The 57,671-nt window shown below is 46.3% G+C and carries 53 protein-coding genes (1 of these 53 running past the window's edge); 41 read left to right on the top strand and 12 right to left on the bottom strand.

Features of this window, described 5'->3' with window-relative positions; all coding sequences use genetic code 11:
- The 5 genes from NE671_RS06520 to NE671_RS06540 form a co-directional block, all read left to right on the top strand.
- Nucleotides 1-368: GTP-binding protein (locus tag NE671_RS06520; protein WP_237971953.1), on the top strand; the 368-nt coding region annotated here is incomplete at its 5' end.
- Nucleotides 369-490: 122 nt separating this feature from the next.
- Nucleotides 491-1,441 carry a TIGR03943 family putative permease subunit gene (locus NE671_RS06525; protein ID WP_173740362.1) on the top strand — a complete coding sequence of 317 codons (951 nt, stop codon included), beginning with the start codon at nt 491-493 and terminating at the stop codon, nt 1,439-1,441.
- Nucleotides 1,442-1,520: 79 nt separating this feature from the next.
- Nucleotides 1,521-2,099, top strand: a complete 579-nt coding sequence (pth, locus tag NE671_RS06530; RefSeq protein WP_173740363.1) for an aminoacyl-tRNA hydrolase — start codon at nt 1,521-1,523, stop codon at nt 2,097-2,099.
- Nucleotides 2,100-2,106: 7 nt separating this feature from the next.
- Nucleotides 2,107-5,433: a transcription-repair coupling factor gene (gene mfd, locus NE671_RS06535; protein ID WP_173740364.1), complete on the top strand. Its 3,327-nt coding sequence runs from the start codon at nt 2,107-2,109 to the stop codon at nt 5,431-5,433.
- A gap of 213 nt (nt 5,434-5,646) precedes the next feature.
- Nucleotides 5,647-6,906 carry a hypothetical protein gene (locus tag NE671_RS06540; RefSeq protein ID WP_049946995.1) on the top strand — a complete coding sequence of 420 codons (1,260 nt, stop codon included), beginning with the start codon at nt 5,647-5,649 and terminating at the stop codon, nt 6,904-6,906.
- A 106-nt stretch (nt 6,907-7,012) separates the two neighbouring features.
- Here NE671_RS06540 and NE671_RS06545 read toward each other — a convergent pair whose 3' ends face one another.
- Nucleotides 7,013-7,810, bottom strand: coding sequence for an HAD family hydrolase (locus NE671_RS06545; protein ID WP_244095939.1), 798 nt, complete (start codon nt 7,808-7,810; stop codon nt 7,013-7,015).
- 10 nt (nt 7,811-7,820) lie between these two features.
- Nucleotides 7,821-9,035 (bottom strand): DUF4317 domain-containing protein, encoded by a 1,215-nt coding sequence (locus tag NE671_RS06550; protein WP_173740365.1) that lies wholly within the window; start codon nt 9,033-9,035, stop codon nt 7,821-7,823.
- A gap of 678 nt (nt 9,036-9,713) precedes the next feature.
- Between NE671_RS06550 and NE671_RS06555 the strand changes: the two genes are divergently transcribed.
- A complete protein-coding gene (locus tag NE671_RS06555; RefSeq protein WP_173740366.1) occupies nt 9,714-10,715 on the top strand; it encodes a hypothetical protein in 1,002 nt (333 codons plus the stop codon).
- Nucleotides 10,716-10,784: 69 nt separating this feature from the next.
- On the opposite strand, the gene NE671_RS06560 is transcribed toward NE671_RS06555, so the two are convergent.
- Together NE671_RS06560 and NE671_RS06565 are read right to left on the bottom strand one after the other, a co-directional pair.
- Complete coding sequence (locus NE671_RS06560) at nt 10,785-11,429, bottom strand: orotate phosphoribosyltransferase (protein ID WP_173740367.1); 645 nt, start codon at nt 11,427-11,429, stop codon at nt 10,785-10,787.
- A 368-nt stretch (nt 11,430-11,797) separates the two neighbouring features.
- Nucleotides 11,798-12,250, bottom strand: a complete 453-nt coding sequence (locus NE671_RS06565; RefSeq protein ID WP_015525518.1) for an Hsp20/alpha crystallin family protein — start codon at nt 12,248-12,250, stop codon at nt 11,798-11,800.
- Nucleotides 12,251-12,765: 515 nt separating this feature from the next.
- Here NE671_RS06565 and NE671_RS06570 point away from each other — a divergent pair.
- Nucleotides 12,766-14,397 (top strand): glycoside hydrolase family 36 protein, encoded by a 1,632-nt coding sequence (locus NE671_RS06570; protein WP_243874131.1) that lies wholly within the window; start codon nt 12,766-12,768, stop codon nt 14,395-14,397.
- Between the two features lie 15 nt (nt 14,398-14,412).
- Here NE671_RS06570 and NE671_RS06575 read toward each other — a convergent pair whose 3' ends face one another.
- Nucleotides 14,413-15,258, bottom strand: coding sequence for an AraC family transcriptional regulator (locus tag NE671_RS06575; RefSeq protein WP_173722346.1), 846 nt, complete (start codon nt 15,256-15,258; stop codon nt 14,413-14,415).
- A 362-nt stretch (nt 15,259-15,620) separates the two neighbouring features.
- Here NE671_RS06575 and NE671_RS06580 point away from each other — a divergent pair, with 362 nt between their 5' ends.
- The gene (locus tag NE671_RS06580) at nt 15,621-16,745 is read left to right on the top strand and encodes an aldo/keto reductase (protein ID WP_092071758.1); all 1,125 of its coding nucleotides are present in this window, start codon (nt 15,621-15,623) and stop codon (nt 16,743-16,745) included.
- Between the two features lie 49 nt (nt 16,746-16,794).
- Nucleotides 16,795-17,886, top strand: coding sequence for a PTS transporter subunit IIC (locus tag NE671_RS06585; RefSeq protein WP_015525523.1), 1,092 nt, complete (start codon nt 16,795-16,797; stop codon nt 17,884-17,886).
- A gap of 91 nt (nt 17,887-17,977) precedes the next feature.
- On the opposite strand, the gene NE671_RS06590 is transcribed toward NE671_RS06585, so the two are convergent.
- Nucleotides 17,978-19,069 (bottom strand): DnaJ C-terminal domain-containing protein, encoded by a 1,092-nt coding sequence (locus NE671_RS06590; protein WP_092071756.1) that lies wholly within the window; start codon nt 19,067-19,069, stop codon nt 17,978-17,980.
- Nucleotides 19,070-19,434: 365 nt separating this feature from the next.
- Between NE671_RS06590 and NE671_RS06595 the strand changes: the two genes are divergently transcribed.
- Complete coding sequence (locus NE671_RS06595; RefSeq protein WP_059086225.1) at nt 19,435-20,388, top strand: SH3 domain-containing protein; 954 nt, start codon at nt 19,435-19,437, stop codon at nt 20,386-20,388.
- A gap of 77 nt (nt 20,389-20,465) precedes the next feature.
- Nucleotides 20,466-21,377: a LysR family transcriptional regulator gene (locus NE671_RS06600; RefSeq protein WP_092071754.1), complete on the top strand. Its 912-nt coding sequence runs from the start codon at nt 20,466-20,468 to the stop codon at nt 21,375-21,377.
- Between the two features lie 184 nt (nt 21,378-21,561).
- On the opposite strand, the gene NE671_RS06605 is transcribed toward NE671_RS06600, so the two are convergent.
- A complete protein-coding gene (locus tag NE671_RS06605; protein ID WP_118514133.1) occupies nt 21,562-22,080 on the bottom strand; it encodes a nitroreductase family protein in 519 nt (172 codons plus the stop codon).
- A 249-nt stretch (nt 22,081-22,329) separates the two neighbouring features.
- Between NE671_RS06605 and NE671_RS06610 the strand changes: the two genes are divergently transcribed.
- Nucleotides 22,330-22,602, top strand: coding sequence for an acylphosphatase (locus NE671_RS06610; RefSeq protein ID WP_114001527.1), 273 nt, complete (start codon nt 22,330-22,332; stop codon nt 22,600-22,602).
- Nucleotides 22,603-22,615: 13 nt separating this feature from the next.
- Here NE671_RS06610 and NE671_RS16015 read toward each other — a convergent pair whose 3' ends face one another.
- Nucleotides 22,616-22,864, bottom strand: a complete 249-nt coding sequence (locus NE671_RS16015; RefSeq protein ID WP_334296146.1) for a helix-turn-helix domain-containing protein — start codon at nt 22,862-22,864, stop codon at nt 22,616-22,618.
- Between the two features lie 105 nt (nt 22,865-22,969).
- On the opposite strand from NE671_RS16015, the gene NE671_RS06620 reads away from it, so the two are divergent.
- Nucleotides 22,970-24,100 (top strand): glycerate kinase family protein, encoded by a 1,131-nt coding sequence (locus NE671_RS06620; protein WP_173740368.1) that lies wholly within the window; start codon nt 22,970-22,972, stop codon nt 24,098-24,100.
- Nucleotides 24,101-24,322: 222 nt separating this feature from the next.
- Here the strand turns inward: NE671_RS06620 and NE671_RS06625 are convergent, their stop codons facing one another.
- Nucleotides 24,323-26,116: a flavin reductase gene (locus tag NE671_RS06625; RefSeq protein ID WP_173740369.1), complete on the bottom strand. Its 1,794-nt coding sequence runs from the start codon at nt 26,114-26,116 to the stop codon at nt 24,323-24,325.
- Nucleotides 26,117-26,407: 291 nt separating this feature from the next.
- Between NE671_RS06625 and NE671_RS06630 the strand changes: the two genes are divergently transcribed.
- From NE671_RS06630 to NE671_RS06695, 14 genes are all read left to right on the top strand, one after another.
- The gene (locus NE671_RS06630) at nt 26,408-27,046 is read left to right on the top strand and encodes a Crp/Fnr family transcriptional regulator (protein ID WP_173740370.1); all 639 of its coding nucleotides are present in this window, start codon (nt 26,408-26,410) and stop codon (nt 27,044-27,046) included.
- Between the two features lie 14 nt (nt 27,047-27,060).
- Nucleotides 27,061-27,552: a GNAT family N-acetyltransferase gene (locus NE671_RS06635; protein WP_173740371.1), complete on the top strand. Its 492-nt coding sequence runs from the start codon at nt 27,061-27,063 to the stop codon at nt 27,550-27,552.
- Nucleotides 27,553-27,575: 23 nt separating this feature from the next.
- Nucleotides 27,576-28,142, top strand: a complete 567-nt coding sequence (locus NE671_RS06640; protein ID WP_173740372.1) for a class I SAM-dependent methyltransferase — start codon at nt 27,576-27,578, stop codon at nt 28,140-28,142.
- 56 nt (nt 28,143-28,198) lie between these two features.
- Entirely contained in the window at nt 28,199-28,471 is a 273-nt protein-coding gene (locus tag NE671_RS06645; protein ID WP_022427174.1) for a DUF1294 domain-containing protein, read from the top strand.
- Nucleotides 28,472-28,746: 275 nt separating this feature from the next.
- On the top strand, nt 28,747-29,712 hold the full coding sequence (locus tag NE671_RS06650; protein ID WP_173740373.1) for a beta-ketoacyl-ACP synthase III: 966 nt from the start codon (nt 28,747-28,749) through the stop codon (nt 29,710-29,712).
- A 121-nt stretch (nt 29,713-29,833) separates the two neighbouring features.
- A complete protein-coding gene (gene fabK / locus NE671_RS06655; RefSeq protein WP_015525538.1) occupies nt 29,834-30,778 on the top strand; it encodes an enoyl-[acyl-carrier-protein] reductase FabK in 945 nt (314 codons plus the stop codon).
- A 3-nt stretch (nt 30,779-30,781) separates the two neighbouring features.
- Nucleotides 30,782-31,702 (top strand): ACP S-malonyltransferase, encoded by a 921-nt coding sequence (fabD, locus tag NE671_RS06660; RefSeq protein WP_092071748.1) that lies wholly within the window; start codon nt 30,782-30,784, stop codon nt 31,700-31,702.
- A gap of 115 nt (nt 31,703-31,817) precedes the next feature.
- Nucleotides 31,818-32,558 carry a 3-oxoacyl-[acyl-carrier-protein] reductase gene (gene fabG, locus NE671_RS06665; protein WP_015525540.1) on the top strand — a complete coding sequence of 247 codons (741 nt, stop codon included), beginning with the start codon at nt 31,818-31,820 and terminating at the stop codon, nt 32,556-32,558.
- 32 nt (nt 32,559-32,590) lie between these two features.
- Nucleotides 32,591-33,832 carry a beta-ketoacyl-ACP synthase II gene (fabF, locus tag NE671_RS06670; RefSeq protein WP_015525541.1) on the top strand — a complete coding sequence of 414 codons (1,242 nt, stop codon included), beginning with the start codon at nt 32,591-32,593 and terminating at the stop codon, nt 33,830-33,832.
- Nucleotides 33,833-33,836: 4 nt separating this feature from the next.
- The gene (gene accB / locus NE671_RS06675) at nt 33,837-34,418 is read left to right on the top strand and encodes an acetyl-CoA carboxylase biotin carboxyl carrier protein (RefSeq protein ID WP_110925794.1); all 582 of its coding nucleotides are present in this window, start codon (nt 33,837-33,839) and stop codon (nt 34,416-34,418) included.
- A 57-nt stretch (nt 34,419-34,475) separates the two neighbouring features.
- The gene (gene fabZ / locus NE671_RS06680) at nt 34,476-34,904 is read left to right on the top strand and encodes a 3-hydroxyacyl-ACP dehydratase FabZ (RefSeq protein WP_015525544.1); all 429 of its coding nucleotides are present in this window, start codon (nt 34,476-34,478) and stop codon (nt 34,902-34,904) included.
- 9 nt (nt 34,905-34,913) lie between these two features.
- Nucleotides 34,914-36,278, top strand: coding sequence for an acetyl-CoA carboxylase biotin carboxylase subunit (locus NE671_RS06685; protein ID WP_015525545.1), 1,365 nt, complete (start codon nt 34,914-34,916; stop codon nt 36,276-36,278).
- Nucleotides 36,268-38,022, top strand: coding sequence for an acetyl-CoA carboxylase carboxyl transferase subunit (locus NE671_RS06690; RefSeq protein ID WP_059086224.1), 1,755 nt, complete (start codon nt 36,268-36,270; stop codon nt 38,020-38,022). Before NE671_RS06685 ends, NE671_RS06690 begins: the two co-directional genes overlap by 11 nt.
- A 135-nt stretch (nt 38,023-38,157) precedes the next feature.
- Nucleotides 38,158-38,598: a MarR family winged helix-turn-helix transcriptional regulator gene (locus NE671_RS06695; RefSeq protein ID WP_022427168.1), complete on the top strand. Its 441-nt coding sequence runs from the start codon at nt 38,158-38,160 to the stop codon at nt 38,596-38,598.
- Between the two features lie 141 nt (nt 38,599-38,739).
- On the opposite strand, the gene NE671_RS06700 is transcribed toward NE671_RS06695, so the two are convergent.
- The gene (locus tag NE671_RS06700; protein WP_015525547.1) at nt 38,740-39,018 is read right to left on the bottom strand and encodes a type II toxin-antitoxin system HicB family antitoxin; all 279 of its coding nucleotides are present in this window, start codon (nt 39,016-39,018) and stop codon (nt 38,740-38,742) included.
- 465 nt (nt 39,019-39,483) lie between these two features.
- Between NE671_RS06700 and NE671_RS06705 the strand changes: the two genes are divergently transcribed.
- The 5 genes from NE671_RS06705 (at nt 39,484) to NE671_RS06725 (ending at nt 44,646) form a co-directional block, all read left to right on the top strand.
- Nucleotides 39,484-39,927, top strand: a complete 444-nt coding sequence (locus NE671_RS06705; protein WP_161209168.1) for an HD domain-containing protein — start codon at nt 39,484-39,486, stop codon at nt 39,925-39,927.
- Between the two features lie 293 nt (nt 39,928-40,220).
- Nucleotides 40,221-40,757, top strand: coding sequence for an AraC family transcriptional regulator (locus NE671_RS06710; RefSeq protein WP_173740374.1), 537 nt, complete (start codon nt 40,221-40,223; stop codon nt 40,755-40,757).
- The gene (locus NE671_RS06715) at nt 40,754-41,560 is read left to right on the top strand and encodes a DNA-3-methyladenine glycosylase family protein (RefSeq protein ID WP_173740375.1); all 807 of its coding nucleotides are present in this window, start codon (nt 40,754-40,756) and stop codon (nt 41,558-41,560) included. Before NE671_RS06710 ends, NE671_RS06715 begins: the two co-directional genes overlap by 4 nt.
- A 76-nt stretch (nt 41,561-41,636) precedes the next feature.
- Nucleotides 41,637-42,869, top strand: a complete 1,233-nt coding sequence (locus NE671_RS06720; protein ID WP_330383016.1) for an alpha/beta hydrolase — start codon at nt 41,637-41,639, stop codon at nt 42,867-42,869.
- The gene (locus NE671_RS06725; RefSeq protein WP_161209164.1) at nt 42,835-44,646 is read left to right on the top strand and encodes a DUF6320 domain-containing protein; all 1,812 of its coding nucleotides are present in this window, start codon (nt 42,835-42,837) and stop codon (nt 44,644-44,646) included. Before NE671_RS06720 ends, NE671_RS06725 begins: the two co-directional genes overlap by 35 nt.
- 142 nt (nt 44,647-44,788) lie before the next feature.
- Here NE671_RS06725 and NE671_RS06730 read toward each other — a convergent pair whose 3' ends face one another.
- Nucleotides 44,789-45,322: a DUF3877 family protein gene (locus NE671_RS06730; RefSeq protein WP_161209162.1), complete on the bottom strand. Its 534-nt coding sequence runs from the start codon at nt 45,320-45,322 to the stop codon at nt 44,789-44,791.
- Between the two features lie 47 nt (nt 45,323-45,369).
- Entirely contained in the window at nt 45,370-46,002 is a 633-nt protein-coding gene (locus tag NE671_RS06735) for an endonuclease III domain-containing protein (RefSeq protein ID WP_256163803.1), read from the bottom strand.
- 255 nt (nt 46,003-46,257) lie between these two features.
- Between NE671_RS06735 and NE671_RS06740 the strand changes: the two genes are divergently transcribed.
- The 9 genes from NE671_RS06740 to NE671_RS06785 form a co-directional block, all read left to right on the top strand.
- Nucleotides 46,258-48,699 (top strand): methyltransferase domain-containing protein, encoded by a 2,442-nt coding sequence (locus tag NE671_RS06740; RefSeq protein ID WP_173740376.1) that lies wholly within the window; start codon nt 46,258-46,260, stop codon nt 48,697-48,699.
- A 4-nt stretch (nt 48,700-48,703) separates the two neighbouring features.
- Nucleotides 48,704-49,612, top strand: a complete 909-nt coding sequence (locus tag NE671_RS06745) for a LysR family transcriptional regulator (protein ID WP_114001514.1) — start codon at nt 48,704-48,706, stop codon at nt 49,610-49,612.
- A 416-nt stretch (nt 49,613-50,028) separates the two neighbouring features.
- On the top strand, nt 50,029-51,021 hold the full coding sequence (locus tag NE671_RS06750) for an ABC transporter permease (RefSeq protein ID WP_129975114.1): 993 nt from the start codon (nt 50,029-50,031) through the stop codon (nt 51,019-51,021).
- Entirely contained in the window at nt 51,015-51,932 is a 918-nt protein-coding gene (locus NE671_RS06755; RefSeq protein ID WP_129975112.1) for an ABC transporter permease, read from the top strand. Before NE671_RS06750 ends, NE671_RS06755 begins: the two co-directional genes overlap by 7 nt.
- A 91-nt stretch (nt 51,933-52,023) precedes the next feature.
- On the top strand, nt 52,024-53,610 hold the full coding sequence (locus NE671_RS06760; RefSeq protein ID WP_129975110.1) for an ABC transporter substrate-binding protein: 1,587 nt from the start codon (nt 52,024-52,026) through the stop codon (nt 53,608-53,610).
- 25 nt (nt 53,611-53,635) lie between these two features.
- The gene (locus NE671_RS15880) at nt 53,636-55,585 is read left to right on the top strand and encodes a dipeptide ABC transporter ATP-binding protein (protein WP_274603104.1); all 1,950 of its coding nucleotides are present in this window, start codon (nt 53,636-53,638) and stop codon (nt 55,583-55,585) included.
- Nucleotides 55,586-55,717: 132 nt separating this feature from the next.
- Nucleotides 55,718-56,662 carry a nickel ABC transporter permease gene (gene nikB / locus NE671_RS06775; protein ID WP_021977177.1) on the top strand — a complete coding sequence of 315 codons (945 nt, stop codon included), beginning with the start codon at nt 55,718-55,720 and terminating at the stop codon, nt 56,660-56,662.
- Nucleotides 56,659-57,528 (top strand): nickel transporter permease, encoded by an 870-nt coding sequence (nikC, locus tag NE671_RS06780; RefSeq protein ID WP_129975107.1) that lies wholly within the window; start codon nt 56,659-56,661, stop codon nt 57,526-57,528. The genes nikB and nikC overlap by 4 nt, the downstream gene beginning before the upstream one ends.
- Before the next feature lie 46 nt (nt 57,529-57,574).
- Nucleotides 57,575-57,671 carry the 5' end (the start) of an ABC transporter substrate-binding protein gene (locus NE671_RS06785; RefSeq protein WP_021652799.1) on the top strand. The gene runs 1,460 nt beyond the window's last position, so only the first 97 of its 1,557 coding nucleotides appear in the window; its start codon is at nt 57,575-57,577; the stop codon falls past the right edge of the window.

Consider the following 57,671-nt stretch of genomic DNA (forward strand, 5'->3'; position numbering starts at 1 on the left):
GCTGCGGCCATGATCATGAAGAGCATGAGCATCACCATCACCACGACGGAGAGTGTGGATGTGGACATGACCACCACCATCATCATGCAGATGAGGTCTTCACAAGCTGGGGCCGTGAGACTATTAAAAAATATACACGTGAGGGACTTGAGAAGATCCTTGAGGCACTTTCCGAGTCTGATAAATACGGTATCATCCTCCGTGCAAAGGGAATGCTTCCGGCAGAAGACGGAACATGGATCTATTTTGATATGGTTCCGGAAGAAACTGAGATCCGTGAGGGTGCACCGGAATATACAGGCCGTCTGTGCGTGATCGGTTCTAAGCTTGACGAGCATGCACTGGAGGAGCTTTTCGGGATCGCATAAAGCATATGATAAAATAAATGTCCGTTTTGACGCAAAGCCAAAGCGGAATACAGATATAGATTGTTACAGAAAGGAAATAGATACTGTACATTAAATCGTACAGTATCTGATGGGATGGATTTATGGAAGAGACCAGAGTACCCGTTTATCTGATCACAGGTTTTCTGGAAAGCGGCAAGACCTCTTTCCTGAGCTTTACCCTGCAGCAGGATTACTTTCAGATCGATGGAAAAACACTGCTGATCCTTTGCGAAGAGGGTGAGGAAGAATATGATGAGGAAGCACTGAAACAGTGCAATACCGTTGTGGAGAGCATTGACAGTGAGGAAGAGCTTACACCGGAACGACTTGCGGTAATGGAGATCCTGCATCAGCCGGAGCGGGTGATCATTGAGTATAATGGCATGTGGCTGGTAAGTAAATTCGAAGAAATGGAAAAACCGGAAGGCTGGGGCGTGGAGCAGCATATCACCTGTGTGGATGCAAGCACATTCCAGGTCTATATGGCGAATATGAAGTCCCTTTTTATGGACATGGTCCGCAATGCGGATATGGTTATCTTTAACCGCTGCCAGGAGAACGATCCGCTTCCTTCTTACAGAAGAAGCATCAAGGTGGTGAACCAGCGTGCGGAGATCATCTTTGAGGATGAAGAGGGCGAGCTTGGTGATCTTTTTGAGGATGAGATGCCATTTGATATTGATGCGTCGGTGATCGATATCCTTCCGGAGGATTATGGTATCTGGTTTGTGGATTCCATGGATCATCCTGACCGCTATGTCGGAAAAACCGTTCACTTTAAAGCACGTGCCCTGAAGCCGCGTGGAATGGGAAGCAAATTCTTTGTTCCCGGAAGAACAGCCATGACATGCTGTGCAGATGATACTACATTTCTTGGTTACATCTGCAAGAGCGCTTTTGCTCCGAAGATCGCAGAAGGCCAGTGGGTGGATGTTACTGCGAAGGTTGCGTTTGAGAAGAGAATGGAATATCAGGGAGAGGGAATCGTACTTTACGCAGAGCATGTAGAAGTTTGTGAGCCACTTGCTGATGAGATGGTATATTTCAACTGATACGATCAGAGCATTTGTATGCCTTAAGGCATAAGAAGGCCTGACATTGAAATAGGTAGATTACAGCTGAGGAGTTTTTATGTATTTAATTGCAGGTTTGGGAAATCCGGGAAAGCAGTATGAGGCTACACGCCACAATATGGGCTTTGACACCGTTGACTGTCTTGTGGAGAAGCATAATATCCCGCAGGGCGGCGTAAAATTTAATGCCATGTATGGAAAAAGTATCATCGGCGGTGAAAAAGCTATTCTGATGAAACCGCTTTCCTATATGAATTTAAGCGGCGGTCCGATCCAGGAGATGTCCGGCTATTTCAAGATCGATCCGGAGACAGAGCTGATCGTGATCTACGATGATATCGATCTGGAGCCTGGGCAGCTTCGTATCCGCAAAAAGGGCAGTGCAGGCGGACATAACGGGATCAAGGATATCATCCGCCGCCTTGGAACTGAAAAATTTATCCGCATCCGTGTTGGTGTCGGTGCAAAACCGAAAGACTGGGATCTGGCAGATTTTGTGCTGGGTCATTTTTCGGACAGTGATCGCAAGCTTGTGGATGAAGGGATCAATGATGCGGCAGAGGCTGTGGAGATGATCCTGTCCGAGGGCGTAGATGCGGCGATGAATAAATATAACAGAAAAAAGCCTAAGAATTGAGGTTTGTATGGAAGCATTTTTGCATCCTCTGCAGGGTCTTGCAGAGTTTGGGGAAATAAAAAAGCGCTGTGGCGCAAACTGCGGAATTCTTAATGTTTCCGGATGCATGGAGTCCCAGAAGGTCCATCTGATGTATGGACTTTCCGGGCTTTTTCCATATCATCTGATCCTTGCGGATGATGAGCGCAACGCAAAGGAAATCTATGAGGATTACCGCTTCTATGACAAAAATGTATATTTTTATCCGGCAAAGGATCTTCTGTTTTTTCAGGCAGATATACACGGAAATCTTCTGATCCGGCAGCGGATGCGTGTGATCCGGGCACTTCTGGAACAGGAAGAAGTGACCGTTGTTACCAGCATTGACGGATGTATGGATTTCCTGATGCCGCTGGAAAAGATTAGAAGCAGACTTCTTCATTTTAAAAGTGACAGTGTGATCGATCTGGATCAGTTGAAGGAAGAGCTGGTAGAGCTGGGGTATGAACGCACCGGTCAGGTAGAGCTTCCGGGGCAGTTTTCTGTGCGTGGAGGAATCATTGATATCTATCCGCTGACAGAGGATAATCCTTGGCGTATCGAACTGTGGGATGATGAGGTGGATTCTATCCGGAGCTTTGATGCGGAAAGTCAGAGATCTCTGGAAAATGTAGATGAAATTACGATTTATCCGGCCGCAGAAAAGATGGACGGAGAAGATATGGTATCCTTTCTGGATTATTTTCCGGAAGAAAAAACACTGGTGTTTCTGGATGAACTGAACCACCTGGCAGAAAACGGCGAGGGTGTGGAGGAAGAGTACCGTCAGAGTCGTATGCACAGAGAGGAAAAAGGCGAGGCAAATCTTCCGGAGCAGTGGCTATGTGGCTTTCAGGAACTGCAGAAGAAGCTGAACAGACGGAATTGTGTGGCTGTATCCGCACTTTCTCCCAGACGTTCCGGATGGAAGATCAATGGGGAATTTGATCTTACGGTGAAGTCTGTAGATTCTTATAACAGCAGCTTTGAACTTCTGGTAAAGGATCTCCTTCAGTATAAGAGTCAGGGATACCGGATCGCATTGCTCTCCGGTTCCAGGACCAGGGCGGAGCGTCTGGCAAAGGATCTTTCAGAGGAAGGACTGAATGCTTTTTACAGCCAGGACATGGATCGTATCATCAGTCCCGGGGAGATCATGGTTGTCTATGGTCACGCAAGACGTGGCTTCCAGTATCCGCTAATCAAATTTGCAGTGATGACGGAAACCGATATTTTCGGCAAAGAGCAGAAAAAGCGTAAAAAAAAGAAAAAGTACAGCGGAAACAGGATCCAGGATTTTGCAGAGCTTTCCATTGGTGATCTTGTTGTTCATGAAAAGCACGGACTGGGTATTTACCGTGGAATCGAAAAGGTAGAGGTTGACCGTGTTGTGAAGGATTACATCAAGATCGAATACCGGGGCGGCAGTAATCTCTATATCCTGGCAACCCAGCTGGATGCTTTGCAGAAATATTCAGGATCCTCCGAAAATGCAAAAACGCCTAAGCTGAACAAGCTTGGCGGTCAGGAGTGGAATAAGACCAAGAGCCGTGTTAAGGGTGCGGTAAAAAATATCGCAAAAGAGCTGGTAGAGCTTTATGCAGTCCGCCAGGAGAAAGAGGGGTATGTCTGCGGACCGGATACCGTATGGCAGAAGGAATTTGAGGAGATGTTTCCCTATGAGGAGACAGAGGATCAGCTGGCAGCCATTGAGGATACCAAGAGAGATATGGAAAGCACTAGGATCATGGACCGTCTTGTGTGTGGTGACGTTGGTTACGGAAAGACGGAGGTGGCTTTAAGAGCTGCGTTTAAGGCAGTACAGGAAAGCCGGCAGGTGGTTTATCTGGTCCCTACTACCATTCTTGCCCAGCAGCATTACAATACCTTTGTACAGCGTATGAAAGAATTTCCGGTGAAGGTGGAGCTTCTCTGCCGTTTCCGGACATCTGCCCAGCAGAAAAAGACCATCGAAGGGATCAAAAAGGGGCAGGTAGATATTGTGATCGGCACCCACAGAGTTCTTTCAAAAGATGTGGAATTTAAAAATCTTGGACTTCTGATCATTGATGAGGAGCAGCGCTTTGGTGTTACTCACAAGGAGAAGATCAAGCAGATGAAAAAAGATGTGGATGTACTGACGCTGACGGCAACGCCGATTCCGAGAACTCTTCATATGAGTCTCATCGGTATCCGTGATATGAGCGTTCTGGAAGAGCCGCCGATGGATCGTGTGCCGATCCAGACATACGTTATGGAGTACGATGAGGAGACTGTTCGGGAAGCCATCCGCAGGGAGCTTCGCCGGGGGGGACAGGTGTATTACGTATATAATCGAGTCAATGACATTGCCGAAGTAGCCCTTCGGATATCCAGACTTGTGCCGGAGGCCAGAGTGGATTTTGCACATGGACAGATGAGTCAGAGGGAACTGGAGCAGGTAATGTATGATTTTATCAATGGAGATGTGGATGTACTGGTTTCCACCACTATTATTGAGACAGGACTGGATATTTCCAACGTAAACACTATGATCATCCATGATTCGGACAGATATGGCCTTTCCCAGCTTTATCAGCTCCGTGGGCGTGTAGGACGTTCCAACAGGACTGCTTATGCATTCCTGATGTATACCAAAAACAAGATGCTCCAGGAGACCGCGGAGAAACGGCTCAGCGCCATGCGGGAGTATTCAGACCTTGGAAGCGGTTTTAAGATAGCTATGAAGGATCTGGAGCTTCGTGGAGCAGGAAATCTTCTCGGTGCTCAGCAGCACGGGCATATGAACGCAGTTGGTTATGACCTTTACTGCAAGATGCTCAGTGAGGCTGTCAAGGAGGCAAAGGGAATCCGGACTATGGATGATTTTGAGACGACCATTGATCTCAATATTGATGCATTTATCCCGGATTCCTATATCGGCAACGAGTTCCAGAAGCTGGATATTTATAAGCGTATTGCCGGTATTGAAAGCCAGCAGGAATATGACGATATGCTGGAGGAGCTGATCGACCGTTTTGGCGAGCCGACAAAAGCTGTGCTGAATCTTCTTGCCATTGCAAGACTGAAGGCTCTTGCCCATCAGGGATATGTGACGGAGATCAAGCAGCTTGGAAAAGATGTCCGGATCACGCTCTATGAAAAGGCCAAGCTGGATCCCGCAGGTATCCCGGCTATTATGGCGCAGTACCGGAGAGGTTTGCAGTTTAAGGCTGATCATGAGCCGAAATTTATCCTGACACCACAGGGAAGGCTGATCGAAGAGCTGATGAAGTTTGCGGGGGAGCTGGCAAAACTGGCAGAGCCACTGGAGTAAAGGGAAGAATCAGCTAAGCTTAGGGTTATCCACGGGAAAAAACATCCGGTTTGTGGATACCGGATATTTTCCCGGAAAGACTTGTGGATAATTTGTGAAATGTCGTGTAAGTTCGTGAAATTCCTTGCTCTTAAAGGTGAAAACGTTTATAATCAAGTATTATGGAATAAGAGCCGGACCGTGATTCTTATGGACGGATAGATGGAGGATGAAATGAGAAATTCAGTAAAGAAAGCGGCAGTTACTGCTCTTGTCTGCGTTACAGCGGCAGGAATGATGGCAGGCTGCGGAAATAAAAAACTCGATGGTACAAAGATCGCAGTGACAGTCAATAAGCAGGAAATCCCGTTTGGCGTTGTAAGTCTGGCAGCACGTATGCAGCAGGCACAGGCTGAGGCAATGTACAAGATGTATCTTGGCGGTGGAAGCGATATGTCTATCTGGAGTACCAAAATGGATGATGATTCCGATGAGACTTACGGTGAAAATGCGGTAACAACTTCTGTTGAAACTGTTGAAAAGATGTGTCTGGAGAAAGAACACGCTTCCGAGTATGATGTTGAAATCACAGATGATGAGCAGAAGGCTCTTGAGGAAGCTGCCAAGAACTTTATGGCTGCCAATTCCGATGAGACAATTGCAGAGCTTGCGGTTGATGAAGATATGGTGAAGACTTTCCTCGAGCTTGAAACATACGATGTGAAGATGAAGGATGCCATTGAAGCCAAAGCGGACGTGAAGCTGGATGAGAAAGAATATCAGCAGATGTCTTTCAGCTATGCAAGTGCAAAGGTCAGCGGAGATGATCTTTCCGATGATGATATCAAGAAGAATAAAGAGAATCTTCAGAAGTTCTATGACAAGGTTAAAGAGGATCCGGCTGCAGATTTCAATACTCTTGGAGATGAGATCTCCAAGGATATGACCGCAACAACCGGAACATGCCCTACCTATGAGGAAGGTGATGACAGTGCTGCTAACGGAACTACTTATCCGGATGAGGTTCGTACCGCTTTAAGAAAGCTGGACGAGGGTGCACTGAACGAGGAGATCATAAAGACAGATTCCGTATGGTATGTTGTGAGACTGGATTCCAAGAATGATAAAACTGCAACGGAGAGTAAGAAAGAGTCTCTGACAAACACCAAGAAGGATGATTTTTATAATGATACAACAGATGGCTGGAAGAAGAAAGCTGATATCAAAGAAGAGAAAAAATTGATTAAGAAGATCAAGATCACAGATAATCATAGCTTTACGATCCAGACTCCAACTCCGACACCGGACCCGGATGTAACTGAGACACCGACAGCAGATTCTGCAGAGGCTGAGGCAACCGAGACACCGGCAGCTGAGGAGCAGACTGATGTGACCGAGACACCGGAGACAGAGGGAGATTCTGCAAAGGCTGATGAGGAGACTGCAGACAGTACAGAATCTGAGGCAGCTGCTACACCGGAAGCTGAGAAATAAGATACAATGTTTACAATGGAATGATAAGAGAAAAGACAACGAGCCGTGTACGGATTTATCGTACACGGCTCGTTTTTTGTAATACTCATGCCTGCTTTACGGATCATCAGATCAGATCGAGATGCTCCAGTGCGTGAAGAATCCCGTCCCTGTCGACTGCGCTTGTCTGGTATGTGCAGTGCTTTTCGATGCCTCCGTAAGCATTTCCCATAGCAACGCCGACTCCGGCAGCTTTCAGCATGGGAAGGTCGTTGGGACTGTCTCCGAATGCATAGCAGTTTTCCCTGGGGATGGAAAGGCGATCCAGGAGAAATTCCATGCCTGTGGCTTTGCTGGTACCCTTTTGTGTGACTTCCCAGATTCCGTCTCCGTGATCAAAATAGGTGTAATGATCATTACAGAAGCTGCGGAATTTTTCGACATCGGAATCCGGCAGCATATGTACCAGGAATTTGTCATAGGAGTAAGTGCAGGCATCCTCCCGATTGAATTTCGTGATGTCGACCATTGGAATTTCTTTTCGCATTTTGACTCCGAATTCGGACTGGGCCGGAGATGCGCCATCATACAGGATCTCAGTGTTGGATTCAAAAATTGCCTCGATCTTGCATTTGCGGAGAAGGTCTACGGTTTCCTTGCACAGAAGATTTGGGACTGTGCGGAAAAAAAGCAATTTGTTGTCCATGTAAATGTGGGTTCCACAGCCGTATATATAGCCATCGAAATGAAGCTCTGAGAGTGCAGAGGGCATCATTACTTTGGTGCGGCCGGTGTTGATGAAAAGAAGATGACCGTTTTCATGGGCTTTTGTGAGGGCGCGGCTGGTGCTCTCCGGAACCTTGAAGGGGTGAGGCGTAAGCAGTGTGCCGTCTATGTCGAAGAACAGGATTTTTTTATCGTTCATAAGGTCTCCTTTAAAATGGGATTTCTTCTTCGGTGTTACTGTTATCAATGTCAGTAATATCATTAACAGGAAGCGGTTCTGCGGATGTATCTTTAACAGAGTTCAGTGTGCTGACACGGATGCCGTTGAGTTCTATTTCACTTTCCATGGGGATCACAAGGCATTTTCGACCATCGATGATGCGGGTTTCTACCAGTTCTGCCCGGTCCGGTGCTACGTGGATCACCACGTCAGGGGTTTTGATCTCGAATTTCCGGGTGTTGGTGATGTTGGATGCTACCAGAGCTGATTTTTCTCCTGCGGCAAGCTCATACTGTTCATCGAAGTTCTGGAGCTTTTCGTCTTCTACGCCGCATTCTTCGAAGAGACGTTTGACTTCGGATTTGGTGAGGACAACAGGTTCCGGTTCGTCCTTCTGGGATTCGATGAGATCGTTGAGCTTTTCGTGGATCTCAAGGACTGTGTCGTAGGCACAGTCATCACCAAGGGTTTCTTCCACCAGAGCATTGAAGGAGTCACGCTGGGTTCCGGCAGATAGTGGTGTGGTGCAGCCGAAGACTTCTTCCATCATGGTGGAGCGGAGATTTTCGGCGTTTTTGGTGTAGTAGAGAAGTCCGTGGATATCGGTACTGCGGTCGTTGAACTGTGGGAAAAGGAAGCCCCAGTCAGGCATTTCTACCAGCCAGTCCCGGATACGGTCTTCAATATTGTTTGTCTCTGCATTGTAATGCAGGCCTGCTTTGGAGAGCTTGACCGGGCAGATACTGCAGAGGATGTGATCGTAGATCTCATCGGAAGCGTCGAACATTTCGGCACCGTCGGAGGATTTGCCGGGGATGTCGTAGACTGCGTGGATGAGGATGATGTAGTAGTTTTCACCGTAGTCGTAGTTTTCTATGATTCTGTCGTAGAAGGCTTCGGTGAGGGTGTCGTCGGTGAGTTTGCTTTTGCGGAGTTTCATGAGGAAGTTTTGGGTTCCGCCTTCGGTTTCCTGATCCAGAGGAAATTCCATGTTGATGAGGTTTTTTCCGATGGTGCCGGTGAGGGTTTTTCGGAAGATGTCGAAGTATTTGAAGGTTTCTTCCTCTGATAAGGATAAGAAGGCTTCTTTGAGTTCGGTTTTTTTGTTTTTTTCACCGTCTACGTAGCAGCCGCAGATGCGGGTGATGGAGCAGCGGTCAGGGGTGAATTGTTTTTTTATTTCTGCGATTTCTTTTTTGTTCATGTGTGGTTTACCTCGGTTTTTTAATTAGTTTGATTATAGCACAGGTGTTTGGTGGGGGCAAGATGACGCGGACGGACGTGTGAGATTTGCAGCAGAAGTCCGGGTGCCGTCGTTTCGCCTGGTCATACTAAGCGTCTGAGGTGTCTCACGGAGCGGCCGGCCCATAACTCGCCATGTACGCTGATGCGTACCTGGCTCAGACAGATGGGCCTTACCCTACGGCTTGTGGCCGCCGGGTACCTCTCCGTGAACCACCTCAGACGCTAAGTATGGACCAAGGCTCACTCCAAAGCACCCGGACTTCTGCTGCAAACCTCACACTGTGCGGTCATGGTGGGAGGGATAGAGTGGTCTGACGGGAGTTGGATGAGCCATCAGCGCTGCGCTGGATGGCTGGGAGGAAAGGCTGAGTTTCCTTGTGGTTTGGAGGGAGGTTGTGAGCGTCGGAGCGTTGCTGGACGCTGGAAGGTGGTGTCGAAATTTGGAGATGGGTTTTTGTGGTGTTGTGGTGGGATGTGTGGTATGATTTGTATATCTTATAAGATCTATCCATTTATTTGGTTTCTTTTTTGCTTCAATGTCTGAAGCGTTTTTTCAAAAATATTTATAAAAACTGTATACAGGGTTTCTGAAGTGTTTGGTTGATGGTATAATTGTATATACCAGAAGGAGTATTGTTTGAGAGATAATACGATTTTTGATGATGTTTTTCGTACTATGATGAAGAAAATGACGTTTCTGGTCGTGCCTTTGATCAATGATGTTTTTCATACATCATACCCGGCTGATGTGGAGATTGTGCAGCTACGTAATGAGTATCAGCGGGTGGATGGTGAGATTATTACGGATTCTCGGCTGTTGATCGGAAACAGGATTTATCATATAGAATGTCAGAGTACGGATGACACGACAATGGCTGTACGGATGATAGAGTATGATTTTGCAACTGCTGTTGAGTTTGCCAGAAAGCAGGGACGGAGGTATCGGATGGAGTTTCCACGTTCTTGTGTGTTGTATCTGAGAAATAGTAGGAATACGCCGGATTTTCTGGAAGTGGATGTGGTTTTTCCGGATGGGGGATGTCATTTGTACAGAGTGCCTGCCATTAAAGTAGAGAATTATACAAAAGATAAGATATTTGAAAAGAGTCTTCTTATGCTGCTTCCTTTTTATATCATGCGATATGAAAAAAGAGGGCATGAGATGAGTGAGAATCCACAACTTTTTCAGGAATTACTGAATGAATATGAAGTGATCCGGAGTAAACTGGAGGTAGAGATCACTGAATCTGGAAGGTCTGAACTGTTCAGTGATCTGATTGGACTGATAACTCGGATATCTGATCATATTTTCAGAAATGAGGAGAAAGTCCGGAAAGGAATAGGTGAGATTATGGGTGGACATGTTCTGGAACTGGAATCTGAGAAAAGGGCAAGACTGATGGCGGAAGCTAAGGAACAGGCTGAAGCACTGGGGCGAGAACAGGGAATGGCTCAGGGAATGGCTCAGGGAATAGCTCAGGGAATGGCGCAGGGAATAGCTCAGGGAATGGCCCAGGGGGAAGAACGACTTAGTGTTCTGATCAACAGGCTTATACTTGATGATCGTGGTAATGAGATCCAGAAGGTTGTTACAGATAAAGAAATGCGTGAAGCCATGTACAGAGAATATCAATTATAATAAGAAAAGATAAAGAGAATCCCCCACTGGTTTTGCTATCCATGGGGGATTCGTTGATTGATCTGAATCTTATAATACAGAATATCCGTAGCTGCTGACAATAGCGTCGATCTTCTGGCGGTTTTTGCACAGTGGGCAGTTGTCAGAGCGGTAGGAGTGATAGTCCGGGATGTCTCTGGCCTGAAAGATAGAGTGGACAGGGAGTGTGGCTACATTGTCTACACTGCTGTAGATGGCTGCCACGCCGCGGATCTTACCGCCATAGTACAGAACGCTTTCGATAGCTCGGTTCAATGTGGATCCGGTGGTGATGGAGCCATTTAGGATGAGGATGTTTTTTCCATTGATCATTGGTTCATAGTTGTCGCGGAAGATCATCTGCCCGGTGCTGTTGAACTCAGGGGTGATGACGTAGATGGTCTGGTGTGCGTTCATGGAAAGGACGCCGGCTTTGGTCAGTTCTTCGGCGAGATAAGCACCGATCACTTCAAGTCCGTCCATGCAGACGATGGTGTCTACCGGAATGGATGCTTCGTAATTTGCTGCGAGAGCGGATGCAATACGCTGTGCTTCAGCGCATCTGGATTTCATAGTAGTGAGATCCAGGTAGTGTGTGATATGGGATTGGGATGTTACGAAGTGTCCCGGAATCATTTTAAGCTGTATGCGGTTGTCAGTGCGTGCATAAATTTTTATGATGTTGTCCTGATCCATAATAAAAACCTCCTGTCGTGATCGTGTTTTACGTGGTTGTTCAGGAGAATTATCCTGAAGGATTACGAAACAGATTTATTTAACCGAATGCGGATTGCAAATATCCGATTAGCTGTGCATATTATACCATTAATTTCAAAAAAATGAAATAATATAATGCAAAATATATAAAAAATATTCAAAAAATCAAGCGTATTTGTTGAAAAATATCCAATATCATGAAAACTTTGACAATAGGATCATTACTATAGAGTGAAAGTACTTGTGAGTACGTAGTAAATTGGAAAGAGAGTGTCATATGTATTATTGCGTATAAAAAAGAGGAGGAGAATCCTTATGGATTCTCCCCCTGTGAGAGTGAGTCGATGTCAGCCTTCAATAGATACATATTTATCAGCTTCAATCTCTTCAGCTGCTTTTTTCGGAATAGAAAGTCTCAGAACACCGTTCTCAAATTTTGCATGGACATCTTCGTTTTTTACACCATTACCAACATAGAAGCTTCTGCTTGTGCTGCCGGCATAACGTTCACGGCGGATATAATTGCCTTTCTTGTCTTCCTCGTCTTTGTCAAGACCCTTGGCAGCAGAGATGGTAAGATAACCATCCTTCAGCTGTACCTGTACTTCATCTTTCTTAAATCCTGGAAGATCTACATCCAGCTCATAGCCTTTATCTGTTTCACGTACATCAGTTTTCATGATATTTTTTGCATGTTTGCCATAAAGAGGGTTCTTTCCGCTAAAGAAATTATCTCTGAATCCAAAATCATCCATCCAGTCATCAAATAAGTTTTCTCCAAATACACTCGGGAACATCATAAGTCATTTCTCCTTTCAAATTGAAAAGCCGTTCCGGTGGATCAAGAAATCCAACTGTTGCCGGTATATAGTTACCACTTCGGGTTATTCCGCAGTGGTGATCGTTTGGTTTTATTCTGAACATCTGGAAGTTCTTTTTTATCTTCTCCTTTGTTCTATATGTAATATAACACATGTTGTTAGCAAAGTCAAGAGGTGAGTGCTAAAAAATTGTGAAGAATTTGTGTTCCGTAAAATGAAAAACTAATTTCCACCTTTAGCCCTTTATGTTCTTATATTAAAAAGCGAATCGGACAAGGTCTGAAAAGCTTATGCAGATTGAACATTCTGCAATGTTATAATAACTTTAAAGCATAGAAAAAACCAAAAAAATCAATATAATAAGGCATATAGACAAAATGTATTAAAAAAATTTTTCGTACATTCTTCTGAGTTGAACAGACGATAGAAAGACAGTGTTCATGAGTATGCAGGTAAAGCAAAATGTAAATGAAAAAGTACAGGAGGAGAGAATAATGCAGAAAAAATATGCAGATTTTAAGCTTGGGGTACCGGATTATGTAACAGTGGAAACAGAAGAGGAGAGACTTGTGTGCCAGGGAGGGCAGACGACAGTAGCTGCCGGTGCAACTACTGTGGAATTTCAGGACGAAGGTGAACATGAGGATATATTTGTCACATCCGAGGATGCAGTAAGATGTGTGAAGCTGAGATGGAACTATAAGATCCCGAAATCAGCCAGATTTCTGGGAGATGCCTGGGAACGTACCTATGGTGATGCGGAATGGCATGGAATGAGCGGAAACCGTTATCTGCCATGGTATTTTCTGGCGAAGCTTTCTGAGAAGGTTCTCTGCTTTGGCGTAAAGGTCCGTCCTTCTGCTATGTGCTGCTGGCAGGTGGATACCAAAGGAATTACTTTGTTTCTGGATGTTCGCTGCGGAAATACAGGAGTACAGCTGAAAGGAAGAAAGCTGTGTGCCGCACAGATCGTCTGCATGGAAGCAGAAGGAGCAGATACTTTTGAAACTGCACAGAAATTCTGTGAAAAAATGTGTACAGATCCGATCTTCCCAGAGTTTCCGGTATATGGAAGCAATAACTGGTATTATGCTTACGGTGACAGCTCCGAAGAGGAGATCTTAAGTGATACCGATTATATCCTGAAACTGACCGAAGGTGTAAAAAATCCTCCGTTCATGGTCATTGATGACTGCTGGCAGGAGCATCACCGCCTGGATGAATACAACGGTGGACCCTGGACAAAAGGCAATGCCAGATTTCCGGATATGAAAGGTCTTGCAGACAAGCTGGAGAAAAAAGGTGTCCGCCCGGGTATCTGGGTCCGTCTGCTTCTTAATGAAGATGAGAATATCCCGGATGAGTGGAGGATTTCCTATAATGGCTGTCTCGATCCGTCCCACCCGGATGCACTGGAATATATCCGTAAAGATATCGAGAGGATCTGTGATTGGGGATACACGCTGATCAAGCATGATTTTTCTACCTTTGATCTCTTTGGGAAATGGGGATTTGAGGCGAATTTAAGAGACAATTCCATGGAGAAATGGCATTTTTATGATCAGACCAAAACCAGCGCAGAAATCGTAAAAATGCTTTATCAGGAGATTTATGATGCTTCCCGGAGCAACAACGCAGTGATCATCGGCTGCAATACCATCGGACATCTCGGCGCAGGCCTGATGCATCTGAATCGGACCGGTGACGATACCAGCGGACGTATCTGGGAGCGTACCAGACGAATGGGCGTAAATACGCTGGCATTCCGTCTTCCGCAGCACAATACGTTTTACCATATTGATGCAGACTGTGTCGGTATTTTCGGAATGATCCCATGGGAGAAAAATCGTCAGTGGGCAGACGTTCTTGCAAAGAGCGGTACACCACTGTTTGTATCCGCAAAACCTGGAGTTTTGAATCCGGAGGAATTTGAGGAGCTGCATCAGATCATGCTGCGTGCATCAGAACAGGAAGAGCATTTTGTTCCGCTTGACTGGGAAGAAATCGACTGCCCGGAGGTATGGGGAGAAAACGGCGAAACTATCACTTATGACTGGTTTGACAACGAAGGTCCGACCATGGATGCTGCGGTGGAATATTATAATGCCAAGGTAGTTGTTCCGTAAATCAGGAAAAGTGGTTCAGCAATCCAGAAGATCCTCGGCATGATGATATTTTTCCCGGTATTCCCGTGGCGTCATGCCGGTTTCTTTTTTGAAGGCACGGGAAAAGGCAAATGGATTTTGATATCCGCAGGAGAACGCCACGCTGGAGACAGGGATATCCGTGATGGTCAGAAGCTCCCGGGCGTTGATGATCTTGGCTGAAGTCAGGAATGCTTGGGGTGTGGTTCCAAGATGTTTTTTAAAAAGTCCGTAAAGGTGGCTGCGGCTGATATGGAGATAGTCAGCAACATCTGTCACAGTGATATTCTGTAGCGGACTTTTTTTGATGTAATCAACAGCCTGTGTGATGTAAAAATTATCGTTGGATTCCATGGTGGTGTAGGAAGCATGAAATTCTTCCTCCAGCAGGGCAATGATCCGGTAAAGACCGCTCTGGATATAGGCCTCACCGGAAGGCGTCAGTTGTGGATGAGCCATCATTTCAAGAATGGTTTCCTGATAGGGAAGAACCGAATTTAGCTGCTGGACCGGAGTTTCTTCAGTAAGATGACAGTGTTCACAAAGTATGGGAGCATTTTCTCCATTGAAACAGATCCAGATATAAGTCCAGGGATCAGAAGGCTCTGCTTTGTAGAGAGAGCTGGTCACAGGAGGAATGAAAAAGCACTGTCCGGCTTTCAGGGTATACTTCCGGTTATTCATATAGAAATAGCCCTGCCCGCTCAGCACAAAGTGAATGGTGTAATACCGCCGTACACCTGGACCATAGGACTGCTCCGGTGTACATTTTTCCCAGCCGCAGGAAATAAGATGAAGTTCTTTTGATGAAGTCTGGCGGTTCATGACCTGCTTGTTTTTCATGAGAGTTTTCTGCCTTTCGATATATGGTTATTATAAGTAATATCAGTTTAAAATATTTGATCTGAGGTGTAAAGAACAAAGATGAACTGATAGGACAAAAGACAGTTGCCGTGCGATAAACGTGTGGCAGCTGTTTTTCTGTTTTCTGCAAAAATTCAGATGTAATGCAGGCATTGTCTTGACACTTGTAAAAGAAAAAGGTTTACCACCAGGAAAAATATCGTTATAATAGGAGAAACGCAGTTTCTCTGCGGCAAAAATATAACGGTCCGGGAGATATCTGTGTCAGAAATATTGCTTATCCGGTGATATATCAGATGATATGAGGAATTTTCCGGTATGTAATAAGAAGGGAGAAAGATATGGCATATTTAGGTGAAGAGATCAAAAAACTTGGTTTTGGCCTTATGAGACTTCCGCAGAAATCAGAAGGTGTGATCGATGTGGAGCAGACCAAAGTCATGGTGGACAAATTTATGGAAGCCGGATTTACATATTTTGATACAGCATGGGCTTATGCAGGAAGCGAAGATGCTATCCGCGAAGCGCTGGTAGAGCGTTATCCGAGAGAAAAATATCAGTTAGCCACCAAGATGGCAGCCTGGATCAACTGCAAGACAAGAGATGAAGCTCTTGCACAGTTTAAAACATCTCTGGAGAGAACAAAGGCAGGATATTTCGACTTTTATCTTCTCCACAATCTTGGAGAGCACAGAACAAAATATTTTGATAAGTACGGTTTATGGGACTGGATCCATGAACAGAAGGAAGCCGGTCTGATCAGACATGCAGGATTTTCGTTCCACTCCACACCGGAGGAGCTGGATGCACTTCTCACTGCACATCCGGAAATGGAATTTGTACAGCTGCAGATCAATTACGCAGACTGGGAAAATCCGGTGATCCAGTCAAGAGCCTGCTACGAGGTAGCCAGAAAACATGGAAAACCGGTCATTATCATGGAACCTGTAAAAGGCGGCATGCTTGCAACTCCGCCGGAAGCAGTGGAAAAGCTTCTGAAGGAAGCAGAGCCGGAAGCATCCACAGCATCCTGGGCGATCCGTTTTGCGGCAAATCTGGAAGGCGTGATCACCGTACTTTCCGGAATGAGCAATGTTGCACAGATGGAGGATAACCTTTCCTTTATGAAGGATTTCAATGGTCTTACTGACAGTGAGAAGGAGACTCTTGATAAGGCAAGAGAGGCTATGAGCAAAATTCCTCTGATCCCATGTACAACCTGTAACTACTGTGCAAAGGTCTGTCCGATGGAAATTGGAATTTCCGGTTCTTTTACAGCAATGAATTATCTGACATTGTACGGAAATAAAGCCGCCGCAGCGCATCAGGAAGACTGGCTGGTAGTCAGTCATGGCAGAAAGCGTGCAGATAAATGTATAAAATGCGGACAGTGTGAGGAAGTATGTCCGCAGCATATTTCCATCCGCGAGGAACTTGAGAAAGTAAGCGAGGCTTTTTGCAAATAAAGGAACTGATCCGGCAGGAAGCGGATCAGGGTAAGGAGAGAGTTTAAAAATGGAAAAATTCAAAGCATTTCTAAAACGGAAGGATATCGAGATCTCTCTGAAGAGATATGGTATCGATGCACTGGGAGCTATGGCACAGGGACTTTTCTGTTCCCTGCTGATCGGTACGATCATCAACACCATTGGCACACAGTTTCACATTCCGTTTCTGACTATGGCAGTTGCCACAGTCAATGATACCCAGTATACAGTAGGTTCTCTGGCATCTGCCATGAGCGGCCCTGCCATGGCAGTAGCCATCGGTTACGCCTTGCATTGCCCGCCGCTGGTATTGTTTTCGCTGATCACCGTTGGATTTGCCTCCAACGCACTTGGCGGAGCAGGCGGTCCTCTGGCTGTACTGTTTGTTGCCATTGTTGCGGCTGAGATCGGTAAGGCAGTTTCAAAGGAAACAAAGATCGATATCCTTGTAACGCCTCTTGTAACCATCGGTGTGGGCGTAGGTCTTTCCGCATGGTGGGCACCGGCTCTTGGAAAAGCTGCCATGAAGGTAGGAAGCGTGATCATGTGGGCAACAGATCTGCAGCCATTCTTTATGGGAATCCTGGTTTCTGTATTTGTTGGAATCGCACTGACGCTGCCAATCTCTTCTGCTGCGATCTGCGCGGCTCTGGGACTTACCGGACTGGCAGGCGGCGCTGCAGTAGCGGGCTGCTGTGCGCAGATGGTAGGTTTTGCGGTCATGTCCTTCAGGGAAAACAAATGGGGTGGTCTTGTCTCTCAGGGAATTGGAACTTCCATGCTCCAGATGGGTAATATTGTCAGAAATCCAAGGATCTGGATTGCTCCGATCGTAACATCTGCTATCACAGGACCTATTGCAACCTGCTTGTTCAGGCTTCAGATGAACGGAACTGCTGTATCCTCAGGAATGGGTACCTGCGGTTTTGTAGGTCAGATCGGTGTGTATACAGGATGGATGAATGATATTGCAGAAGGAACCAAGACAGCTGTTACAGCTATGGACTGGGCAGGACTTTTTCTGATCTCTTTTATTCTCCCGGCAGTTCTCTGCCCGTTGATCAATATGTTTGTACGTAAGCTCGGATGGGTGAAAGATGGAGATATGACGCTGTCATAAGCTATATCAGATCTTACTTTAAAATCAAAAAAGAGTATCACAGGAACTCATTGATAGTGATGAGCTTTGTGATACTCTTTTATTTTAACTTTTATGCTACATGTGATCCGGTGGCATTATTCCGTTCCAGTCCACAGGCCTTTGCATATTCATGGAGTTTCTCTTTTGCGGAATAATTCAGATTCTGAGGAACTTGGATCTGAATGGTTACATACTGATCACCGCGGACGGAAGGGTTCTTCATGGAAACAATGCCTTTTCCTCTCAGGCGGATCTTGGAACCGGACTGCATACCTTCCCTGATCTTACAGATAACATTTCCGTAAAGGGTGGGAACGGTGGCTTCACCGCCGAAAACAGCGGTTGTGTAAGGAATAGAAATGGTGGTATAAACATCCGATCCCTTTCGTTCATAGCCAGGACGTGTTCCTACGGTAACCTTCAGAAGAAGGTCACCAGGCTCACCGCCGCCGGTTCCGGGCATGCCTTTTCCTTTCAGACGGATACTCTTGCCGGTATCAATACCTGCCGGAATATGAATCTGAAGTGTCTGCGGTGCACCGGAGCTTCCGTCCGGACCGGACAGAGAGATCCTTTTATCTGCACCAAAAGCTGCCTCATCAAAGGTAACGTTGATGCTGGCCTTCACATCAGAGCCTTTTTGCGGAAAATCCTGTTGATGGAATCCGCCGAAGCCGTTGCCACTGTGAAAGCCACTTCCGCCAAATCCACTGTGAAAGCCGCCACCGTTACCGGTGAAATGCTCATATGTGCCATTGCTGCCGAAACCGCGGCTTTCGCCGTGACTGCCGTGGAACATATTTCCGAAGATATCACCAAAAATATCGTCCATATTTTCACCGTTAAAATGAAATTCCTGATAGCTGCCATTGCCGCCACCCTGGAATCCGCCGAATCCACCGGCACCTGCGCCGGCTCCAGGATCAGCTCCTGCTTCAAATGCGGCATGACCAAACTGATCATACATTTTTTTCTTCTTTGGATCACTTAAGACATCGTAGGCTTCGTTTACTTCTTTAAATTTATCTGCGGCATCTGCATTACCGGCGTTTGTATCCGGATGATATTTTTTGGCCAGTTTACGATAGGCTTTTTTTATTGTTTTTTCATCTGCGTTCCGGTCAATGCCCAGAACATCGTAATAATCTCTTTTTACTGCCATGGTATTCACCTTCCCTTATATTATAGTCTGCAGCGTCCCGGATGATCGATCTGTCCTCTCAGAGGACAGATCTCCCGGACTGTCATATATTGAACGTATGCGTATAAAATTCCCCGGGAAAAATCCCGGGGGCATTACTTTTATCCTGTTCTATATGTAATATAACACTGATAATTAAAAGTGTCAATACCTGCATTGTGGAAAAGAACATTTTGGACTGCAATAAGAGATATGATTCTTACAGCTATCAGCTAAAAATATGATATAATACTACCATAAATTCCGGTGCGGTCTGCTCAGTAAATAAAAAACAGAGAGAGCCGCAGATCAGAGAAAGATCCAAAAAAGAAAAGGAGGCGTATAATATGAGAAAAAGAACTCTTCTGTCCCATATAAAGGCAGTAAAAAGGCTGGTACTTCTGACACTTATACTGGCAGCAGCTTTTCCGGCGACGATCCGGGAGGCAAAGGCAGCAGCAGGAACCACTTTTAAAGTCAAAGTCACAGATGGATACCTGGCTCTCCGGAGTGAGAAGGCTTTTGACAAAGGCAATGAGATCGGACAGCTGAATACAGGAGATCTTGTGGAAGTTACAAATCGGAAGGACGCTACCTACTGGTATGCATACGTGCCAAGACTGGATAAATCCGGATATCTGGACAAAAACTATATCCAGATAGTAGAGAACGCCACAGCTTCCAACGATTCCTGGACAGTAAAGGTAAAAAAAGGCTATCTGGCTCTTCGAAGTACCGCAGCTTACAATGACAGTAACGAGATCGGACGTCTGAATACCGGAGATGTCGTTCTTGTAAAGGACAGCAGTGATTCTACTTACTGGTACGTATATGCTCCGGGGCTTGATAAATCCGGATATGTGGATAACCGGTATATTTACAACAGTGGTCTGTGGACAGTTAAAGTAGAAACTGGTTATCTTGCCCTTCGCAATAAGGCAGCCTATAATGAAAGCAATGAGATCGGACAGCTGAATACCGGTGACACGGTTCAGGTGAAGGACACCAGCAACGATCAGTACTGGTATGTATATGTTCCGCAGCTGGATAAGACCGGTTATGTTGACAGGAACTATCTTACCGGAGGCTCAGGTACGACAACTCCATCCATGACTGTTAAAGTGGAAAGCGGCTATCTGGCTCTGCGCAGTACAAAGGCGTATGACAAGGACAATGAGATCGCCCAGCTGAATAACGGAGATACGGTAGAAGTCATTGAGAAGAAAGACAGTACTTACTGGTATGTATATGTTCCGAAGCTTGGAAAAGAAGGATATGTAGATAAGAACTACCTTAAATAAAAAGATAAAGGATGCTTGTTGCCGGATCTGCCTGAAGAGGAACAGAAAGCCGGAACAAGAAACGGGGAGGCAGAAAGATGACTCTGGCACAGCTCAGATATACCATAGCAATTGCAAAAGCCGGATCTATGAACGAGGCAGCAAAAAGCCTTTATATTTCTCAGCCCAGTCTTTCCACGGCAATCCGGGAGCTGGAAGCAGAAACCGGTGTTGAGATCTTCCGAAGAACGAACCGAGGAATCGCCGTAACGCCTGCAGGCGAAGAATTTCTGGGGTATGCAAGGCAGGTGGTGGAACAGTACGAACTGATGGAAGCCAAATATATTTCCAAGGAACAGTCACGCAAAAAATTCAGTGTTTCCATGCAGCATTATACCTTTGCAGTTAATGCCTTTGTGGAGCTGGTAAAGCAATTCGGCATGGATGAGTACGAATTTGCGGTCCACGAGACCAAGACGCATCAGGTCATCGAGGATGTCCGTAATTTCAAGAGTGAGATCGGGATCCTCTACGTAAATGATTTTAACCATAATGTACTTGCAAAAATGTTTCACGAGTATGGTCTGGAGTTTCACGAACTTCTCAACTGTCGGATCTACGTTTATATGTGGAAGGGGCATCCTCTGGCGAAGCGTGAGAAGATCACGCTGGAAGAACTGAAGGAATATCCGTGTCTGTCCTTTGAACAGGGAGGAAATAACTCTTTTTATTTTGCGGAGGAGGTTTTGAGCACCTATGAATACAAACGGCTGATCAAAGCCGATGACAGGGCTACTATGCTGAACCTGATGGTAGGACTGAATGGATATACCTTATGCTCCGGTATTATCTGTGAGGATCTTAATGGTTCCGATTACTGTGCTGTGAAGCTGGATTCCGATGAGATCATGACGATCGGTTATGTTGCCAGAAAGGGTGTTAACATCAGTGCCCTTGGGAAAAAATATCTGGAGGAGATTTCTAGATATAAGGATAAAGCACTGAAATAAGAGAAAATAAAATCTGACAGATCACTGCCGGAGAAGACGGGAAAAGCTTCTGGTATTTATGATACCGGAGGGTTGTTTCCCTGTGTATTCTCAGATACGTAGCGATGCGTATCATGCAGGAATCTGTCAGATCTTTATTTACATTAAAAGTTTTTGGCAGTGGAAATTTTATTCTGCAAGCCGATCACACACGGATCACAAAACCATCTTTACGCGGTTTGGCTGTTGGATACTCACAGTCACGGTATCCAAGAACACAGTGGCCCACGCCGATATATTCCTCCGGAACACCCCACTGCTTCTTCAGCTCTTTTCCTTCCTCGGAGTCAAAAACTTCTCTTGCACGGTGAATCCAGCAGGAGTCCACGCCGAGAGCATGTGCGGCATTCATGAGATTTCCCATCACAAGACTTCCGTTTTCCACACAAGTGCCCATTTTGCTGTCGGAAAAGACAATGATCACAGTTGGGGCGCCGTAGAACGGATCTGAGGTGCTGCCCATAACAGCTGCGTTCATTTTGGAAAGCCTTGCAACCAGCTCCGGATCCTGTGTCACTACCATAAGAGTGCTCTGCTGTCCCATGCCGCTGGGGGAATATTTTCCTGCTTCCAGGATCGTATCCAGAGTTTCTTTCGGAACAAGTTCTTTTTTGTAGGCGCGGATGCTTCTGCGTTCTAACAGGTTTTTGATGCTTTCATTCATGATCATTACCTCCTGATGTTAAATTTTGTTGAAAATATTTTCTGCAAAAGAAAGTAAATTTCTTTTTATTCTGATAAAAACCATTATAACGCAGATGATTATAGTTTCCAATAGATAGAAGGATATAACTTTACAATTTATAAAGAAATATTATATAATCTGGTTATGATATTCCTGCGGCGGATGCGGGAGAATTTCGGGTGGAGATACAGAGACAGAATAGTTAAGACAGAAAATATGAGGTGCCAGATGGAAAAGATTCGGAAACATTTTTATTTTTCAGGAAGAGTACAGGGAGTAGGCTTTCGTTACCGCTCCTATTATATTGCACAGTCCATAGGACTGACCGGCTGGGTACGGAATCTCTGGGATGATCGTGTGGAAATGGAAGTACAGGGAACCAGAGAAGAAATCCGGGAGATGGTAGAACGCCTTTCTCAGCAGAGCTTTGTGGAGATCGAGGGGATTGAAGCGAGGGAAATTCCACTGGAGGAGGAGTTTGGCTTTCATGTGAGAGGATAGTGAAATGGCCGGTTCATTCCAGCTCCAGTGCCAGATACAACAGAACAGCGTCCCGGAATTTTCGGGGATTGAGACCACATTTTTTATAAATGTGGTTTAATTTATATTGAAGAGTATTTTTGTGGAGAAAAAGCTTCTCTGCGGCATCAGCCAGAGACATTTCCAGGGAAAAATAAGTTCGCAGAAGGTTCTTTTCATCCGGGGACAGCTGATAACCAAACAGCAGAACAGTTATTTGGCTGCTGAGCTGCGCAGAGAATATCCGCCTGACACGTAAATGAACATTTCACATTTCCGGTACACGGAATGATAGAACGGAGAGTACGGATATCAGCTTTACATAAAAATCATACAGGAGGAAAATAAAATGAAGGTAGTAACAGCGATCGATTCTTTTAAGGGCAGTATGACATCCATGGAGGCAGGCTTTGCAGCTGCTGAAGGTATCCATCGTGTGGATGCGGACGCAGAAGTTCAGGTAAGACCACTGGCAGACGGTGGAGAGGGAACCGTGGAAGCCCTTGTCGAAGGAATGAACGGAAAAACAGAGCACGTAAAGGTTACGGGGCCTCTTGGCGAGCCGGTGATCTGTGAGTATGGCATCATCGAAAGCACAAAGACCGCAGTGATCGAAATGGCTGGTGCAGCAGGGATCACGCAGGTGCCGGACGAAAAAAGAAATCCTCTTTATACCACAACCTACGGTGTCGGTGAGGTGATCAAGGACGCCATCGAAAAAGGCTGCCGCAGATTTATTGTGGGTATCGGCGGAAGCGCCACCAATGACGGTGGTGTGGGAATGCTTCAGGCACTTGGCTATGCATTTCTGGATAAAGACGGAAAGCAGGTCCTTCCGGGAGCAAGGGGCCTGAAAGACATCACAGAGATCACAGCTGCCTATGTGATCCCGGAGCTTGCAGAATGTAAATTCCGTGTTGCCTGCGATGTCACAAATCCTCTTTGCGGAGAGCTTGGATGCAGTGCCATCTACGGACCGCAGAAGGGTGCTACACCGGAGATGATCCAGGACATGGATCAGTGGCTGGGTGCTTACGCAGAGCTTGCAAAGGAGCGTTTTCCGAAAGCAGATGCAAAGTATCCGGGAACAGGTGCTGCCGGCGGAATGGGATTTGCATTCCTGACCTTTACCGATGCAGTTCTGGAATCCGGGATCAACATCGTGCTGGATGAGACAAAACTTGAGGACTACATCAAAGACGCGGATCTTGTGATCACAGGTGAGGGACGTATGGATGGACAGACAGCCATGGGAAAAGCGCCGGTAGGTGTTGCAAAGCTTGCAAAGAAATATGGCAAAAAGGTGATCGCCTTTGCAGGTGCCGTACAGCGTGACGCAAGAGCCTGCAACGATGCAGGGATCGATGCCTTTTTCCCGATCCTCCGCGGAGTGGTAACTCTGGAGGAGGCCATGAAAAATGAGAATGCCAAGCAGAATCTGGCAGATACTGCAGAGCAGGTTATCAGACTGATGAAATAAATAAAAGGCATATGATCCGTAAATTTCAGGATTCCTGCAGAAATACAGAGCGTGAGTGTCTGATCTGCTGTAAGAATAAATTTGGTGAAAGACGCTGAGAAGACATTGGATGATAATACAAAAAAGACGGGCCACCTCAGAAGCCTGTCTTTTTTGTGGTTTATAATTTGTAAAAATAAGGGAGCTGTAACCGGATTAAATCAATTTATGGGGATTTCAGTCTTATCCTTCGATCGGCTCAAAATCCACAGCGCCATGCTTGCACAGCGGGCAGATGATATCTTCCGGAAGTTCATCGCCTTCATAGATGTATCCGCAGACTTTGCATACCCAGCCTTTTTTGCCCTCGGTCTGTGGCTTTGGCTTTACATGTTTCTGGTAGTAGGTGTAAGTCATGGTATCCTGATCGCTCATGACACGGGCCTCTGTGACGCTGCAGATGAACATTCCGTGAGTGCCGAGATCCACATAGTTTTCTACCTTCAGGGACATGAAAGCATTGATATATTTGTCCAGGAATACCAGGCCGTTGTCGGAGTGGTTTACTTTCTGTCCGGCAAATTTATCGGTGCTTCTGCCGGACTGGAAGCCGAACTGCTCAAAAACAGAGAACGGAGCATCTGTGGACAGGCAGTTTACGTTCATGATACCGGTCTGCTGGATCACGTGGTGAGAGTAGTTTGCCTTGTTGATGTTGACAGCCACGCGATATGGGTTGTCGGTAAGTTGTGTAACGGTATTGACGATCAGACCGTTGTCCTTTTTGCCATCGTTGGAGGTTACCACATAGAGGCCGTAACCGATGCGGAACAGAGCAGTCATATCATTCTTGTTGGCAAGATCATCGCTTTTTGCAATGTATTCCTGGCAGAGCTCATCAGCCATAGCTTCCATCTGCCTGCGGTTTTCTTCGTTTACTGCAGACATGATCTTAACTGTGGTATTCAGCCAGCTGATCTTTTTGCATTTGGAAAGCATTTCTTTCATAACCTTCGCTGCCAGCGGTGCCCAGGTTCCGTTTTCAATCAGTCCTACCGTGCGGTTCTGGAAGTTGTGCTCTGTCAGACGGGTAATAAAGTCGTTCATAAACGGATAGATGCCTGCATTATATGTGGTGGTTGCGAGAACCAGCTTGGAGTAACGGAAAGCATCGCTCAGTGCCTGGGACATATCGTCTCTTGCAAGATCATAGACAACAACGTTTGGACATCCTTTGCTGCGGAATTTATCGGCCAACTGCTGAACGGCTATTTTTGTATGACCGTATACAGAAGTGTAGGCGATCACGATTCCGTCATCCTCCGGTGTGTAGGAAGACCAGGTATCATAGAGGCTGATATAATGTCCAAGATCTTCAGTAAGAACCGGTCCGTGGAGCGGGCAGATGGTCTGGATATCCAGAGCTGCGGCTACTTTCAGAAGGTTCTGCACCTGCACACCATATTTTCCAACGATGCCGATATAGTATCTTCTTGCCTCATCGTCCCATGGTTCCTCTGCATCCAGGGCGCCGAATTTTCCGAAGCCGTCTGCGGAAAAAAGAACCTTTTCTGTGCTGTCATAAGTGACCATAACCTCCGGCCAGTGAACCATCGGTGCAAATACAAAAGTCAGATCGTGTTTTCCAAGGGAAAGGGTTCCGCCGTTATCTACGATGATCTGATGACCTTCCAGATCCAGGTCAAAGAAGTTCTGCATCATGGCGAAGGCTTTTTTGTTGGAAACAACGATGGTGTCCGGATAAGCCTTCAGGAAGTTTGCGATGTTGGCTGCGTGATCCGGTTCCATATGCTGTACGATCAGATAATCCGGTTTCCGGTCGCCCAGAACTTTCTGGATATTATCAAGCCATTCGTGAGTAAAATTTGCATCTACCGTATCCATAACCGCAATTTTTTCGTCCAGGATCACATAGGAGTTGTAGGACATGCCGTTCGGCACTTTGTACTGGCCCTCAAAAAGGTCAACCTGATGATCATTAACGCCTACATATTTGATGGTATCTGTGATTTTCATGAGCGATTCCTCTTTTCTTTCTATGGTGGATTTATTTATATGCTTCAGTGATTTGTTTGTTTCTTAACTTTGATAAAAATATAACAGAAATTGATGGCAAAAACTGTTGCAAATACAACAAAACAGGAAAAATTTCCAGACTTTACATTTTTTTCGTGCTGGTATAAAATCAGAAACATGCAGCAAAATAAAATGCGGATAGTTGCTTTGAGAGTCCTCTTACATAGTCTTGTATACAAAGAGGAAAGTACAGATATGCGGAAGAGTATTTTGCCGGTGGGAGGAAAATTTATGGAGCATATCACTTTATTTACGGATATTTTGCCCGAAGAACAGGAAAGAATGCGTGTCTGCTTCAAAGTCCGGGAGAAAGTTTTTCAGAATGGAGAAACCATCATGGAATATTCCAGCTCCATGAAAAAGATCGGTCTGATCCAGGAGGGAAGAGCAGTTCTCTACTGCTGTGACGAGGATGGAAATGAGTATGTCATCGATGAACTGAATAAGGACAGTGTATTTGGCGAACCGTTTCTGCTTCCGTCAGATTCCCAGCATTATTATGTATGTGCCACTACCGTGACGAAGGTGCTGTTTATTGATTATGAGCATGTGATCAAGCGCTGTGAAAATGCCTGTCATCATCACAGCCAGATGGTCAGTAATCTTCTGCAGATGACAGCCCTCCGTTCCAGGCAGCAGACGGATCGGATATACATGCTTTCACGATCCTCCACCAGGAAGAAGCTGATAGCTTATCTGCATTCTCTGGCTGCGGAAAAAAATGCCGGGAAATTCAAGCTGCCCATGTCCTATACCGCACTGGCCCAGTACCTAAGTGTGGACCGTAGTGCCATGATGCGGGAAATCAAAAATCTTTCGGATGAGGGTGTGATCCGAAGAAACGGACGGAATGTGGAGTTGCTTAAATAGAGGAGAAGATCATCATGAATGTTACAGTAAGAAAATACGAAGAAAAAGATCTTCCGGATCTGATCCGGATATGGAATGAGGTTGTAGAAGACGGTGTGGCTTTTCCACAGGAAGAATGCCTTAACGAAGAGACAGGAAAAGCTTTTTTTGCAGAACAGACCTATACAGCTGCAGCAGTAGATGCGGAAAGCGGAAAAGTTTACGGACTTTACATTCTTCATCCGAATAATATCGGAAGATGCGGTCATATCTGTAACGCCAGCTATGCGGTAAGCAGAGATTCCAGAGGACTTCACATTGGAGAAAAGCTGGTATCCGATTGTCTGACCCGGGGAAAAGAGTATGGTTTTGGTGTCCTGCAGTTTAATGCGGTTGTGGCCTGCAATGTTCCTGCAAGACATCTTTATGAGAGACTTGGATTTACCCAGCTTGGCGTGATCCCGAAGGGGTTCCGTATGAAGGATGGACATTATGAGGATATCTGTCCGTATTATCATGAACTGTAAGAGAATTTTGAAAGGATTTTTAAATGAAAAATCTTCAGATCATTGCATACATGCAGCATTTTATACGGCAGCAGGTCATGCCGGGAGACATCTGTATCGATGCAACAATGGGAAATGGCAATGACACGGCTCTGTTAAGCCAGCTTGCAGGAAAAAGAGGACGGGTTCTGGCTTTTGACATTCAGAAGCAGGCACTGGAACATACGAAGGAGCGACTGAAAAGAGATAACTGTCCGGAAAATTATCAGCTTCTTCTGGAGTCTCATGAGAATATGGATGTTTATGCAGAAGAAGAAACCGTGTCTTGCATCACCTTTAATCTGGGATATCTTCCCGGCGGAGACCATTCGGTGGCGACCAGAGCAGACAGCAGCATAAGAGCGGTGGAAAGCGGACTTAAGCTTCTGAAAAAGGGCGGACTTATGACACTTTGTATTTACAGTGGCGGGGATACAGGATATCAGGAACGGGATGAGATGCTTGCGTTTATCCGTCAGCTGGATCCTCATAAATATCTGGTGATCCTGTCGGAATATGCAAACCGGCCTAATGATCCGCCCATACCGGTGCTGATCATCAAACTGCAATGAATACATAAATCGGTTACTGTCCGAAATACAGGACACAGAGCCCGGAGGAAGCTATCATGAATGATTACATATATTATTATCTGCTTGCAGTCAATATCCTGGCTTTTGTGCTTTTCGGAGTTGACAAGCAGAAAGCCCGTCGTAATAAATGGCGGATCCCGGAGAAGACCTTGATCTTAAGTGCTGTCATTGGTGGCAGCGTTGGGGCAATCCTTGGCATGAGATTTTTTCACCACAAAACCCGAAAAGCCAGATTTGCAATTGGTGTACCGGTGATACTGCTGGTGCAGATTGGTGTGGTGTGCCTGGTACAGTGGGCGATGAAGTAAAACTATGAAGGCAATAACTATAAATGCAATAACCATAAATACAATACCTGTCTGAAAAAAATAACAGCTGTCACAGGACAGAGGAGAGACCAATACTCCACGCCTGGGGCAGCTGTTATTTTTTTCATAAAAGGATGCTCAAAAATTCCTTCTTGACAAATACTTTTATGATGATATAATTTGATAATCAAAATATTTTAAGATAAAAGATAATTCAGAGAACAGCAGTACAGATTTATACAGACTGATTTAAGACAGATATCATGGAGAAAAATATGACAGGTAAAATATGTGGAACCGGTTCGTGGACACCGGACAGAGTGTGGGATAACAACGATCTGGCAAAGATGGTGGAAACCAGTGATCAGTGGATCCGGGAAAGAACCGGTGTGGTACAGAGACATATTGCAAAAGAGGACGAAGATACTGTGACGATGGCAGCGGGGGCAGCATTAAAAGCTCTGGAAGACGCAGAAATGAAGGCAGAAGAAATCGATCTGATCCTTGTGGCAACCATTTCTCCAACAGAGATCATGCCCTGTGTGGCATGTGGGGTGCAGGAGCGGCTCGGAGCGGAAAAGGCTACCTGCTTTGATCTGAACGGCGCCTGCACAGGATCTCTTCTGGCACTGAACACTGCGCAGGCATACCTGGCCCAGGGAATATATAGGAATGCCCTTGTGATCGGAGCGGAAAAACTATCCGGTTTAACGGACTGGACAGATCGTGGCACCTGCATTCTTTTCGGGGATGGTGCGGGAGCAGTCGTGCTGAGAGCAGAAGAGGGTGGAAGCTATGCACAGGTAACCCATTCCATTGGAAAAAAAGGCGGTGCACTTACCTTACAGAGCAGAAATCAGATCCGTTATGAAAATGATCCGAAGGCAAAGGAAACTTACATACAGATGAACGGAAAGGAAGTGTTCAGCTTTGCCGTGAGCAAGGTACCGGAGGCTGTGAAGGAGCTTCTTTCCCGAGAGCAGGTTTCCTGTGAAGATATCAGTTATTATCTTCTCCACCAGGCAAATGAGCGGATCATCCGTTCCGCAGCAAGGCGGCTGGGCGAAGACATTTCCAAGTTCCCTATGAATATGGACAGATACGGCAATACTTCTTCCGCAAGTCTTCTTATCCTCCTGGATGAGATGAAAAAAAGTGGAAAACTGCAGCGGGGTGACAGAATGGTCCTTGCAGGCTTCGGCGGCGGACTGACGTACGGAGCAAGCCTGATCGAGTATTAAAGCCTCTGTTAATGAATTGTTAAAATAAGGCTATGTAGTGAATGCGGATGTTTTTATCCGCTTGATCCAAATAAACCGCGGATGCTTTTATCCGCTTGATTTAATTTTCCGGAGGTAAAAGATGAAAACAAGAGTTACAGAATTACTTGGTATTGAATATCCCATCATCCAGGGCGGTATGGCCTGGGTGGCAGATCATCACATTGCGGCAGCAGTATCCGAGGCAGGCGGCCTGGGACTGATCGCAGCGGCAAACGCACCGGCAGAGTGGGTGCGTGAGCAGATCCGTGAGGCGAAAAAACTGACAGATAAGACTTTTGGTGTAAACATCATGCTGATGAGTCCAAGTGCCGATGAGGTTGCGAAGATCGTAGTAGAAGAAGGGATCAAGGTAGTAACAACCGGCGCCGGAAGCCCGGAAAAATACATGGAAGCATGGAAAGCAGCCGGAGTAAAGGTGATCCCGGTTGTTGCATCTGTAGCTCTTGCAAGAAGAATGGAGCGCTGTGGCGCAGATGCAGTGGTAGCAGAGGGAACCGAGTCTGGCGGACATATCGGTGAGACAACCACTATGGCGCTGGTACCGCAGGTCGTGGATGCAGTAAAGATCCCGGTAATTGCAGCAGGTGGAATTGCAGACGGTCGTGGGATCGCGGCAGCCTTCATGCTGGGTGCAGAAGCCGTACAGATGGGAACCCGATTTGTGGCAACAGAGGAATGTCACGTACATGAGAATTACAAACAATTCCTTCTGAAAGCTAGGGATATCGACACAAGAGTAACCGGCCGTACCACAGGTCATCCAGTCCGTACCTTAAGAAACCCTATGACAAAGGAATATCTGGAGAAAGAAGCTGCAGGTGCATCCTTTGAAGAACTGGAAATGCTGACACTTGGTGGCCTCAGGAAGGCTGTTGTTGACGGCGATGTAAAAACCGGAAGCGTTATGTCCGGACAGATCGCAGGTATGGTAAAGGATGTACCGACCTGTAAGGAGCTGATGGCAAGACTGATCAGAGAGACAAAAGAGACTGTAAAGAAAAACAGTTTTCTTGTGGAGGAATAATAAATGGGAAAAACAGCATTCATCTTTCCGGGCCAGGGTGCACAGAAGGCCGGAATGGGAAAAGATTTTTATGAGAAATACGATACAGCAAAGGATGTTTTCGACTCTGCCGGTGAGTGGCTGGATCTGGATATGAAAGCACTTTGCTTTGAAGAAAATGACAGGCTTGACCTGACTGAATATACACAGGCTGCACTGGTCACTACCTGTCTTGCCATGGAGAAGGTGGTAGAGGAGATGGGACTTCATCCAGATGTAACTGCAGGATTAAGCCTTGGCGAGTACTGCGCTATTGAAGCTGCCGGCGGCATGGAGCTGAAGGATGCTGTTACTACCGTGAGAAAAAGGGGAATCCTTATGGAGCAGGCAGTTCCGGCAGGTAAGGGAAGCATGGCAGCAGTTATGGGAATGGAGACAGAGAAGATCGAGGAAGTGCTTGCAGACATTGCAGATGTAAGCATTGCAAACTACAACTGTCCCGGCCAGATCGTGATCACAGGCCTTGCGGAGGCAGTTGCGGAAGCCTCTGAAAAGCTGAAGGCAGCCGGAGGAAGAAGAGTGATCCCGTTAAATGTCAGCGGACCGTTCCACTCCGCAATGCTTGCCACTGCAGGAAAAGAACTGGGAAAGGTTCTGGAGGGTGTCACACTTCATGAACTTAAAATCCCGTATGTGACAAACGTGACCGCAGAGTATGTGGAAGATCCGGCGGAAACAAAAGCACTTCTGGAAAAACAGATTTCTTCTTCCGTGCGTTGGCAGCAGAGTGTGGAAAATATGATCCGTCAGGGAGTAGATACATTTATTGAGATCGGACCGGGAAGAACCCTTGCCGGATTTATGAGAAAGATCGACAGAAATGTAAAAGTATATAACATCCAGACCGTAGAAGATGCAGAGAAGGTCTGCCAGGAACTGGTATAAATATTGGAAAAAAAGATAAAGAATCAAAAATAAAGCAGGCATAGTGCAGCAGACAGAAATGCCAGGTAACAAATGCGGATCACGGATGACCGCATAACATCAGAAAGGAATTCATATGTCAGAGAAAAAAATCGCAGTTGTAACAGGCGGTGCACGTGGGATCGGGAAAGCCATCGCCCTGGAGCTTGCAAAAGCAGGAAACCTTGTAGTGATCAATTATAACGGCTCAGAAGAAAAAGCCCGGGAAACAAAAGCAGAGATCGAGGCAGCCGGCGGCCAGGCAGATATCCTGCAGTGCAATGTGGCAGATTTTGATGCATGTGAAGCTTTTTTCAAAGCTGTTGCAGAGAAATACGGACGTGTTGATATCCTGGTAAATAATGCCGGAGTTACGAAGGACGGACTTCTCATGAAAATGAGTGAGGAAGATTTTTCCAGAGTTGTTGACATCAATCTGAAAGGAACCTTCAACTGCATCCGTCATGTGTCCAGAATGATGCTGAAGCAGAGAAGCGGCCGGATCATCAGCCTTTCATCGGTGGTAGGCCTTCGTGGAAATGCTGGACAGGCCAATTATGCGGCATCCAAAGCCGGGATCATCGGTCTTACAAAATCCGCTGCAAAGGAGCTGGCATCCAGAGGGATCACGGTCAACGCCATTGCACCGGGATTTATCAAAACAGACATGACGGACGTGCTTTCTGACAAAGTAAAAGAAAATATTGCGGCATCTATCCCCATGGGAAGCATGGGAACAACAGAAGACGTGGCAAAGGCAGCTGCATTTCTGGCATCAGACGGTGCACGTTACATCACAGGACAGGTACTTCGCGTAGACGGCGGAATGGCAATGTAAAGAAGGCTCCCCGGAGTCAGGAGGATAGATTGATGAAAAGACGAGTAGTAGTAACAGGACTTGGAGCAGTAACACCGATCGGAAATGATGTGGAAAGTTTCTGGAACGGAGTAAAAGAAGGAAAGGTGGGGATCGGACCGATCACCCGTTTTGATACGACCGGATACAAGGCAACACTGGCAGCAGAGCTTAAAGATTTTGTGGCAAAGGATCGCATGGATCCGAGAACTGCAAGAAGAATGGAGCCTTTTTCCCAGTATGCGGTAGCAGCTGCACTGGAAGCAGTGGAAAATTCCGGGCTTAAGATGGAAGAGGAAGATCCGTACATGGTAGGCGTTATCATCGGCTCCGGTGTGGGAAGTCTTCAGGCTACCGAGACCAATGAGAAGAAGCTTATGGAAAAAGGTCCTTCAAGAGTGGATCCGCTTCTTGTTCCGAAGATGATCACAAATATGGCAGCCGGAAATGTTTCTATCGCTACCGGCGCAAAAGGAAAATGCACCAACGTGGTAACGGCATGTGCGACAGGAACACATTGTATCGGAGATGCTTTCCGTGCCATTCAGTATGGTGATGCAGATGTAATGCTTGCCGGTGGTACAGAGGGAGCTGTTTGCCCTATCGGTATCGCAGGCTTTGCAAGCCTTACTGCACTGAGCACAAGTGAGGATCCGCTGCGTGCATCCATTCCGTTTGATAAAGACAGAGGCGGTTTTGTTATGGGCGAGGGTGCAGGTGTGGTTGTTCTGGAAGAGCTTGAGCATGCCAAAAAGAGAAATGCCAATATCCTGGCAGAGGTTGTGGGATACGGTGCAACTGCAGATGCTTTCCATATCACATCTCCGGCCGAGGACGGAAGCGGCGCCGCACGTGCTATGGAAAATGCCATGAAGGAAGCAGGTGTTGCACCGGCGCAGGTAGATTATATCAATGCACACGGAACCGGAACACATCACAATGACCTGTTTGAAACAAGAGCTATCAAGCTTGCGTTTAAGGACGCTGCCAAGGATGTAAAGATCAATTCCACAAAATCCATGGTGGGCCATCTTCTTGGCGCAGCAGGAGCTGTTGAGTTTATCGTATGCGTAAAATCCATTTTGGACGGATTTATCCATCAGACAGTGGGAACAACAGAAACAGAGGAGGAGCTTGATCTGAACTATATGATCGGCGCTCCGGCAAAACAGGAAGTTCGTTATGCAATGAGCAATTCCCTTGGATTTGGAGGACACAACGGAACATTGCTTGTAAAGAAGTATGAGGAGGACTGAAGCTATGGAATTTAACCAGATTCTTGAACTGATCGATCACGTATCTGCATCAGAGCTTACTGCCTTTACATATGAGACAGCAGATCTGACCTTAAGTATGGAGCATGGAAAGCCACAGATCATCCAGGGGGTTATGGGAGAAACTGTGGAAAACATTCCGGCAGTAGGAATGACCGGTGGAAAAGTCCGCAGGGCAGTGAATACAGCACCGGTGGCAGGCAAAGATCCTGTGGTACCGGCTTCAACAGATGAAATGGCAGTGACAGTGACAGGAAAAACTGTGGCAGAAGCACAGGGAGTGAAAGGTACTGAGCAGTCGGAAACCGTACCACAGAGCGGGGAAGATCAGACAGGCAGCCTGGTAACATCTCCGCTGGTAGGAACCTTCTATGCTGCACCGTCCCAGGATCTTCCGCCTTACGTTCAGGTGGGAGACAAGGTAAAAAAAGGACAGGTTCTTGCAATCGTGGAAGCTATGAAGCTGATGAATGAGATCGAAAGTGATTTTGACGGCGAGATCGCAGAGATCTATGTGGAGAACGGACAGCCGGTAGAATACGGTCAGAAGCTTTTCCGTATCCGATAAGTACCTTCAGATCAGAATCAGAGAATAAGAAAAATTATTGTTTCAGGAGGATAGAGAATGAAGCATCTTGATGTAAAACAGATCGAGGAGATCATTCCACACAGACATCCGTTTCTGCTTGTGGACTATATTGAAGATTATGAGCCGGGTGAATTTGCTGTCGGATATAAATGTGTGACCTTCCGCGAGGATTTTTTTCGGGGACATTTTCCCCAGGAGCCGGTAATGCCGGGTGTTCTGATGGTAGAAGCGCTGGCACAGGTGGGTGCGGTAGCCATTCTTTCCCTGGAGGACATGAAGGGAAAAACCGCTTATTTCGGAGGCATCAACAAGTGTAAATTCCGCAGAAAGGTAGCTCCGGGAGACAAGCTCCGTCTTGAAACAAAGATCATCCGCAGAAAGGGTCCTGTAGGCATTGGTTCTGCAGTGGCATCTGTGGATGGCGAGGTTGCCGTAGAGGCTGAGCTTACATTTATGATCGGGTAAGGTGATTGTATGATTCGAAAGTTACTGATCGCCAACAGAGGCGAGATCGCGGTGCGTATTATCCGTGCCTGCAGAGAAATGGGAATTGCCACAGTGGCGGTTTATTCTGAGGCAGATGAGGAAAGCCTTCACACACAGCTGGCGGACGAAGCAATCTGTATCGGACCGGGGCCATCTGCACAGAGCTATCTGAATATGGAACAGATCATCAGTGCAACCATGGTTTCCGGTGCGGATGCCATTCATCCGGGATTTGGCTTTCTTTCTGAAAATGCCAGATTTGCGGAGCTCTGTGAAAAATGCGGGATCACATTTGTGGGTCCTCCATCAAAGGTCATCCGTATGCTGGGCAATAAAAAAATTGCAAGAAGCACCATGATCGCAGCTGGTGTTCCGGTAGTTCCGGGCAGCGAAGGGGATGTGGAGGATATTGAAACCGGTCTTAAGGAAGCTGAGAGAATCGGTTATCCGGTGATCATCAAGGCAGCTCTTGGCGGTGGCGGAAAAGGCATGCGTGTGGCAAACACACCGGAGGAATTTCCGGAAGCCTATGCAACCGCCAGAAAAGAGTCTGAGATCGCTTTTGGCGACGGTACCATGTATATTGAACATTTCGTGGTAAATCCGAGACATATTGAGTTTCAGATCCTTGCAGACAGCTTCGGAAATGTGATCCATCTGGGAGAGCGTGACTGCTCCATCCAGAGAAATCATCAGAAGATGATCGAGGAATCTCCAAGTGCTGCAGTTTCTCCGGAATTAAGAGAAAAAATGGGGCATGCGGCGGTGACGGCGGCGAAAGCAGCCGGTTATGTAAATGCGGGAACGATCGAATTTCTTCTGGAACCGGATGGAAAATTCTGGTTTATGGAAATGAATACAAGGATCCAGGTGGAGCATCCGGTGACAGAGTGGGTAACAGGTATCGATCTTGTAAAGGAGCAGCTGAAGATCGCTTCCGGAATGCCTCTTGAGATCGCTCAGGAGGATGTCCGGATCCAGGGACACGCCATTGAGTGCAGGATCAATGCTGAAAATCCCCAGAAAAATTTCCGCCCTTCGCCGGGAACTATCCAGGGAGCGCATTTTCCGGGAGGAAACGGGATCCGTGTGGATACCTGTGTGTATAACGGCTGTAAGATCCCGCCATATTATGATTCCATGCTTGCGAAGCTGATCGTTCATGCAGGTAACCGGAAAGAAGCCATTGCAAAAATGCAGAGTGCTCTTGGTGAGGTGATCATTGACGGAATCGATACAAATATTGACTATCAGTACGAAATCCTGAAAGATGAGGATTATCAGTCCGGAAATTTTGACACTGGCTTTCTTGCCAGCCATATCATTGCGGGAGTGAAGATCAATGAGAATTAAGCACATGTTCAAAAAAACAGTCAGGGATATCCGGGGTGAAGAACAGGAAAACATTCCGGAGGTGCCGGATAACCTGATGCGTAAATGCAACGCCTGCAAAGCGGCGGTTTTTGTAGACGAGGTAAAGCAGAATCAATACATCTGTCCCCACTGCGGAAATTATTTCCATGTACCCGCTTACCGTCGGATCAAACTGATCGCAGATAGAAAGAGTTTTGTAGAGTGGGATGCTCACATGGAAGAACAGAATCCCCTTCAGTACAGAGGCTACGAAGAAAAGCTCCAGGGGCTTCGTGAAAAGACAGGGCTTGATGAGGCTGTAGTTACCGGAAAGTGTACTATAAAAGGGACACCTGTGGCACTTGGTGTCTGTGACTGTCGTTTCATGATGTCCAGTATGGGAGAAGTCGTGGGGGAAAAGATCACGCGGGCTTTTGAACGTGCCACAGAGGAGAAGCTGCCGGTAATCCTCTATATCTGTTCCGGCGGTGCCAGAATGCAGGAGGGCCTGGTTTCCCTGATGCAGATGGCAAAAACCAGTATGGCCATCCGGAAGCACAGCGATGCTGGACTTCTTTATGTGCCGGTCCTCACAGACCCGACAACAGGCGGCGTGACGGCAAGCTTTGCTATGCTGGGAGATATTATCCTGGCAGAGCCGAAAGCGCTGATCGGTTTTGCAGGTCCCAGAGTGATCGAACAGACCATCGGGCAAAAGCTTCCCAAAGGCTTCCAGAGAGCGGAATTTCTTCTGGAACACGGCTTTGTGGACAAGATCGTAAAGCGTGAGGAGCAGAGGATCGTATTGGCGGATATTCTGAGATTACATCAGGATAAAGTCCTGAATAATGTACAGTCCAATAATACGGACATTAAAAATGGGTTCAAGTCTGACAATCAGGAATCGATGAAAACTGTTGAGGAAGATAATAGGATCTGGCCGGACTTCGTTCCATCCGGAGATTTCACTCCCTGGGAACATGTTCAGCTTGCCAGAGCCAAAACACGTCCTACAGGAAAGGACTACATCGAAGCGCTTTTTGACGATTTCATGGAATTTCACGGAGACCGTCACTGCGGGGATGATCCGGCAGTGATCGGTGGTGTGGCATTTTTCCACGGACAGCCGGTAACTGTCCTTGCACAGGAAAAAGGAGAGGGTACAAAGGAAAACATTACCCGGAATTTCGGAATGGTATCTCCGGAGGGGTACTGGAAATCCCTGCGCCTGATGCAGCAGGCAGAGAAATTTCACCGTCCGGTGATCTGCCTTGTAGATACACCAGGCGCATTCTGCGGGCTGGAAGCAGAGGAACGTGGACAGGGTGAAGCCATTGCAAAAAATCTCTATACACTGGCAGGTCTCACAGTGCCGGTGCTTTCCGTTGTGATCGGTGAAGGCGGAAGCGGAGGTGCCCTTGCCTTGGCGGTGGCAGATGAGGTATGGATGCTGGAGCATTCCGTTTATTCCATCCTGTCCCCGGAGGGCTTTGCCTCCATTCTCTGGAAAGACAGCAAAAAGGCAAAGGAAGCAGCAGCAGTGATGAAGCTCACAGCTGCAGACCTTTACCAGATGGGGATGATCGAGCATGTGATTCCGGAAGCAGAGCCTGTAAGCCGTGAGAACATAAATGATATCGCAGGTTATCTGGAAAACGGAATTGCGGATTTTCTTGAGAAATATGGCGAAGAAGAGCCGGAGAAGCTTCTGGAACATCGCTATGAACGTTTCCGGAAAATGTAGAAGCAATAAGTGCAGTGATTTTGTAGCCCGCAAAGTAAAAATCCAGTGGAAAAAATGCCATATTTATGTTACGATGGCTTCATAAACAGAGAACCGGAGAAGCCTTTTTGCTCCGGAGAAACAGGAGCGGGTAGAGTGGACAATCGGGAAGTTATAAATGACGTGCTGGTGAATCTGTTCAATGAGATCCTCCGACTGGAGGAGGAAGCCATCATCACAGATAAATATAAAGATATTTCCAACAATGATATGCACATTATCGAGGCTGTAGGTCTTGGAGGGGGGAACATGTCCTCCATTGCAGCCAAGCTTAAGATCACCGTAGGCTCCCTCACAACATCTATGAACAGTCTTGTAAAAAAAGGCTATGTGAAGAGAGAACGAAGTGAGAAGGACCGGCGTGTGGTATTTATTCAGCTTACAAATAAGGGACGTATGGCATATCATCATCATGCGGAGTTTCACAGGCAGATGACAGAAGCGGTGATCGCAGAGCTGAATGAGAATGAGACAGAAGTGCTGGTAAAAGCACTGGACGGACTGCGTAAATTTTTCAGACAGTATCATGAACAATAAAGAAACGTATAATAAAAGCATCCGGATCGGTAATAAAGGACAATTACCGATCCGGATGCTTTTTGCATAACAGGTATTTTCGACACGGACATTTATTGAAAATGATATTAAATGTCGCCTTTGTTTTTGTGGTACGAGAGTTTATTCGTCCCAGCCATCCTGGAAGCGGATATTTACAGAGATATTGCGGACAACGTCTCCCTCCTGAAGCTCCAGATCGCTCTCATCGGAAACCGGAGGAAGCTTTCCCTCAAATTCCATAAGCTCTGTGTAGATCCAGTCGTATGCAGCTGCATTGGCATTTTCGATGGCATCATCCAGCGTGTCACCGTTGGCTTCACAGCAGGCAAGATCCGGAAAAAAAGCATTGTATTTTTTGTCCTCTGTGGGACGGAAAACTGCGGGATATATAAATTTCATAGGTAAGATTCCTTTCTTTTTTAAAATGAAGTGATCCGTGTAATACCATGAATATGGATAGTTTTACCTGACCTAGTACAGCGAATATTAAGTAACCGCCATATTGACTTGTCTGATTTTTCATCTGCTGCGTTGTCGTCAATCGTCGTAGCCACCGCTACGCCTCATTCCTCCGCCTTGCAGATGAAGAAATCATCCTGCGTCAATATGGCAGAAACTTAATTTTCGCTGTACTAGTAAGTATATACTAATTTCAGAATGAGGGCAAGCGAGTTCATGATCCAATGAAAGATCTAAATAAGAACAGCAGAGTTTTGGGGATACTATAATCAGAAAATTGTCGTATATAAGTAAAAATGATAGATATATAACCCTTTTTATCCTTGTATATAGGAAATATAGATGCTATACTGTGTAATACAGAGTATGAACGGGGGTTCGAAAGACCTGACGGGAGGCACAGCTATGATTTATACAGCTTTGACGAAAAAAGCTATGAAGGTGGCGTACGAGGCACATCATGGACAGACAGATCGAAGCGGGACACCTTATATCTTTCATCCATTTCACGTAGCGGAGCAGATGGATGATGAACTCAGTGTATGTACGGCACTTCTGCACGATGTGATAGAAGATACAGAGATCACATTTGAGGATCTTGCCGGAGAATTTCCGGAAGAGGTTGTGGAGGCCTTACGTTGTCTTACAAGAGATAAGAATATGAATTATTTCGATTATATCCGGAAGCTCCGGAAGAATCCGATCGCAAAAAAAGTGAAGCAGGCTGATCTGCTCCACAATTCTGATGTAACACGTCTTTCTGACTGCGAAAATATGTCTGCTGAACAGATATCACGGCTGCATGGAAGATATAAACGGGCTTTGGAGATACTTCATGATGCCAGGTGATACTATTTTCACACAAGTCATTTATTGACCTTTATTCAGTTTTTTCATGCGCATGGTCCACACAAAATATCCGTGACCTCAGATATTATTGTGGATCTTCTTAGTGGAAGTATGGATTTCTTGCATTGATCTCTATGTAGCATTTGATCGCATATTTGATAAATTCTATGATTTTTTTCATTTTATTTTCCTCCTCTTTTCTTTAACTTACAAATGCATTATAATAAACTCTCGGAAATATTACGTGCCAAAAACACAGAAAAAGTAGTCAAATATTGCGGAGAGAAAAATCCATGTTTCCAGTATACGAAGAAAAAAAGAAGAATCTCCATATTCATCTGCGGACCTCAGCCCATGCTTCACCCCATCTTCATAACTCCATAGAGTTTATCTATATCACAGAGGGAACTCTGGAGCTTGGTATGGGACAGGAGCTTTATCATATGGAAGAGGGAGATCTTGCAGTGATCTTTCCGGATGTGATTCATCACTATCAGGTGTTCTCTACGGGAGAAAACAAAGCAGTCTATCTCTGGGCAAAGCCGGTATTGACTGGTCAGTTTGCGGATATCATCCAGAACAGCTGTCCGGAAGACCCGGTTATAAAAAAGGAGCAGGTGCATCCGGATATTCTAAATGCGGTACGGTGTCTCAGGGCAAACCGCAAGGAGAAGGATGATAATCTTGCAGTGGAACAGGCGTATGTGCAGATCCCGGGATTTGAAAGTCAGAGGACTTTTAACCGGGTATTCCGGGAACGGTACCGGATGACACCAAGAGAATACAGAACATTATATAAGGAAAAATATTTACGAGAGGAACAGACATGATCACAGTAGAGCTGGAACATTTCAGCCTTGATAAAATATGCGATTCCGGACAGTGCTTCCGGATGAGAAAGCTTGGAGACGGACATTTTTCCATGGTGGCGGGAGACCAGTATCTGGAAATGTATCAGAAAGACGGAGTGGTGGATTTCTGCTGCTCTCAGGAGGAATTTATCTGTTACTGGGTGCTTTATTTTGATCTGGATACGGATTATGAAGCTTACATGAATGCTGCTAATCCACGAGATAAATATCTAGGTGCCGCAATAAAGGCAGGAGACGGGATACGGATATTAAGACAGGATCTCTGGGAAATGATCGTTACGTTTCTGATATCTCAGCAGAACAATATCAAGCGTATCCGCAAATGTATCGAAACCATCTGCCGGAAGTACGGAGAGCGAAAAAATTCATCTTCAGGTGTGGAATACTACGCTTTTCCGACTGTAGAGGCGCTGAGTCAAGCAACGGAAGAGGAGTTAAGAGGATGCGGCCTGGGATACCGGGCAAAATATATCGCGGTAACGGCCAGGACCATTGCATCCGGTCAGATCTCTCTGGAAAAAATCTATGATATGCGTTACCCTCAGGCAAAGAAGGAGCTGATGAAGCTCTGTGGTGTGGGAGAAAAGGTAGCTGAGTGTATCTGCCTGTTTGCACTGCATCATATGGATGCTTTTCCCATAGATACCCACATCCGTCAGGTCATGGACGTGCATTACAAAAGAGGATTTCCCAATCGCAGATACAGAGGAATGCGTGGAATCATGCAGCAGTATATTTTTTACTATGACTTGTACTCATAGACTGCGGATGCTATCATAGGTGAAAATAAAGGAAAAATCCACGGAGGAAAAAGTAATCAGAAAATATTTACTGCGATTGAGACAACCACGTATAAAAAAGAAAGAAAACAGATATTATATCCGGGGCTATAAGGGAACGGAAGTGATCATCCGTACAGATCATGAGATCCTGAAGAGGATTGCCTACAGGCGTACCTGCGTGAAACAAGTCTGCATTCCTGGAAGATACGAAACAGAAACAAAATATATCTATACAAGAAAAGAAAACAGAAGAAGCCGCCCAGTCATAGTTCCGGGCATTCCGACCGGGAGAGAAACTGCTATGCCACGTGCCGTGCGGACAGTGCTCCATGCTCTTTCCTATGGCGGGATCGAAGTGGAGGCTTCCAGAAAGCTGGCAGATCTTAAGAAGATGGATCCTATGAGGATCTTTTACAGGACACTGGATGCGGAAGTTTATAACGGAGACTATAAAGTGCCGATCCGTCTGTTTTTTCCAACAGAAGAGGACATGGAAAACGGTGCCGCCTCCGGAAAAAAACCACCGGTGATCCTGTTTTTCCATGGCGGTGGCTGGGTTACGGAAAGTGTAGAGAATTATCAGCGGGTTTGTGCTAGAATGGCACAGTCTACCGGTCAGATCGTGGCGTCTGTTGAATACAGGCTGGCACCGGAATACCGTTTCCCGGTGGGACTGATGGATTGTTATGCAGCTGCGAAGACTTTTTACACCAATCGTTTTCTTTTGAATACGGATCCGGATCGTATCACCATTATGGGAGATAGTGCAGGCGGAAATCTGGCAGCGGCTGTATGTATGATGGCCAGAGACCGCGGAGATTTTTTTCCCAAAAAACAGATCCTTATTTATCCGGCACTGAACAACTGTTATACGGAAGACTCTCCTTTTGAATCCGTAAAAACAAATGGAACCGGTTATCTTCTCACAGCGGAGAAGATGGAAGATTATCTGAAATTCTATGAGAGTTGTCCGGAAGACAGGAGGAATCCCTATTTTGCGCCGATCCTGGAGAAGAATTTTCGAAATATGCCGGATACACTGATACTTACCGCTGAGTTCGATCCTCTTCGGGATGAAGGTGAGGCATTTGGTGAAAAACTGAAGGAAGCGGGAAATCGTGTGGAAGTGCACAGGATCGCAGGTGCGTTTCACGGGTATTTTGCACTGGGGATCAAATTTCTGCATGTGCAGGAGAGCTTTGCATATGTAAATCGTTTTCTGGAAACAGAGGAACAGGAAGAAGGAAAGCATCATGAAGAACGAATATGCACAGTGGAGAAAACTTGACAATGCGGCGCTGGCGTTCCCGGCGGTGACAGGAAAGAATGACACCAGGGTATTTCGTTTTTACTGTGAACTGAAAGAAGAGATAAAAGAAGAAAACCTGCAGGAAGCCCTGGAGAGGACATTGGAAAAATATCCTCTTTTCCGTGCAGTTTTAAGAAAGGGACTGTTCTGGTTTTATCTGGAGAGACGTGATATTCCGGCAGTGGCAAAGAAAGAAGCAGGTGCACCCTGCAGCGGACTTTATATTCCGGACAAAAAAACGCTTCTTTTTCGGGTGAGCTATTATAAGAACAGGATTAATTTCGAGGTATTTCATGCGCTGACGGATGGAACGGGAGCCATGCATTTTCTGATGGAGCTGGTGAAAAATTATCTTCAGGAGACGCACCCATCCGCAGAGCTTCCGGAGCTTTTTTCGGATGAAAACATTACGGGCAGGGATATGGAAGAGGACAGTTTTTCCCAGTATTATTCCTCCGACGCGCCAAGAAAGAGAGAGTCCAAGAAGCCTGCCTTCCAGTTAAAAGGTGAGAAGCTCAGGCAGGAGGATATGAGTATCACGGAAGTCTGTATTCCGGTAAAAGAGATCCACGCCCGTGCAAAAGCGGCCGGTGTGTCGATCACGGTTTTTCTTACGGCAGCACTTATCTGGGCGATCCATGAAGAAGTACCTCAGAATCAGGCGAAAAAGCCCATTGGTCTGATGATCCCGGTAAATTTGAGAAATTATTTTCCGTCCCGGTCTATGGCAAATTTTTTCGGGTGGATCGAGATCAGCTGTTATTTTCAGCCTGATACAGCCTTTGAGGATATTCTGAGATCCGTAAAGGAGCAGTTTGCAAAGGAACTGAGTAAGGACGTGATCGAAGCAAAGCTGAATGATCTGGTAAGCCTGGAGAAAAATCCGATCCTGCGTCTGGTACCACTGGAGATCAAAACCCCGTTCCTTCTTGCCGGGACGACTCTCGGAGGGAGGTCTATCACGGCGATCTATTCCAATGTGGGGATCATCCGGATGCCGGAGGAATATCGGAAATATATTCAGAGATTCGGACTTTTTGCAAGCACGGACAGTCTGCAGCTGTGTTCCTGTTCTTTTGGAGATGAGATGGTTTTAAGCTTTACGTCCAAGATCCCCAATGGAAATATTGAGCGGAATTTTGTGGAGAGACTGAAAAATGAGCAGGTATCCTGTACAATTCGTGAGAATGATCTTCCGGGACAAAAAGAGGAGCAGAAGCAGCAGATGAAGCTTTTTGAGAGCTTTACGTTTCTGTGTATTGTGCTGGCTGTGGTATGTAATCTGATCGATTATCTGCTGGATGGTCATATAGGCTGGGCCTGGTTTGTGACTGCAGGGGCGTTCTGCACCTGGCTGATGGTTTCAGTGGCTTATGTGAAGCGGCGGAATCTTCTGAAGAATGAGATGTGGCAGCTGGTAATCGCAGCTGTTGCAGGAGTGCTTTGGGATGTGTTTACCGGCTGGCGTGGCTGGTCTGTGGATTATCTGCTTCCTCTGGCTTCGCTTGCTGTGATCTGCTCCATGTGGGTGATCACTGCGGTACAGAAGCTGGAGGTGGCGGAATATATGATCTATCTTCTGGAAGCAGGAGCTTTCGGAGGAGTGATCCCTGTGATCCTGCTGGCTGCCGGTGTGGTAACGGTGCTGTATCCGTCGCTGATCTGTATATGCGTCAGCTTTCTGATGCTGGTATGGCTGTTCCTGTTTAAGAGGAAAGATATGGTGCGGGAGATGCAGAAGAAATTCCGTGCATAGAAAATAAAAACAACCGTCGATCTGCAGAGGACTTTTTGAAGATCTGTCTGCAGACCGGCGGTTGTTTAGCAAATAAAGGAAGTTCCCTGCAGAGCTGCGAAAAGCAATAAGCAGAGGGGAAAACTTGCCCGGTGTTCGGAGATCAGAATCCGAAGTCCTCATAGTCCTCAGGTGTGAACTTATGATAGATCATATGCTCACCCTCCAGGGACAGACAATACCGGTAGTCATCCGGAATCCCGTCTTCGAAATATACAAGATAATCAAATCCGGTTCCGGTTGTTTTTTCCATGTGTACATGGTCGGAATAAGCATGAAAAACGTCCATCACTTCATCCAGAGTACAGCCATGACGGGCAACCGTGCCTATAAAGCGTACCAGAAATTCACTCGGCTTCCGGTTTTCGTGAACGTAGTCCGAGGCCTGAGGCGGCAGGGTGATGCAGAAACGCCCGTTTTTGGAAGAAGCCGTTACTTTTCCAAGACGGTCACAGGCATGATCTGAGAATTCTTCCATAGCATGCTGCATTTCTTCTTCCGTAAGCTCTGTGCCAAGAAGACGGTTCAGAGACTGCAGCGGATAATAAAAACGGGTAACTCCGCTCATGTATCCGATCTTTACCTGTTGTTCCTGGATCATATCCAGGAGATTATTTTCCAGTTTTTTGAAATTCATTATGTTTTTCCTTTCCGAGGTCTGAAGGTTTATTGAACTGCATACATTCAGATCCCATTTTTTTCGCAGATATCATTGAGACAGCAGCGGTCACAGTAAGGCTTTGTCCGCGCTGTACAGACTTCTCTTCCATGATTGACAAGACGGTGGCAGAGATCATTGCCTTCTTCCGGAGGGATGATCTTCCAGAGAGCCATTTCCACCTTTTTCGGATCCTTCATGTCATGGACAAGGCCGATGCGGTTGGAAAGGCGGATACAGTGAGTATCTGTTACAATGGCGGGCTTGCCGAATACGTCCCCCATGATCAGGTTTGCGCTTTTTCGGCCCACACCGGGAAGCTTCAGAAGTGCGTTAAAGTCTTCCGGCACCTTGTCGTGATACTGTTCGTGGAGAATGCGCATACAGGCGCTGATGTCCCGGGCTTTGCTTTTTCCAAGGCCGCAGGGACGTACAATGGCTTCGATTGCTTCCGGCTCTGCTGCCAGGGCTGCCACATCCGGGTATTTTGCATAGAGATCCTGAACAACTACATTGACCCGGGCATCGGTGCACTGAGCTGCCAGACGGACACTTACAAGAAGCTTCCAGGCATCATCATAATCCAGTGTACAGTCTGCATCCGGATATTCCTTTTTTAAACGGCTGATAACTTCATAGGCCAGTTCCTGTGTTGTCATTTGTATATGAACCATCCTTTCAATTTCGGTTATATTACTGAATTACTACAGCCAGGATGATACCACAGCATTCGGAGAATTACAAGGTGGACAGGAGTACAGAAGCAGTGTGTGGCATTTGGAATTTTATCAGCAGAGCAATTTTGGGAATCCCCCCCAGGGGCTTGTTAATACCCTGACAATTTGGTACATTAAACGTGACCTGTGAGGGACCTGATCTCCCTCACGTGAATAGAAAAGTGCGGAGGAATCAACGTGGAAAAACTTCTCGATGAAATCGAATCTTACTGGAGCACCCGTACAGAAGGGTACTCCGAAGTGAATCATAAAGAGCTTGCAGGAACGCAGAAAAACGCATGGCTTAAGGTGCTGACCAGTCAGTTTCCGGACAAACCCAAGGAAGAGATCCGTATCCTGGATATCGGAACAGGCCCCGGATTTTTTCCTGTGATCCTGGCAGAAGCCGGATATCATGTAGATGCAGTGGATTATACGGAAGGAATGCTGGAAAAGGCAAAGGAAAATGCAGGAGACCTTTGCCGGAATATCCGCTTTTTGAGGATGGATGCACAGAAGCTGGATTTTGAGGATAATACCTTTGACGTGGTCATTTCCCGAAATCTTACCTGGAATCTGGAGCATCCTGATGTTGCTTATAGAGAGTGGGTCCGTGTACTGAAGGTAGGAGGAAGACTTCTGAATTTTGATGCCAACTGGTACGGTTATCTTTATGAGGAAGAGCAGCGTAAGGCCTACGAAAACGACCGGAAAAATGTGGAAAACAACAGCCTGGATGATCACTATCTCTGTACGGATATTGAGCGCATGGAGCGGATCGCCCTCCAGGTACCGCTGTCAAAGATCAATCGTCCCCAGTGGGATGTAAAAACTCTCCGAGAAGCAGGACTTCTTGGAATCCGCACAGACACAGAAATATGGAAAACGGTCTGGAGTGAGGAGGAGAGATTAAATTATCAGTCCACACCAATGTTTATGGTAACTGGTGTAAAGCCGGATCATTTCCTGAATCTTCCGGTTGCGGTAGGAGAAAAAACAGAAGGCTTTCTTGAGCTCGGAGATGGAGAATTTGTCCTTCCTGCAACCATCATCCGTGGAAAAGATCCTGGAAAAACCGTTCTCGTCACAGCAGGTCTTCATGCAGGAGAGTATGTGGGGATTCAGACTCTGATCGAGCTGTCGAAGCGGCTGAAGCCGGAAAAGGTAAAGGGTCAGCTGGTTCTGGTAAAGGTGCTGAACCGGGAAGACTTTGAGAAGCGTGCAGGCAGCATCAGCTGGGAAGACGGAAAAAATCTGAACCGTGTTTTCCCTGGCAGAAAAGATGGCACAAAAATGGAACGACTGGCAGCGGCCATCACAGAATCCCTGATCCGGAAGGCAGATTATTATATCGATCTTCACGGCGGTGATGATTATGAGGAACTGACTCCGTATGTATATTTTGCAGGCGTGGCAAAGCCGGAGATCGTGGAAGCTTCCCGAAAAATGGCAGAGCAGGTTGATGTCCCATATATGGTACAGTCAAATGTGAGTACAGGCGGCGCCTACAATTATGCGGCAAGTACCTTCCATATTCCGGCGGTCCTTCTGGAACGCGGCTGTATGGGAACCTGGGAACGGGAGGAAGTGGATTCCATGCGAAGAGATGTAAGAAATATCCTCTGCAGCATCGGAGCCTATAACGGAATCCGTTCCCACAGTACGTACTATCCGCTGAAAATGGATGATGTGCGTTATCAGTGCGCCAGTGTCAACGGTCTCTGGTATCCGGTGAAGAAACCAGGCGATATCGTTCATCAGGATGAGTATCTTGGAGAGATCCGTGATTATGAGGGAAATGTACAGGAAATCTGTCGTGCAGACATGGATGGTGTGATCCTTTATCAGGTATCAAGCCTTCAGGTTGTGGAAGGCGGCCCTGTGATCACCTACGGAAATATCGTAAGAGAAAAAGACGAGCGGAAAACAAGGATCGCCCAGTACTGGACCAGGCGCAGCGACAGCTTTCTGGAACAGAGAAGAGCAGAGCTTCACAGTGCACTTGCAGGCCGCTGGATGGCTGAGCTTAAGAAGTATCTGCCTGAGAAAAAGAATCTCCGGATCCTGGATGTAGGCTGCGGAACCGGATTTTTTACCATTCTTCTTGCAAAGGAAGGCCATCAGGTAACCGGGATCGATCTGACGCCGGATATGATCACTCATGCAAAGGAGCTGGCGGAGGAAGAAAAAGCAGACTGCCGGTTTATGGTGATGGATGCAGAAGCTCCGGATTTTCCGGATGAGGAATTTGATGTGATCGTATCACGAAACCTTACCTGGACACTTCCGGACGCGGAGCATGCTTATCAGGAATGGTTCCGCGTACTGAAACCGGGCGGAGTGATGATAAATCTGGATGCAAACTACGGAGCAGCAGACTTTGCGGACACTGCGGATCTTCCGGAGAATCATGCTCATCATCAGATCCAGGATGAGCTGATGCAGGAATGCGAGGATATCAAGCGGCAGCTGCCCATCAGTTCTTTTCTGCGTCCGGCATGGGATCTGGAAACGCTGAGCCGTATAGGTGTGGAAGAATTTTCCTTTGACCTTGGTATCAGCAAACGTATTTATATAGAAAAAGACGAGTTTTACAATCCGACTCCGATGTTTTTGATCTTTGCGAAGAAACAGAGGTAGGATCATGCTCAATATAAAACAGATACAGTATTTTGCAGCCTGTGCCAAAACAGGCTCCTTCAGCCAGGCAGCAGAACTGCTTTTTACCACGCAGTCAAATGTAAGCAAGGTGATCCGTTCCATGGAAGACGATATGCGTACCCAGCTGTTTGTCCGCCATGCAAAGGGCATAGAGCTGACACCGGAAGGAGAGCGTGCATTTATCCATGTGCAGAGGATCCTGGAAAATATAGATGAACTGGAAATGCAGGCACAGCCACTTGCAAAAAGCAGCCTGTGTGTATGCTTTCATCCCAGCTCCTGGTTTGCGGATATCTTCGTAACGTATTATGAAGCACATAAGTGCGATGATCTTCATTATCAGGTTTACGCAGCAGATACCCATGAGATCATAAAACGTGTGAAAGGCAGACAGGATGATATGGGATTCGCCTATGTGATGCAGAATCAGCTGGCGGCGTTCCAGTATTTTCTTTCCCGGAATTACCTGGAATTTGAGCTGCTGACGGAAACCGAGGTAAATATTTATACCGGGAAAGGGAAAGCAGATGAGGGAGATTTTAATATGTCCCAGCTCAGGCTGATCCAGAGATTTCCCGATGAATTTTCCCCGGATAATTACCGGAACCTTGTAGAGGAAAACGGTCATTCCGCAGTGGAGGCAGAGACCGTAGTCGTAACAAACAGTGATTATATCGTGGAACGTCTTCTTGGGTCCGGAGAGCTGTGTAATATCAGTGGTGCGGATCTTTCCGGCCGTGATCCGGGATATTCCTCCGTGAAATATACATTTCCGGGAGAAGGCCAGAAACTTGTTTACGGGTGCATTTGCCGGAGAGGTGAAGAGCTTAGTGAACAGGGAAAGGATTTTCTGGGATTCGTGAAGGAAAGACTTCAGATTTCCGGGAAGTGATAAAAGAATAAAGCAAAAGACCAGACGGGATTTTTCTGCACGGGACACAGGTTCCTGATACAGAAAAGTCCCGTTTTTTATATGGAATATACATCCATGCCAAACCCGACTGTCCAATATCCCCGTACCGGGGTTGTCCGAAAGCTGTTAAATGATAAAATAATATCAGCAGCACACTCCGCGTGCTGAACATAAAAACACTGTGATGCACATAACCTCCGCGCACTCCTATTTGTGCATACAAATGTTTTGTCGAATAATAACACGACCCTTTCAAAAGCAGTTATGGTTTTGGATGCCATAACTGCTTTTGAAATATGAACACAAATCGCTCCACGATTTGTGTTCATGAGCATGCAGCAGAGCGGAATGCGAATGTCTGTCTGAACTGTAAAGGGCAGTGGGAAAGGAAAATTATGAACAAAGAAAATAAACTCGTCATCCGGATCCTGAAGCGGATCCTTCTGCTTGCTGTGGTTATGTTTCTGCTGTCTGTGGTGGTGTTCTGGCTGGCGAGACTGGCACCGGGAGATCCCCTGCAGTCCTTTTACGGAGATTCTCTGGAAATGATGACCAGTGAGGAAGTGGCTGCAGCCAGAACGAGACTGGGACTGGATCAGGGAATCGGGGTACAGTATGTAAGATGGTTTGCCAATGCAGTTCATGGTGACTTCGGATTGTCGCTGAAATACAGGCAGCCGGTTATGAATGTGATCAAACCGCTGATCGGAAATACTCTGGTGCTGGGAGGAATTGCTTATATTGTGATCTTTATACTGGCAGTTCTGATCGCCATATTCTGTACGCTCCATGAGGATCAGTGGATCGACCGGCTGATCTGCAAGATCGGAACAGCAGCCTATTATGTGCCGGCTTTCTGGCTTGGTGTGGTATTGATCCTGATCTTCAGTGTAAATCTTGGATGGTTCCCAAGCAGCGGTGCCTATGATGTAGGAATGGCAGATAGTATCGGCAATCGTATGAAGCATATGATCCTTCCACTGGTAGTAATGATCTTCAGCCATCTTTGGTATTACGCATATATGATACGTAACAAATTCCTGGATGAGGTGCGGAAGGATTATGTACTTCTTGCCAGATCCAAGGGACTTTCCAAAAGAAAGATCCTGTGGAAGCATTGTCTTCGAAATGTAATGCCGACGATCGTGAGTATCATGGCAGTTTCGGTACCCCATGTAACCGGTGGGACTGTAACTGTGGAAGCTGTTTTCAATTATGCGGGAATTGGAAATCTTGCAGTGGAATCTGCAAAATATCATGATTATAACCTGTTGATGATCGATGTGCTGATCACGGGATTTATCGTATTTTTTAGCAGCTTTGTTGCACAGACTGTCAATGAAGAGATTGATCCAAGAATGAAGGATTCGGAGGTGAGGGTATGGTAGCTGACCGGAAGCTTTCAGAAGTTGAGCTTTTTCAGGTAGTTGGTGCCGGGTGGACGCAGCATGAATCTGAAAAACGAAAAAAAACATTTCAGGAAAAGCTGAAGGGGAAACCGGTATTTTCCATGTTCCTGCTTTTTCTGATCGTTTTGGGCTGTGTATTTGCAAATGTTGTTGCAAATCATGATCCCTCAGGTTTTTATCTCCAGAATCTGAATACACCGCCGGGAAAGGAGTTTATCTTTGGAACGGATTCGCTTGGAAGAGATATTTATTCACTGATTTGGTATGGTGGACGGGTTTCTCTGGTGATCGGGCTTCTGGGAACTGCGATCATTACTGTGATCGGTGTTACCTACGGATGCATCAGCGGAACAGCAGGGCCAAAGGTGGACTCGGTTCTGATGCGGTTTACGGAAATGTGCGGAAGTATTCCGACGCTTCTGCTGATCCTGATCCTGTCAGCAGTCCTTCAGGCCGATGATGTGATCAGCATATCTGTGATCATCGGTATTACCGGATGGTTTGCACTGGCCCGTATTGTAAGAAGTGAAGTGCGGCAGATAAGGAACAGTGATTATGTGATGTATGCAAGACTTTGCGGAGGAAGTTTTGGATATGTGATGTATCACCATCTGATACCGAATTTTGTTTCGGCGATCATGTTTGTGGTGATCTCTTCGATAAGCAGCTGTATTACCATGGAATCTACATTAAGCTTTCTTGGCCTCGGGCTTCCGGCAGATGTAATCTCCTGGGGAAGTATGCTCTCACTGGCAAATAAAGCACTGATCATGAATACCTGGTGGGTAATCGTGATCCCCGGAGTTTTTCTGGTCATTACTTTAATGTGCATTACCAGTATGGGAAGCTTTGTGAGAAGTGAGGTAAATAACCATTACAGCAATCTCTGATGCAGTCAAAAATATTTGAATACAAACCGTGATGAAGCATTCCGAAGTGTAGATAACCGGTTTGAAAATAAGGAAAGATGAGGAAAACAGAATGAAAAAGAGAACAGGAATCAACTATGGCAGAAAATATGCGGCGATAACACTGGCAGCAGTGACCGCAGCATGTACAGGAGCAGCTGCAGGCAGTGTGGTAACCGTAGCTGCGGCAGAAGAAAACAAAACTCTGGTATATGCAGGTGAGTCAGAAAGTACAATTAATCCCCTTCTGAATAACCATGATGAACTTCCGGATCTTATTTTTTCAGGACTGATGAAATATGATGCCAATGGAAAGCCGGTAGAGGATCTTGCAGAGAGTTATACCTTTGACAAGGATACCAATACCTATACTTTTAAACTTCGAGATGGTGTTAAGTGGCATGATGGAGAAGATTTCAATGCAGAGGATGTTGTATATACCTATAAGGAGCTTACAGAGGATGAAACCCTGGGAGCCAGCATCACCAGCAACTATCAGGACATTACAAGTATTGAGGCACCGGATGATCAGACTGTGATCTTTACACTGGATCAGTATGATGCTGCCATGCTGGATTACTTCACCATGGGAATCCTTCCAGAGCATCTTCTGGAAGGGGAGGACATAAATACTACATCCTTTAACCAGAATCCGGTGGGAACAGGCCGTTATAAATTTGAAGACTGGGATGCTACCGGCGGAATGATCACACTGAAACGAAATGAAGATTATTACGGAAAGGTTCCGAATATTGAAACCGTTGTATACCGTACAGTGTCGGATGAGACTACAAAGGCAACCATGCTCCAGTCCGGCGAGGCGGATCTTGCATGGCTGAATTCCAACTATGCTTCTCAGTTCAAGGATAAGGACGGATATAATTACTGGGAGTTCACCACAGCAGATTACCGTGGAGCTGCCATGGATATGAGCACAAATTTCTGGAAGGAAAACGGAGATTCCATCGGCGTTCTGAATTATGCGCTGGATAAGGATTCCATTATTGCAGGTGTTCTTGCAGGACAGGGAGAGCCGGCATACAGCCCGATCCAGAGAAACCCTCTCGGAACAGATAAGGAAGCCAATATCTACTCCTATGATCTGGATATCTTTGCAAAGAAGATGGAAGAGCTGGGATGGAAAAAAGGTGATGATGGGATCTATGAGAGAAACGGACAGAAATTCCACTTTACCATCCAGGTACGTGATTACGAAGAAGAGCGTGTGGATATTGCCAATGTCATGTCTGATATGCTGAAGCAGGCTGGTGTGGAAATGGAAGTAAAGCTTGTTACCAAATTTGACTGGGATGCAGGATACAATGGATTTCTTGCCGGCTATTCAACACAGTTTGACCCGGATATGGCATATGTAAACTTTGTAACCGACGCAAGTGGAAACAACATGCATTATTCCAATGCAGATGTGGATAAATATCTTGAGGAAGGCCGTCACGGTGAGACTGAGGAAGCCAGAAAAGAAGCATATGGTGAATTCGAAAAGGCATATGCCGAGGTACCTGGAATCCTTCTGGTTGCTTATCTCCAGGGAGATTATGTAGGCGTTTCCGGACTTGACGGACTGGATACCACACGTGTTCTGGGACATCATTCCGTAGGTGTTATGTGGAATATTGAAGACTGGACCATTACAAAATAAGGAAAAGATCATGCAGGAAACCGTTTTGGAATTAAAAAACTATTCGGTAAGCTTTGACACACCGGACGGCGAGGTACAGGCCGTCCGGAATGTTGATCTCACGGTAAAAAAAGGAGAGATACTTTGTATCGTAGGTGAGTCCGGATGTGGAAAAACCGTTATGTGCCGTAGTGTGATGAAGCTTCTGCCACCGAATGCACATGTAAAAAGCGGAGAGATCAGTCTCTGCGGAGAGAATATCACAGCCTATAAAAGAAAAAAAATGGAAAAGCTGTGCGGAAGCAAGGTAAGCATGGTGTTCCAGGACCCTATGCTGACGCTGAATCCGACGATCCCTGTTGGCAAACAGATCACAGAGGCTATTATCAAAAATCAGAAAGTATCCGGGGATGAGGCGAAAAAAAGAGCTGTGGAAATGCTGAAGCTGGTAGGGATTCCGGATGCAGAACAGCGCTATGGCCTGCAGCCTCATTTTTTTTCCGGAGGAATGCGTCAGCGTTGTGTGCTGGCTATTGCACTGGCCTGTGATCCGGAAATATTATTTGCCGATGAGGCGACTACAGCATTGGATGCAACCGTGGAAGCAAAGATTTTGGATCTGCTTCTTGAGCTGAGAGAAAAAACAGGGATCAGTATTGTGTTCATATCTCATGATCTGGGAGCTGTTGCAAGGATCGCAGACAGAGTTGCAGTTATGTATGCAGGAAAGATCATTGAGATCGGGACAGCAGAAGAGGTTTATTATGATCCCCGGCATCCTTATACCTGGGGACTTCTGTCTTCTCTGCCTGTATTTGCAGGTGAAAAAGGGGATCTGAATCCGATCCCCGGAATGCCGCCCTCTCTTTTGGATCCTCCGCCGGGAGATGCGTTTGCCGTTCGGAATCCCCAGGCACTGGCAATCGATTATGAACAGACTCCTCCGATGTTTAAGGTCAGTGATACGCATTATGCAGCCACATGGCTTCTGGATGAAAGAGCTCCGAAAATAGAAAAGCCTTCCATTTTGAAGGACAGATTACAGGAAAACAGCGGCCGTAAACAGAAACCGGATAAAAAGGAAGCGTCATTTTTACAGAAAACAGAACAAAAACAGGCGCCTGTACTGATCGAAGCCAGAAATCTGAAGCAGCATTTCCGTATCCGTTCCGATTATACGATCCATGCAGTGGATGATGTTTCCTTCCGTATCCGGGAAGGTGAGATCATGGCACTGGTGGGAGAGACCGGCTGCGGAAAATCCACGACAGCCAGAACGCTTGCAGGAATCTACCGGCCTACAGGCGGGGAGATCTTTTATCAGGGAGAAAGAGTGCCGGATAAAAAGGATCCTTTCGGAATGCGGAAGAAAATGCAGACTGAGATCCAGATGATCTTTCAGGATTCGGGCGCTGCACTGAATCCCCGAATGAGCATACGGCAGATCATGCTGGAGCCTGTAAAGATCAGCCGCAGGATCCGTGACAGAGAAATGTTGGAGAACAGGCTTCGGGAAATCCTGAAGGAGACAGGACTGGATGAAAGCATTCTGTCGAAAAAGCCGGGAGAGCTTTCCGGCGGACAGAGACAGAGAGTTGCCATAGGAAGAAGCCTTCTCATGGAACCACGTCTTATCATTGCAGATGAACCCATCGCATCGTTGGACATTTCTATCCAGGCACAGATCGTCATGCTTTTTAAAAAGCTTCAGCAGGAAAAAAGATTTTCGTTTCTTTTTATTGCCCATGATCTGTCCATGGTACGTTTTTTAAGTGATACAACCGGTGTGATGAAAAACGGAAAGCTGGTAGAAATGGCACCTACAAAAGAGCTTTTTGAAAATCCGCAGCATCCTTATACACAGTCCCTGCTTTCTGCGATCCATATCCCGGATCCGCTGGAAGAGAGAAAACGGAGGCTGATCGAGTATGAAGAGCCACAGTCTCTTGGAGAGGGCTGGAAAGAATTATCCGCATGTCACTGTGTGAGAATATAAGAACATAATGGAATACATATGCATGACAAAATGGAATATGTAAAATCCCCCCGCCGGGGTTGTGGCAGAACAGCCGTGTTGTTAAACTTTTGTTATTCGAAATACTGAGAAACAAAGTGCGGAGAGGAAAATATGGGAAAATATATAATAAAACGGTTGCTGCAGCTGATCCCGGTCCTGATCGGGATCACATTTCTTTCTTTTGCCATGATGCGGCTTGCCGGCGGAGATGCAGTAACTTATATGTATGAAAATGCAGGCTCTGCAGTATCCCAGGAGGTCATTGATAATGCGAAGGCAGAATATGGCCTTGATAAACCATTCCTTGTACAATATGCTGCCTGGTTTGCGGGAATGGTAACCGGAGATATGGGAGAGAGCTATGTGTCTCACAGAGATGTCTATGAAACCTTTATTTCAAAGCTTCCGGCAACGATGATGCTGACTCTGTCATCGATCCTTCTTACAATTGTTCTTGCGATCCCGTTGGGAATCCTGTCAGCAGTAAAGCACAACAAATGGGTAGATTATCTGATAAGATTTTTAAGCTTTATCGGCAATTCCATGCCGAATTTTTTTGCTGCCATGGTCCTGATGTATTTTCTGTCCATCAGGCTGGGCGTTTTACCGGTAGTCACAAATACAGATCTCGGACAGAGTATTATTCTGCCGACACTGACACTGGCGATCTCCATGGCTGCAAAATATACCAGACAGGTGCGTGCCACGGTTCTGGAAGAACTGAATAAGGATTATGTGACCGGAGCCCGGGCAAGAGGGATCCGCAGTCGTGTGATCATTTGGAAGAGTGTAATGAAGGCTTCCATGCTGACGATCATCACACTGCTGGCTCTGTCCATCGGCAATCTTCTGGGAGGAACTGCCATTGTGGAAAATATCTTTATGTGGGATGGTGTCGGAAAACTGGCGGTAGATGCGATCACCATGCGTGACTATCCGATCATCCAGGCTTATGTGGCCTGGATGGCGGTTATTTATGTTCTGGTAAATCTGGTGACAGATATTATTTACCACTATCTGGATCCGAGAGTACGACTTGGAGGTGACAGAGCATGAGTGGAAAAAATAATATCACAGTCCGGAAGCAGAAGATCCGGAAAAATCATACAAAAGCAAAGCTTGTCTTTTTTCTTGTGCTTACAGCATTGCTTCTGTTTGTAGCGGCATTTGCAAAATATCTCTGCCCTTATGATCCTTATGTCCAGGATCTGGCACTTGCCCAGAAACCGCCGGGACCGGAGCATCTGCTCGGGACAGACCGTTATGGAAGAGATATGTTTTCCCGTGTGATCATAGGAAGTACGACCAGTATTTATGCAACGCTGCTCCTGGTTGCGGTGATCACTGTGGCAGGAACGGCTATTGGTATTTTCTGTGGCTGGAAGGGCGGCAAAGCCGATACCGTTCTGATGCGTATCTCCGATCTGTTCCTGGCTTTTCCGGGACTGGTATTTGCCCTGGCAGTAGCAGGTGTTCTGGGAGGCGGTATCCAGAATGCGATCATTGCCCTGGCAGTGATCAGCTGGCCGAAGTTTGCGAGACTTGCCAGAGGGCTTACTCTGACTCAGAAGGACTCTGCATATCTTATGGCGGCGAAGCTTTCCGGAAGCAGTACAGGAAAGCTTCTGCTCAAACATATCCTTCCCAATATCGCAGGCCCCATCCTTGTTACGTCAGTTCTTGATATCGGAACCATGATGATGGAGCTGGCAGGACTTTCCTTTCTCGGGCTTGGGGTAAAGCCTCCAATGGCAGAATGGGGAAGTATGATCAGCGATGGAAGAAGTATGCTGCAGATTTCACCGTGGATGGTACTTGCTCCGGGAATGGCGATTTTTATTACAGTAATGATCTTTAATCTTCTGGGAGATACGATCCGGGATTATATGGATCCGAAGGAACGAAACAGGAGAAAAGGATAACAGGCACTTATAAATAAACATAACAGAGAAAGTGAGAGCGGAGATTATGAAGAAAAAGATTCTGGCAGCAGTGCTTGCAGCGGCAATGGTCATGAGCATGACAGGAGTTTCGGCAGCAGCAAAAAGCAAAGAAAAGAGTGAAG

Origin of the sequence: Blautia sp. DFI.9.10, assembly GCF_024461705.1 — a bacterium.
Taxonomy (GTDB): Bacteria; Bacillota; Clostridia; order Lachnospirales; family Lachnospiraceae; genus Blautia_A; species Blautia_A fusiformis.

Excerpts from the sequence above, each read along its gene's own strand:
- NE671_RS06525 (WP_173740362.1), top strand. The coding sequence starts at position 491 with ATGGAAGAGACCAGAGTACCCGTTTATCTGATCACAGGTTTTCTGGAA.
- pth (WP_173740363.1), top strand. The coding sequence starts at position 1,521 with ATGTATTTAATTGCAGGTTTGGGAAATCCGGGAAAGCAGTATGAGGCT.
- mfd (WP_173740364.1), top strand. The coding sequence starts at position 2,107 with ATGGAAGCATTTTTGCATCCTCTGCAGGGTCTTGCAGAGTTTGGGGAA.
- NE671_RS06540 (WP_049946995.1), top strand. The coding sequence starts at position 5,647 with ATGAGAAATTCAGTAAAGAAAGCGGCAGTTACTGCTCTTGTCTGCGTT.
- NE671_RS06545 (WP_244095939.1), bottom strand. The coding sequence starts at position 7,810 with ATGAACGATAAAAAAATCCTGTTCTTCGACATAGACGGCACACTGCTT.
- NE671_RS06550 (WP_173740365.1), bottom strand. The coding sequence starts at position 9,035 with ATGAACAAAAAAGAAATCGCAGAAATAAAAAAACAATTCACCCCTGAC.
- NE671_RS06560 (WP_173740367.1), bottom strand. The coding sequence starts at position 11,429 with ATGGATCAGGACAACATCATAAAAATTTATGCACGCACTGACAACCGC.
- NE671_RS06565 (WP_015525518.1), bottom strand. The coding sequence starts at position 12,250 with ATGATGTTCCCGAGTGTATTTGGAGAAAACTTATTTGATGACTGGATG.
- NE671_RS06570 (WP_243874131.1), top strand. The coding sequence starts at position 12,766 with ATGCAGAAAAAATATGCAGATTTTAAGCTTGGGGTACCGGATTATGTA.
- NE671_RS06575 (WP_173722346.1), bottom strand. The coding sequence starts at position 15,258 with ATGAAAAACAAGCAGGTCATGAACCGCCAGACTTCATCAAAAGAACTT.
- NE671_RS06580 (WP_092071758.1), top strand. The coding sequence starts at position 15,621 with ATGGCATATTTAGGTGAAGAGATCAAAAAACTTGGTTTTGGCCTTATG.
- NE671_RS06585 (WP_015525523.1), top strand. The coding sequence starts at position 16,795 with ATGGAAAAATTCAAAGCATTTCTAAAACGGAAGGATATCGAGATCTCT.
- NE671_RS06590 (WP_092071756.1), bottom strand. The coding sequence starts at position 19,069 with ATGGCAGTAAAAAGAGATTATTACGATGTTCTGGGCATTGACCGGAAC.
- NE671_RS06595 (WP_059086225.1), top strand. The coding sequence starts at position 19,435 with ATGAGAAAAAGAACTCTTCTGTCCCATATAAAGGCAGTAAAAAGGCTG.
- NE671_RS06600 (WP_092071754.1), top strand. The coding sequence starts at position 20,466 with ATGACTCTGGCACAGCTCAGATATACCATAGCAATTGCAAAAGCCGGA.
- NE671_RS06605 (WP_118514133.1), bottom strand. The coding sequence starts at position 22,080 with ATGAATGAAAGCATCAAAAACCTGTTAGAACGCAGAAGCATCCGCGCC.
- NE671_RS06610 (WP_114001527.1), top strand. The coding sequence starts at position 22,330 with ATGGAAAAGATTCGGAAACATTTTTATTTTTCAGGAAGAGTACAGGGA.
- NE671_RS06620 (WP_173740368.1), top strand. The coding sequence starts at position 22,970 with ATGAAGGTAGTAACAGCGATCGATTCTTTTAAGGGCAGTATGACATCC.
- NE671_RS06625 (WP_173740369.1), bottom strand. The coding sequence starts at position 26,116 with ATGAAAATCACAGATACCATCAAATATGTAGGCGTTAATGATCATCAG.
- NE671_RS06630 (WP_173740370.1), top strand. The coding sequence starts at position 26,408 with ATGGAGCATATCACTTTATTTACGGATATTTTGCCCGAAGAACAGGAA.
- NE671_RS06635 (WP_173740371.1), top strand. The coding sequence starts at position 27,061 with ATGAATGTTACAGTAAGAAAATACGAAGAAAAAGATCTTCCGGATCTG.
- NE671_RS06640 (WP_173740372.1), top strand. The coding sequence starts at position 27,576 with ATGAAAAATCTTCAGATCATTGCATACATGCAGCATTTTATACGGCAG.
- NE671_RS06645 (WP_022427174.1), top strand. The coding sequence starts at position 28,199 with ATGAATGATTACATATATTATTATCTGCTTGCAGTCAATATCCTGGCT.
- NE671_RS06650 (WP_173740373.1), top strand. The coding sequence starts at position 28,747 with ATGACAGGTAAAATATGTGGAACCGGTTCGTGGACACCGGACAGAGTG.
- fabK (WP_015525538.1), top strand. The coding sequence starts at position 29,834 with ATGAAAACAAGAGTTACAGAATTACTTGGTATTGAATATCCCATCATC.
- fabD (WP_092071748.1), top strand. The coding sequence starts at position 30,782 with ATGGGAAAAACAGCATTCATCTTTCCGGGCCAGGGTGCACAGAAGGCC.
- fabG (WP_015525540.1), top strand. The coding sequence starts at position 31,818 with ATGTCAGAGAAAAAAATCGCAGTTGTAACAGGCGGTGCACGTGGGATC.
- fabF (WP_015525541.1), top strand. The coding sequence starts at position 32,591 with ATGAAAAGACGAGTAGTAGTAACAGGACTTGGAGCAGTAACACCGATC.
- accB (WP_110925794.1), top strand. The coding sequence starts at position 33,837 with ATGGAATTTAACCAGATTCTTGAACTGATCGATCACGTATCTGCATCA.
- fabZ (WP_015525544.1), top strand. The coding sequence starts at position 34,476 with ATGAAGCATCTTGATGTAAAACAGATCGAGGAGATCATTCCACACAGA.
- NE671_RS06685 (WP_015525545.1), top strand. The coding sequence starts at position 34,914 with ATGATTCGAAAGTTACTGATCGCCAACAGAGGCGAGATCGCGGTGCGT.
- NE671_RS06690 (WP_059086224.1), top strand. The coding sequence starts at position 36,268 with ATGAGAATTAAGCACATGTTCAAAAAAACAGTCAGGGATATCCGGGGT.
- NE671_RS06700 (WP_015525547.1), bottom strand. The coding sequence starts at position 39,018 with ATGAAATTTATATATCCCGCAGTTTTCCGTCCCACAGAGGACAAAAAA.
- NE671_RS06705 (WP_161209168.1), top strand. The coding sequence starts at position 39,484 with ATGATTTATACAGCTTTGACGAAAAAAGCTATGAAGGTGGCGTACGAG.
- NE671_RS06710 (WP_173740374.1), top strand. The coding sequence starts at position 40,221 with ATGTTTCCAGTATACGAAGAAAAAAAGAAGAATCTCCATATTCATCTG.
- NE671_RS06715 (WP_173740375.1), top strand. The coding sequence starts at position 40,754 with ATGATCACAGTAGAGCTGGAACATTTCAGCCTTGATAAAATATGCGAT.
- NE671_RS06725 (WP_161209164.1), top strand. The coding sequence starts at position 42,835 with ATGAAGAACGAATATGCACAGTGGAGAAAACTTGACAATGCGGCGCTG.
- NE671_RS06730 (WP_161209162.1), bottom strand. The coding sequence starts at position 45,322 with ATGAATTTCAAAAAACTGGAAAATAATCTCCTGGATATGATCCAGGAA.
- NE671_RS06735 (WP_256163803.1), bottom strand. The coding sequence starts at position 46,002 with ATGACAACACAGGAACTGGCCTATGAAGTTATCAGCCGTTTAAAAAAG.
- NE671_RS06745 (WP_114001514.1), top strand. The coding sequence starts at position 48,704 with ATGCTCAATATAAAACAGATACAGTATTTTGCAGCCTGTGCCAAAACA.
- NE671_RS06750 (WP_129975114.1), top strand. The coding sequence starts at position 50,029 with ATGAACAAAGAAAATAAACTCGTCATCCGGATCCTGAAGCGGATCCTT.
- NE671_RS06755 (WP_129975112.1), top strand. The coding sequence starts at position 51,015 with ATGGTAGCTGACCGGAAGCTTTCAGAAGTTGAGCTTTTTCAGGTAGTT.
- NE671_RS06760 (WP_129975110.1), top strand. The coding sequence starts at position 52,024 with ATGAAAAAGAGAACAGGAATCAACTATGGCAGAAAATATGCGGCGATA.
- nikB (WP_021977177.1), top strand. The coding sequence starts at position 55,718 with ATGGGAAAATATATAATAAAACGGTTGCTGCAGCTGATCCCGGTCCTG.
- nikC (WP_129975107.1), top strand. The coding sequence starts at position 56,659 with ATGAGTGGAAAAAATAATATCACAGTCCGGAAGCAGAAGATCCGGAAA.